The organism is Duganella margarita (assembly GCF_009857535.1).
Lineage (GTDB): Bacteria > Pseudomonadota > Gammaproteobacteria > Burkholderiales > Burkholderiaceae_D > Rugamonas > Rugamonas margarita.
This window is the reverse complement of the sequence record NZ_WWCS01000027.1, coordinates 1-57,671: the sequence shown is the minus strand read 5'-3', so window position 1 is coordinate 57,671 and position 57,671 is coordinate 1. Positions and strand designations below refer to the sequence as shown.

General features: G+C 63.6%; 46 protein-coding genes and 1 pseudogene (1 of these 47 running past the window's edge). 24 read left to right on the top strand and 23 right to left on the bottom strand.

Going from position 1 to position 57,671, the window contains the following annotated elements:
- The 12 genes from GTP55_RS26620 to GTP55_RS26565 form a co-directional block, all read left to right on the top strand.
- Positions 1 to 1,587: the 3' portion of a GspE/PulE family protein gene (locus GTP55_RS26620; RefSeq protein ID WP_161047809.1), read on the top strand. The gene continues 117 nt to the left of window position 1, outside the view; the window shows 1,587 of its 1,704 coding nt (coding positions 118-1,704); its start codon lies beyond the left edge, outside the window; it ends in the stop codon at positions 1,585 to 1,587.
- The gene (locus GTP55_RS26615; RefSeq protein ID WP_161047808.1) at positions 1,587 to 2,789 is read left to right on the top strand and encodes a type II secretion system F family protein; all 1,203 of its coding nucleotides are present in this window, start codon (positions 1,587 to 1,589) and stop codon (positions 2,787 to 2,789) included. The genes GTP55_RS26620 and GTP55_RS26615 overlap by 1 nt, the downstream gene beginning before the upstream one ends.
- Before the next feature lie 7 nt (positions 2,790 to 2,796).
- Positions 2,797 to 4,371 carry a hypothetical protein gene (locus GTP55_RS26610; RefSeq protein ID WP_161047807.1) on the top strand — a complete coding sequence of 525 codons (1,575 nt, stop codon included), beginning with the start codon at positions 2,797 to 2,799 and terminating at the stop codon, positions 4,369 to 4,371.
- Positions 4,368 to 5,057 carry a hypothetical protein gene (locus tag GTP55_RS26605; RefSeq protein WP_161047806.1) on the top strand — a complete coding sequence of 230 codons (690 nt, stop codon included), beginning with the start codon at positions 4,368 to 4,370 and terminating at the stop codon, positions 5,055 to 5,057. Before GTP55_RS26610 ends, GTP55_RS26605 begins: the two co-directional genes overlap by 4 nt.
- On the top strand, positions 5,054 to 5,569 hold the full coding sequence (locus tag GTP55_RS26600; protein ID WP_161047805.1) for a hypothetical protein: 516 nt from the start codon (positions 5,054 to 5,056) through the stop codon (positions 5,567 to 5,569). The genes GTP55_RS26605 and GTP55_RS26600 overlap by 4 nt, the downstream gene beginning before the upstream one ends.
- Entirely contained in the window at positions 5,559 to 6,269 is a 711-nt protein-coding gene (locus GTP55_RS26595; protein WP_161047804.1) for a type II secretion system protein, read from the top strand. The genes GTP55_RS26600 and GTP55_RS26595 overlap by 11 nt, the downstream gene beginning before the upstream one ends.
- Positions 6,266 to 7,033, top strand: coding sequence for an ABC transporter permease (locus GTP55_RS26590; protein ID WP_161047803.1), 768 nt, complete (start codon positions 6,266 to 6,268; stop codon positions 7,031 to 7,033). The genes GTP55_RS26595 and GTP55_RS26590 overlap by 4 nt, the downstream gene beginning before the upstream one ends.
- Before the next feature lie 8 nt (positions 7,034 to 7,041).
- Entirely contained in the window at positions 7,042 to 7,779 is a 738-nt protein-coding gene (locus GTP55_RS26585) for a hypothetical protein (protein WP_229258176.1), read from the top strand.
- Positions 7,780 to 7,818: 39 nt separating this feature from the next.
- Entirely contained in the window at positions 7,819 to 8,382 is a 564-nt protein-coding gene (locus GTP55_RS26580; protein ID WP_161047802.1) for a prepilin-type N-terminal cleavage/methylation domain-containing protein, read from the top strand.
- A gap of 67 nt (positions 8,383 to 8,449) precedes the next feature.
- The gene (locus tag GTP55_RS26575) at positions 8,450 to 9,517 is read left to right on the top strand and encodes a phosphotransferase (protein ID WP_161047801.1); all 1,068 of its coding nucleotides are present in this window, start codon (positions 8,450 to 8,452) and stop codon (positions 9,515 to 9,517) included.
- An 83-nt stretch (positions 9,518 to 9,600) separates the two neighbouring features.
- A complete protein-coding gene (locus GTP55_RS26570; RefSeq protein ID WP_371868452.1) occupies positions 9,601 to 14,172 on the top strand; it encodes a PAS domain-containing protein in 4,572 nt (1,523 codons plus the stop codon).
- Entirely contained in the window at positions 14,169 to 15,095 is a 927-nt protein-coding gene (locus tag GTP55_RS26565) for a diguanylate cyclase domain-containing protein (protein ID WP_161047800.1), read from the top strand. The genes GTP55_RS26570 and GTP55_RS26565 overlap by 4 nt, the downstream gene beginning before the upstream one ends.
- Positions 15,096 to 15,325: 230 nt before the next feature.
- On the opposite strand, the gene GTP55_RS26560 is transcribed toward GTP55_RS26565, so the two are convergent.
- From GTP55_RS26560 to GTP55_RS26510, 11 genes are all read right to left on the bottom strand, one after another.
- Entirely contained in the window at positions 15,326 to 16,279 is a 954-nt protein-coding gene (locus GTP55_RS26560) for an alpha/beta hydrolase family protein (RefSeq protein WP_161047799.1), read from the bottom strand.
- A gap of 367 nt (positions 16,280 to 16,646) precedes the next feature.
- Positions 16,647 to 16,988, bottom strand: a complete 342-nt coding sequence (locus GTP55_RS26555) for a hypothetical protein (protein ID WP_161047798.1) — start codon at positions 16,986 to 16,988, stop codon at positions 16,647 to 16,649.
- A 699-nt stretch (positions 16,989 to 17,687) separates the two neighbouring features.
- Complete coding sequence (locus GTP55_RS26550; RefSeq protein WP_161047797.1) at positions 17,688 to 18,050, bottom strand: VOC family protein; 363 nt, start codon at positions 18,048 to 18,050, stop codon at positions 17,688 to 17,690.
- 205 nt (positions 18,051 to 18,255) lie between these two features.
- On the bottom strand, positions 18,256 to 18,510 hold the full coding sequence (locus GTP55_RS26545) for a DUF5076 domain-containing protein (RefSeq protein ID WP_161047796.1): 255 nt from the start codon (positions 18,508 to 18,510) through the stop codon (positions 18,256 to 18,258).
- Complete coding sequence (locus GTP55_RS26540; RefSeq protein WP_161047795.1) at positions 18,507 to 18,863, bottom strand: Imm10 family immunity protein; 357 nt, start codon at positions 18,861 to 18,863, stop codon at positions 18,507 to 18,509. Before GTP55_RS26540 ends, GTP55_RS26545 begins: the two co-directional genes overlap by 4 nt.
- Positions 18,864 to 18,883: 20 nt before the next feature.
- Entirely contained in the window at positions 18,884 to 19,420 is a 537-nt protein-coding gene (locus GTP55_RS26535) for a hypothetical protein (protein ID WP_161047794.1), read from the bottom strand.
- A 237-nt stretch (positions 19,421 to 19,657) separates the two neighbouring features.
- Positions 19,658 to 20,146 (bottom strand): hypothetical protein, encoded by a 489-nt coding sequence (locus tag GTP55_RS26530; protein ID WP_161047793.1) that lies wholly within the window; start codon positions 20,144 to 20,146, stop codon positions 19,658 to 19,660.
- 4 nt (positions 20,147 to 20,150) lie between these two features.
- Entirely contained in the window at positions 20,151 to 20,549 is a 399-nt protein-coding gene (locus GTP55_RS26525; RefSeq protein WP_161047792.1) for a GFA family protein, read from the bottom strand.
- Between the two features lie 90 nt (positions 20,550 to 20,639).
- Positions 20,640 to 21,776, bottom strand: coding sequence for an acyl-CoA dehydrogenase family protein (locus tag GTP55_RS26520; protein ID WP_161047791.1), 1,137 nt, complete (start codon positions 21,774 to 21,776; stop codon positions 20,640 to 20,642).
- A 9-nt stretch (positions 21,777 to 21,785) separates the two neighbouring features.
- Positions 21,786 to 22,976, bottom strand: coding sequence for an acyl-CoA dehydrogenase family protein (locus tag GTP55_RS26515; RefSeq protein ID WP_161047790.1), 1,191 nt, complete (start codon positions 22,974 to 22,976; stop codon positions 21,786 to 21,788).
- A gap of 96 nt (positions 22,977 to 23,072) precedes the next feature.
- Positions 23,073 to 23,525: a winged helix-turn-helix transcriptional regulator gene (locus GTP55_RS26510; RefSeq protein WP_161047789.1), complete on the bottom strand. Its 453-nt coding sequence runs from the start codon at positions 23,523 to 23,525 to the stop codon at positions 23,073 to 23,075.
- Positions 23,526 to 23,597: 72 nt separating this feature from the next.
- Here GTP55_RS26510 and GTP55_RS26505 point away from each other — a divergent pair, with 72 nt between their 5' ends.
- Genes GTP55_RS26505 through GTP55_RS26495 form a run of 3 tightly spaced genes read left to right on the top strand, consistent with a single transcriptional unit; the run spans position 23,598 to position 27,478 of the window.
- Positions 23,598 to 24,815 (top strand): MFS transporter, encoded by a 1,218-nt coding sequence (locus GTP55_RS26505; RefSeq protein ID WP_161047788.1) that lies wholly within the window; start codon positions 23,598 to 23,600, stop codon positions 24,813 to 24,815.
- Positions 24,816 to 24,864: 49 nt separating this feature from the next.
- Positions 24,865 to 26,265, top strand: a complete 1,401-nt coding sequence (locus GTP55_RS26500) for a glycoside hydrolase family 88/105 protein (RefSeq protein ID WP_161047787.1) — start codon at positions 24,865 to 24,867, stop codon at positions 26,263 to 26,265.
- A gap of 13 nt (positions 26,266 to 26,278) precedes the next feature.
- The gene (locus GTP55_RS26495) at positions 26,279 to 27,478 is read left to right on the top strand and encodes a BT3233 family polysaccharide utilization protein (protein WP_161047786.1); all 1,200 of its coding nucleotides are present in this window, start codon (positions 26,279 to 26,281) and stop codon (positions 27,476 to 27,478) included.
- Between the two features lie 16 nt (positions 27,479 to 27,494).
- On the opposite strand, the gene GTP55_RS26490 is transcribed toward GTP55_RS26495, so the two are convergent.
- A complete protein-coding gene (locus GTP55_RS26490) occupies positions 27,495 to 29,333 on the bottom strand; it encodes a glycoside hydrolase family 16 protein (protein WP_161047785.1) in 1,839 nt (612 codons plus the stop codon).
- A gap of 206 nt (positions 29,334 to 29,539) precedes the next feature.
- On the opposite strand from GTP55_RS26490, the gene GTP55_RS26485 reads away from it, so the two are divergent.
- Positions 29,540 to 34,498 carry a response regulator gene (locus tag GTP55_RS26485; protein ID WP_161047784.1) on the top strand — a complete coding sequence of 1,653 codons (4,959 nt, stop codon included), beginning with the start codon at positions 29,540 to 29,542 and terminating at the stop codon, positions 34,496 to 34,498.
- Here the strand turns inward: GTP55_RS26485 and GTP55_RS26480 are convergent.
- The gene (locus GTP55_RS26480; protein ID WP_161047783.1) at positions 34,474 to 35,634 is read right to left on the bottom strand and encodes a putative peptide maturation dehydrogenase; all 1,161 of its coding nucleotides are present in this window, start codon (positions 35,632 to 35,634) and stop codon (positions 34,474 to 34,476) included. The genes GTP55_RS26485 and GTP55_RS26480 overlap by 25 nt on opposite strands.
- Before the next feature lie 147 nt (positions 35,635 to 35,781).
- Here GTP55_RS26480 and GTP55_RS26475 point away from each other — a divergent pair, with 147 nt between their 5' ends.
- Positions 35,782 to 36,039, top strand: coding sequence for an NHLP-related RiPP peptide (locus GTP55_RS26475; RefSeq protein WP_161047782.1), 258 nt, complete (start codon positions 35,782 to 35,784; stop codon positions 36,037 to 36,039).
- 21 nt (positions 36,040 to 36,060) lie between these two features.
- Here GTP55_RS26475 and GTP55_RS26470 read toward each other — a convergent pair whose 3' ends face one another.
- Complete coding sequence (locus GTP55_RS26470) at positions 36,061 to 38,214, bottom strand: NHL domain-containing protein (protein WP_371868448.1); 2,154 nt, start codon at positions 38,212 to 38,214, stop codon at positions 36,061 to 36,063.
- A gap of 198 nt (positions 38,215 to 38,412) precedes the next feature.
- Positions 38,413 to 39,171, bottom strand: a complete 759-nt coding sequence (locus tag GTP55_RS26465) for an SDR family NAD(P)-dependent oxidoreductase (RefSeq protein WP_161047781.1) — start codon at positions 39,169 to 39,171, stop codon at positions 38,413 to 38,415.
- A 109-nt stretch (positions 39,172 to 39,280) separates the two neighbouring features.
- Here GTP55_RS26465 and GTP55_RS26460 point away from each other — a divergent pair, with 109 nt between their 5' ends.
- Positions 39,281 to 40,192 (top strand): LysR family transcriptional regulator, encoded by a 912-nt coding sequence (locus tag GTP55_RS26460; RefSeq protein ID WP_161047780.1) that lies wholly within the window; start codon positions 39,281 to 39,283, stop codon positions 40,190 to 40,192.
- 69 nt (positions 40,193 to 40,261) lie between these two features.
- Here GTP55_RS26460 and GTP55_RS26455 read toward each other — a convergent pair whose 3' ends face one another.
- Positions 40,262 to 42,523, bottom strand: coding sequence for a carboxy terminal-processing peptidase (locus GTP55_RS26455; RefSeq protein WP_161047779.1), 2,262 nt, complete (start codon positions 42,521 to 42,523; stop codon positions 40,262 to 40,264).
- 407 nt (positions 42,524 to 42,930) lie between these two features.
- Here GTP55_RS26455 and GTP55_RS26450 point away from each other — a divergent pair, with 407 nt between their 5' ends.
- From GTP55_RS26450 to GTP55_RS26435, 4 genes are all read left to right on the top strand, one after another.
- Entirely contained in the window at positions 42,931 to 44,937 is a 2,007-nt protein-coding gene (locus GTP55_RS26450) for a methyl-accepting chemotaxis protein (protein WP_161047812.1), read from the top strand.
- Between the two features lie 138 nt (positions 44,938 to 45,075).
- Positions 45,076 to 45,459 carry a DUF2946 domain-containing protein gene (locus GTP55_RS26445; RefSeq protein WP_161047778.1) on the top strand — a complete coding sequence of 128 codons (384 nt, stop codon included), beginning with the start codon at positions 45,076 to 45,078 and terminating at the stop codon, positions 45,457 to 45,459.
- 98 nt (positions 45,460 to 45,557) lie between these two features.
- Positions 45,558 to 46,172 (top strand): SCO family protein, encoded by a 615-nt coding sequence (locus GTP55_RS26440; protein ID WP_161047777.1) that lies wholly within the window; start codon positions 45,558 to 45,560, stop codon positions 46,170 to 46,172.
- The gene (locus tag GTP55_RS26435; RefSeq protein ID WP_161047776.1) at positions 46,169 to 46,597 is read left to right on the top strand and encodes a copper chaperone PCu(A)C; all 429 of its coding nucleotides are present in this window, start codon (positions 46,169 to 46,171) and stop codon (positions 46,595 to 46,597) included. Before GTP55_RS26440 ends, GTP55_RS26435 begins: the two co-directional genes overlap by 4 nt.
- Here GTP55_RS26435 and GTP55_RS26430 read toward each other — a convergent pair.
- Complete coding sequence (locus GTP55_RS26430) at positions 46,581 to 47,114, bottom strand: hypothetical protein (protein WP_161047775.1); 534 nt, start codon at positions 47,112 to 47,114, stop codon at positions 46,581 to 46,583. The genes GTP55_RS26435 and GTP55_RS26430 overlap by 17 nt on opposite strands.
- Before the next feature lie 137 nt (positions 47,115 to 47,251).
- Between GTP55_RS26430 and GTP55_RS26425 the strand changes: the two genes are divergently transcribed.
- Positions 47,252 to 47,875 carry a hydrolase gene (locus GTP55_RS26425; RefSeq protein ID WP_161047774.1) on the top strand — a complete coding sequence of 208 codons (624 nt, stop codon included), beginning with the start codon at positions 47,252 to 47,254 and terminating at the stop codon, positions 47,873 to 47,875.
- Between the two features lie 122 nt (positions 47,876 to 47,997).
- Here GTP55_RS26425 and GTP55_RS26420 read toward each other — a convergent pair whose 3' ends face one another.
- Positions 47,998 to 50,229, bottom strand: coding sequence for an NADP-dependent isocitrate dehydrogenase (locus GTP55_RS26420; RefSeq protein ID WP_161047773.1), 2,232 nt, complete (start codon positions 50,227 to 50,229; stop codon positions 47,998 to 48,000).
- A 258-nt stretch (positions 50,230 to 50,487) separates the two neighbouring features.
- On the opposite strand from GTP55_RS26420, the gene GTP55_RS26415 reads away from it, so the two are divergent.
- Positions 50,488 to 51,828, top strand: coding sequence for an MFS transporter (locus GTP55_RS26415; RefSeq protein WP_161047772.1), 1,341 nt, complete (start codon positions 50,488 to 50,490; stop codon positions 51,826 to 51,828).
- On the opposite strand, the gene GTP55_RS26410 is transcribed toward GTP55_RS26415, so the two are convergent.
- From GTP55_RS26410 to GTP55_RS26390, 5 genes and pseudogenes are all read right to left on the bottom strand, one after another.
- The gene (locus tag GTP55_RS26410; protein WP_161047771.1) at positions 51,825 to 52,757 is read right to left on the bottom strand and encodes a hypothetical protein; all 933 of its coding nucleotides are present in this window, start codon (positions 52,755 to 52,757) and stop codon (positions 51,825 to 51,827) included. The two genes, GTP55_RS26415 and GTP55_RS26410, sit on opposite strands and share 4 nt — an antisense overlap.
- An 11-nt stretch (positions 52,758 to 52,768) precedes the next feature.
- Entirely contained in the window at positions 52,769 to 55,492 is a 2,724-nt protein-coding gene (locus GTP55_RS26405) for a putative bifunctional diguanylate cyclase/phosphodiesterase (RefSeq protein WP_229258175.1), read from the bottom strand.
- Positions 55,489 to 56,643, bottom strand: coding sequence for an FAD binding domain-containing protein (locus tag GTP55_RS26400; protein ID WP_161047770.1), 1,155 nt, complete (start codon positions 56,641 to 56,643; stop codon positions 55,489 to 55,491). The genes GTP55_RS26405 and GTP55_RS26400 overlap by 4 nt, the downstream gene beginning before the upstream one ends.
- A 125-nt stretch (positions 56,644 to 56,768) precedes the next feature.
- Positions 56,769 to 57,371: a hypothetical protein gene (locus GTP55_RS26395; protein WP_161047769.1), complete on the bottom strand. Its 603-nt coding sequence runs from the start codon at positions 57,369 to 57,371 to the stop codon at positions 56,769 to 56,771.
- Positions 57,368 to 57,671 (bottom strand): annotated as a pseudogene (locus GTP55_RS26390) (hypothetical protein); the annotation flags it as partial. The gene GTP55_RS26395 and the pseudogene GTP55_RS26390, both read right to left, overlap by 4 nt.

Here is a 57,671-nt window from a genome sequence, read left to right as displayed (position 1 = left end):
AAACTGCTGATCACACTGGGCTTCGTCACCGAAGCGACGGTGCGCGAGGCGCTGTCGGAAAACCTCAACACCCAGAGTGCGGATCTCAACAGCCTGGTGGTGGACGCCATCGCGCTCAAGCTGATCCCCAAGGAAGTGGCCAAGCGCTACCGCGTGTTCCCGATCGTCTACGAGCGCGCCACCGACAACCTGATCCTGGCCATGTCCGACACCAGCAACATCGTCGCGCTGGACCAGATCAGCGCCATGCTGGTCAAGGGCATCACCATTACGCCGCTGCTGGTCAATGAATCCGACATCTCGCGCGCCATCGACCAGTACTACGGCTTCGAACTGTCGATCGACGGCATCCTGCACGAGATTGAAACCGGCGAAGTCAATTACGCCAGCATCGGCAGCACCTCGGACGAATACAGCCAGCCGATGGTGCGCCTGATCGACGCCATCCTGGCCGACGCCGTGCAAAACAGCGCCTCCGACCTGCACTTCGAGCCGGAGCAGTCGTTCCTGCGCATCCGCTACCGCATCGACGGCATCCTGCGCCAGATCCGCAGCCTGCATAAATCCTACTGGCCGGCGATGGCGGTGCGGCTCAAGGTCATGTCCAACATGAACATCGCCGAAACCCGCGCGCCGCAGGACGGCCGCATCTCGATCAAGTTCTCCGGCCGCCAGATCGACTTCCGCGCCTCGGCGCAGCCGACCACACACGGCGAGAACTTCGTGCTGCGCGTGCTCGATCGCCAGAAAGGCATTGTACCGCTCGATGGCCTGGGCCTCGGCGAGAACGAACTCAATCTGCTCAAGCTGATGATCGCCCGTCCCGACGGCGTGATCCTGGTGACCGGGCCGACCGGCTCCGGCAAGACCACCACGCTGTATTCGATCCTGAATCACATCAACACCGAAAGCGTCAACATCATGACGCTGGAAGACCCGGTCGAATACCCGATGAACATGATCCGGCAAACCTCGGTCAACGAATCGTCCAAGATGGGCTTTGCCGAAGGCATCCGCTCGATGATGCGGCAAGACCCGGACGTGATCCTGGTCGGCGAGATCCGCGACAAGGAGACCGCCGAAATGGCCTTCTCAGCCGCCATGACCGGCCACCAGGTGTATTCGACGCTGCACACCAACTCCGCCATCGGCGCCATTCCGCGCCTGCTGGACATTGGCGTGCTGGCCGATATCATGGCCGGCAACATCATCGGCATCATCGCCCAGCGGCTGGTGCGCAAGCTGTGCACCGCCTGCCGCGAAGCCCATGTGGCGGACGATGTCGAGCGCCGCCTGCTCGGCATTCCGGACCACGCCGCGCCGCAGACGCTGTACCACGCGGTCGGCTGCGACAAGTGCGCGCACCAGGGCTACAAAGGCCGCATCGCCATCATCGAACTGCTGAAAATGACGCCGGCGCTGGACGAACTGGTGGCGCGCCGCGTCTCCACCCGCGAACTGAAAAACGCGGCCGCCGCCGGCGGCTTCCACAGCCTGATTGACGATGGCCTGCGCCGCGTGCGCGAAGGCGTGACCACGCTGGAAGAAGTCGGCCGCGTGGTAGACCTCACCGAAAGGCTGGGCTGATGCCGCAATATCTCTACCGCGCGATGGACGCCACCGGCCATATCCAGCCGGGCAATATGGACGCCGCCAACGAGCCGGATCTGGAACTGCGCCTGACCCGCATGGGCCTGGACCTGATCGACTGCCGCGTCTCGCGCGCCAAGGTCATCGCCATCAAGCGCGTGATCACCCGCAAGGACCTGATCAACTTCTGCTTCCACATGGAGCAGATGACCGGCGCCGGTGTGCCGATCCTGGAGGGCCTGAACGATCTGCGCGACAGCATCGACCACCCGCGCTTCCGCGAAATGATCACCGGCCTGATTGAAAATATCGAAGGCGGCAAGCAGTTGTCGGCAGCGATGGCGGCCTACCCGGAAGTGTTCGACCTGACCTTTACCAGCCTGATTACCGCCGGCGAGCAAAGCGGCAAGCTGGCGGAGGTGTTCCGCAACCTGTCGGAAACGCTGAAGTGGCAGGACGAACTGGCGTCGCAGACCAGGAAGATCATCATGTACCCTGCCGCCGTCGGCCTGTTCGTCACCGGCGTCATGTTCTTCCTGATGATTTACCTGGTGCCGCAGCTGACGTCCTTCGTCAAAAACATGGGCAATACGCTGCCGCTGCATACCAAGGCGCTGATCTTCGTCTCGAATATTTTCATCAATTACTGGTATGTGATGATTGCCGTGCCGGTAATCGGCTTCTTCGCCGCCCGCACCTGGCTGGCGCGCAGCGAACATGCGCGCTACATGGCCGATGGCTTCAAGCTGCGCATCTGGATGATCGGTCCGGTGCTGCACAAGATTATCCTGGCGCGCTTTGCCACCTTCTTTGCGATGATGTACGCGTCCGGCATCACCATCCTCGAATGCATCCGCCTGTCGGAAGGCATTGTCGGCAACCGCGTGGTGGCGGCCGGCCTGCGGCGCGCCGCGCAGCAGATCTCCGAAGGCCAGGGCATAACGCAGGCGTTCCAGAACACCGGCATCTTCCCGCCGCTGGTGATCCGCATGCTGAAAGTGGGCGAATCGACCGGCGCGCTGGATGGCGCGCTGCATAACGTCAGCTACTTCTACAACCGCGAAGTCAAGGAGATGATCGAGAAGGTGCAGTCGATGATTGAACCGGCCATCACCGTGGTGCTGGGGGTGATGGTGGGCTGGATCATGCTGTCGGTGATGGGACCGATCTACGACACGATCAGCAAGATCAGGACCTGAGGCCATCGTGTTCACCAAACATTTATTCTATCTGACCAGCGAACAGCTGTGCGCCTACGAATGGCACAACGGCCGGCTCTCGGGCGGCGTCTGTTTCGTCAACAACCGTGGCGGCATCGATGACTTCATGGACTACATCGACAGCCACCACCGCTTCTCGCCTGCCTACATCCTGGCCGACCTGATTGAAGAAGACTTCCAGCGCGTGACGCTGCCGCACGTCAGCGGCGCCGGCGCCCGCAAGCTGCTGCAACGGCGCTTGATGCAGCAGTATCGCGAAACACCGTTCCGCCATCACGAGGTGCAGGGCCGCGAAGCAGCCGGCCGCCGCGACGACATCGTGCTGCTGTCGGCGCTGACCAATCCATCGTCGGTACAGCCGTGGGTGGAAGCGCTGGAGCAGCTGCAAATGCCGCTGGCCGGACTGTATTCGACCACGCTGATGAGCGAAGAACTGGTGCGCAAGCTGCGCCTCAACGATGAACACCTGCTGCTGGTGACGCAGCAATCGGCCGGCTGGCGCCAGAGTTATTTCCAGAACGGCATGCTGAAGTTCTCGCGCCTGACCCCGGCCATCGACCGTGACGGCAATCCGGTCAATATCGGCGTGGAGACCGCCAAGACCCAGCAATTCCTCAGCAGCCAGCGCCTGATGGCGCGCGGCCAGGTGCTGGCTGCGGTGGTGGTCACGCCGGCCGCCGACACCGAAGCGCTGAACGAACAATGCGAAGACGGCGCGGAAACCGTGTTCCGCCTGCTGTCGCTGGAGTCGGTGGCGGACGGCGTCGGCCTGAAGACCGGCGGCGGTGACGTCGACGATCTCGCTGACCATCTGGCCGAACCCATGCTGCTGGCATTGCTGGCGCACCGCGCGCCTGCCAGCCATTACACGCTGGGGCTGTGGCAGCGCTACTTCAAGCTATGGCGCGCGCGCGTCAACCTGTACGCGGTGAGCGCCACGCTGGCCATCTGCGGCGCGGCGTGGACCGGCGCCAACCTGTGGCAGGAACACGAAGCCAATAGCGACAGCAAGCAGCTGGCCGCCGAAACATCCAGCTTCAACCAGCGCTATCGCGCCACCATGGCGGAAATTCCGCCGCGCGTGACCACCACGGCCAATATGCGGGCGGCGGTCAATGTGGAACGCATGCTGGCCACGCAATCCGGTTCGCCGATCGGCATGGCCACGGTCGTCAGCGAGGCATTGGAGGCGGTGCCGCAGATCCGCCTGCTGCAAATGGACTGGAAAGTGAACGCGCCGAGCGCCAACCCGCCTGCGCCGGGACAGGACGCCACGCAGGCCACGCCGATTTCCTCGCTGGTGGCAGGCATTCCGCAACGCGCGCCGCAAACACTGGTGCTGGAGGCGGAGATCATGAGCGACCAGGATGACTATCGCAATGCGGTGGACAGCATGACGCAGTTTGCCAAGGCGCTGGCACGCCATTCTCACCTGACGGTGGAAGTGGAAAAGCCGCCGGTGGATACGCGGTCGTCGGTCAAGCTGTCCGGCAAGGCCGGCACGCAGGCGGCCGCCCCGGGCCGTGCGCGATTTACCCTCAACCTGGTGTGGAAGCCATGAGCACGAATCCTGTCCCGGGCAAGAAGAAAGCGGCGGCGGCCCTCACGCTGCCGTACTGGATCACGGAATTTGCCTTGATCCGCACGGCGGCCCTGACGCTGCTGGCGGCGATCACCATCTCGCTGACCGCCGTGCTGCTGACGCAATTGAAAAAACACGAGGCCGACGACACGCTGGAAACCAACCAGCGCGCCCGCGACGCCGCATCGTCGCTGTACGCGCAAGTCGACAGCGAGAAGCGCGACATCCGCAACTATCAGCAGCGCTTTATCGCGCTGCGCCAGCGCGGACTGGTAGGCGACGAGCGCCGTCTGGAGTGGCTGGATGCGATCCGCCAAACGCAGGAACAGCTCAAGCTTGCGCCACTCAGTTACGAGATCGAACCGCAACAGACCGTGCAACTGGAGTCGCCGCTGGATCTGGGCGACTTTGAACTGCGCGGCAGCCGCATGCGGCTGCACATGGAACTGCTGCATGAGCTGGACCTGTTCAATTTCTTCCAGACGCTGCGCCGGCAAAGCTACTTTGCGGTGCAGGATTGTTCGATCAAGCGCATGGGCGCGGTGACTGGCGCGCCGGGCGCACCGACGCTGGGCGCCGACTGTACCTTGAACTGGATCACGCTCAACACCGCGCCCAAGGCGCCGCGCCTGGCCGCGATGAAGCCGGCGAAAGGAAAATCATGATGCGCCGCGCCGCCCTCTGCGCCGTAACGGCCCGGCTGATATTGCTGGCCGCCCTGCTGCCGCCATCCGCGCAGGCGCAAGTCACGCTGGGACGACTATTCTCGACGCCCGCCGAACGCGCCAGCATGGAGGCGAGCCGTAGCGTGGCCGCGGGCCCGCCCGTTAATCCGCAAGACCAACAGCAACAGCAACAACAGCCGCCGCCGGGCATGCCAGGTATGCCCGCGGCCAATGCCGGCCCTCCCGGCGCACCAGGCGGCGCCTCCGCAGTGCCTGAGCCACCGCCGCCGGTGCTGATAATGAGCGGCATCCTGCGCCGAAGCGACAACCGCACCACAGTCTGGCTCAACGACGAGCCGCAATACGGCGCACAGAAAAGTACCTCGCAGCGGCCTGGCGCAGGTACGCCGAATGTCACAGTCACCCTGCCGTCGGGGAAAAAGATCATCCTCAAAGCCGGCCAGCGCTACGATCTGACGGAAGGCCGAATCAAGGACATCAATGAACCATAGGATTACGCACCACCAGTCCGGCTTCACCCTGGTGGAAATCGCCATCGTGCTGCTGATCGTCGGCCTCTTGATCGGCGGCATGATGGCGCCGCTGGCATCGCAGCTGGAGCAGCGCCGCGTCACCGACACCAAGCGCGCCATGGAAGATGCGCGCGAGGCGCTGTTCGGCTTTGCGCTGCGCAATGGCTACCTTCCCTGCCCCGCCGTCTCGTCCACCAATGGGCTGGAAGACCGCACCGGCAACCTCTGTAACAAGCGCTTCGGCTACCTGCCATGGACCACGCTGGGCGTCAGCCGGCTCGATGGGTGGGACCGGGTGTTGGCCTACTCCGTCACCCCGGCGTTTACCGACTCGCTCACCCCGTTCACGTTACAGACACCACGCGACATCACCATCGGCACCCGCAACACCAGCGGCCAACTTGTGCAGGCGACCGACATGAATGATATTCCTGCGGCCATCATTTCGTTTGGCCGCAACGGCTACGGCGCCACCAGCAACCAGGACACCTTGATCGCCGACGTCGGCGTCGGCAACGTCGATGAAAAGGTCAACCTGCAGGCCGGCGGCACCACGCTCGTCACCCGCGACATCGCTGAAGACGCGCGCACGCCCGGCGGCGCATTCGACGATCTCGTGCTGTGGATCTCGCCCAATATTCTGTACAACCGCATGGTCGCGGCGCAGCGCCTGCCATGATGCGGCCAGCGCTCATCATCGCCCACTACACGCTACTGGAAGCCTTGCGCAACCGGCTGCTGTGGCTTGTGCTGCTGATGATGGCCGGCGCGGTAGCGGTCAGCGGCTTCCTGAATGAACTGGCGCTGACTGAAAGCCGTCAATTGCAGGCGGCCTTGCTGGGTGCGGTGCTGCGCTTCGCGGCGGTGTTTTTGGTGGCGACCTTTGTTATCACAAGCATGGCGCGCGAGGCCAACGACAAAGGCCTCGAACTGCTGATGGCGTTGCCGCTGCGGCGCGCGGTTTATTTGTTCGGCAAGCTGGCAGGATTTGGCGCGCTGGCGATTCTGCCCACATTGCTGTTTGGCGCACTGGGACTGTTCTTTGCGCCGCCCGCGCAGGCCGCGCTGTGGGCGTTTTCGCTGTTGTGCGAATGCTGGATTGTGGCGGCGTTCAGCGTGTTGTGCATGCTGACGCTGAACCAGGTGCTGCCGGCATTGGCGGCGTCGTTTGCTTTTTATCTGCTGGCGCGCGTGATCGGGGCGTTGCAGTTGCTTGGCCACTGCGCCAGTACCGTGCAAAGCGGCGGCCAGCAAGTGCTCAACGCCGGCATTGACGGCCTGGCGCTGCTGCTGCCGCATCTGGACCAGTTCACGCGCAGCGACTGGCTGGTCTACCACAGCGGCAGCGCCAGCGACCTCGCGGCCATCGCCACGCAAACGGCCATCTACGTCACCCTGATGGCCGCCGCCGCGCTGTTCGACCTGCACCGCAAAGCCATCTGAGGCCGCACATGCCGCCCGCCACGCCATCCCAGGAGCCATCCGCGCCAAAGCACGCTGTTCGCCGCGCCGCGCCGCGCCGTGCGCTGCTGGCCGTGCTGTTTGCGCTGACGCTGCAAATCCTCTGGCAAGCCAGCCGTCCGCCTGCCCGCGCGCCGGCGCAAGACCTGCCGCCGGCGCCATCGCTGGCAACGCTGCAACTGGCCGCGATGGGCGACCCAATAGCACTCTCCAAAGCCACCATGCTCTACGTCCAAGGCTTCGACGAACAAGCCGGCATCAGCATCGCCTGGCGCAACCTCGATTACACCAAAGTCGCGCTCTGGCTGCAGCGCGTGCTGGACCTCGACCCGCGCAGCCAATACCCGCTGCTGGCCGCCAGCGAAGTCTATGGCTCCGTCAGCGACCCGGCGCGCGCGCGCCTGATGCTGGACTTCGTCTACGCCCGCTTCAGCGAAGACCCCAACCGCCGCTGGCCATGGCTGGCGCACGCCGCGCTGGTCGCCAGACACCGCCTGCACGACCTGCCATTGGCGCGCCGCTACGCCGCCGCCATCCGCATGCAAGCCACCGGCGCCAACATCCCTGCCTGGGCCAGGGAACTGGAAATCTTCATCGCCGAAGACATGAACGAAGTGGACGCCGCGCGCGCGCTGATCGGCGGCCTGCTGCAAAGCGGCCAGATCACCGATCCCAACGAGCTCAAATTCCTCGCCGCGCGCCTCGACCAACTCAACCAAAAACACTAGCGCTTGCTATACTACGAGCCATCATCAGAAAGGACACCCATGCGCTCATCTCCTGTACGCCAACGCGGCTTTACCCTGGTGGAAATCGCCATCGTACTGGTCATCATCGGCCTGCTGCTGGGCGGCGTGCTCAAAGGCCAGGGACTGATCGACAGCGCCCGCGTCAAGAACATCATCCAGCAATCGACCTCGCTGACCGCCGCCGTCAATGCCTACCAGGATAAATTCCGCGCCCTGCCCGGCGACGACGTGCAAGGCACCGTGCATGCGCCCGGCGCCACCGGTAACGGCAATGGCGACGGCCAGATCGGCGAATACCTGCTGGCGCCGCAGCACCTGGCGCTGGCCGGCTTCATCACCGGGTCCTACAACGGCACCAGCGACTTTATGACCAGCGCCCAGGGCGGCGCCGTCTACATCTACAACGACGTGGTGGCCGGCCGCGGCGGCAACGGCATCCGCCTCGACAACCTGCCCGACTCGTTCGCCGAACAACTCGATAGCAAGCTGGATGACGGCAAATACAACACCGGCTCGGTCCGCGCCACCGGCGCCTACACCAACAACGGCAGCGTCATCCAGCGCACCGCTGTATTCTTCTAAGATTAAAAGCACACTCGTACTTTTATTCAGATAGAATGGCTGTCACCAATAAAAAGCAGGAGACAGCATGTTTGAAGAATTCATCGGCACCAAACCGGTCTCGGCGCGCCACCAGTTCGACACCGTCGCCCTTAATGCCTGGCTGCGCCAGCACGTCGAAGGCTATCCGGACGGCGAGCTGAGCGCTGAACAATTCAAGGGCGGCCAGTCCAATCCCACGTTCAAGCTGAGCGTCAGCGGGCAGGATTACGTCCTGCGCACCAAGCCGGGACCGGCCGACAAACTGCTGCCCTCCGCCCACGCCATCGAACGCGAATACCGCGTCATGGATGCGCTGCAACAGCACGGCTTCCCGGCGCCGAAACAATACGCGCTGTGCACCGACGAAACCATCATCGGGCGCGCCTTCTACGTGATGGAATGCGTGGAAGGCCGCGTGTTGTGGGACCAGTCCCTGCCCGGCATGACGTCGGCCGAACGGGCCGCCATCTACGACGAACTGAACCGCGTGATCGCCCAGCTGCACACGATCGACTACGCCGCCATCGGCCTGGCCGACTACGGCAAGCCCGGCAACTACTTCGCGCGCCAGATCGAGCGCTGGACCAGGCAATACCTGGCCTCGCAGACCGAAACCATCGAGGCCATGGAGCAATTGATCGCCTGGCTGCCAGCCCACATCCCGCCCGGCGACGACACGTCCATTGTGCACGGCGACTTCCGCCTCGATAACATGCTGTTCCACCCGACCGAGCCGCGCATCCTGGCCGTGCTGGACTGGGAACTGTCGACGCTGGGCCACCCGTTCGCCGACTTCTCCTACCACTGCATGAGCTGGCACATCCCGCCGGGCCAGTTCCGCGGCATCGCCGGGCTGGACCTGCCAGCGCTGGGCATCCCGACCCAGCAGCAATACATCGCCCGCTACGCCGAGCGCACCGGCAAGACCATCCAGCTGAGCGATTTCAACTTCTACCTGGCGTTTAATATGTTCCGCCTGGCCAGCATCATGCAAGGGATTATGAAACGCTACGTCGACGGCACCGCCGCCAGCGCCCAGGCGCTGGAATCGGGCAAGATGGCGCGGCCGATGGCGGAACTGGGCTGGTCTTACGCCTGCGGCAAGCCGATCTAGCCAACCGGATCGCGGACGATGTGGCCACCAGGCGCCGTCCACGCCAAAAGCCCTTTCTGAAACGGTTGTCCTCGGCTACTATCGTGCTGCCAGCACAAGACGAGGTCAACCGCGTGCCAGAAACACAACGCAAACCATTGCCATCCATCCGCTCGCAGATCGCGCTGCTGGTGCTGGCCTGCGCGCTGCCCACCGTGGTCGGCTTCGGCGCGCTGGTCGGCCAGTTCTACAGCCGCGAACGCGACACGCTCAAGGACGACACCCAGCAAGCCGCGCGCGCAGTCGCCGCCGCCATCGACCGCGACCTGGTGCAGAGCGAAGGCGCGGCCGCCGCGCTGGCCTCGTCGCCCAGCCTGCGCACCAACGACCTGGCCGCATTGCGCTTGCAGGCCGGCGCCCTGCTCAGCCCGCAGTTCCCCTCGTCCCAGTTCATCTTGAGCGACCACACCGGCAAGGCCGTGCTGAACGTCGGCGCGGCGCTGCCGGACACGCTTAACCCGGTGGCCAACCGCCACCGGCTGGCGCCGCTGTTCGGCCATGGCCGGCCGCAGATGTCGGTGGTGATAGTGGAAGGCAGCGCGCTGCTGGCGCTCGACGTGCCGGTGTTCATCGACGGCCACGTCGCCTACGCCATGACCGCGCTGCTGAAACCGGACCGGCTGGCACGCACCCTCAAGGACGAACACATCAGCGCCGGCCAGGCCATGACCTTGTACGATGCGGACGGCAATGTGGTCGCCCAGGCCGGCGGTCCGCGCCAGCTGCTCGGCCATGCGGCCACGCCGGCGCTGCGCGCACAGATGCGCAAGGCGGCCGAAACCCTGCTCGATACCGAAGACGCCCAGGGCACGCCGGTGTATCTCGGCCTGAGCCGGGCGCCGGTGAGCGGCGCGGTGGTCGGCATCGCCACGCCGCAAGCCAGGGCCTATGAAGAACTGCTGCGCGCCGTGGCGCTGATCGCCGCCACCATGATCGCCGTGCTGGCGGCCGGCTTTTCGCTGGCGTGGGCGGTCGGCGGCCGCATCGCCCGCTCGGTGCGCGAACTGGTGGCGCCGGCGCAGGCGCTGGCCAGCGGCCGGCCATTCGTCATGCCGGCCACCGCCTTCCGCGAGGCCGAGGTGGTGGCGCAGGCGCTGCAGGCGCTGGAAGGCGACCTGCGCCGGCACAACCACGAACTGGAAAGCCTGGTGGCGGAACGCACCAGCCAGCTGGAACGCAACCGCGCCCAGCTGGAAACCCTGTACGCCACCGCCCCCGTCGGCCTGAGCTACGTGGACAACGAACTGCGCATCGTCCGCATCAACGAATACCTGGCCGCGCTCAGCGAACAGAAAGTGGTGGCGCACCTGGGCCGTCACATCGGCGAAGTCATCCCCGACCTGGCACTGCGCGCCGCCATGCTGGGCGATTACCGCACCGTGCTGGAAAGCGGCAAGCCGCTGACCAACCTGCGCCGCGCCGGCCATACCGTGGCCGCGCCCGACGAGCTGCGCCACTGGGTGATGAGCTACTACCCGCAGTTCGGCCCCGGCGGCAAGATCATCGGCATCACCTCGCTGGTGCTGGACGAAACCGACTACAGGCGGGTCGAAAGCGAATTGCGCAGTTCGCGCCGGCTACTCAGCTCGGTGGTGGAAAACATCCCGGCGATGATCTTCCTTAAACGCGCCGACGACCTGAGCTACGCCATGTTCAACCGCCATGGCGCCCGCATGCTCGGCTATAGCAACGAACAGCTGATCGGCAAGAACGACTACGATTTCGTGCCGGCCGCGCAGGCCGACCAGTTCAAGCTGGACGACCTGCGCGTACTCGACAGCCCGCCCGGTGCGGTCACCGAAATCGCCGAGGAACCGCTGGCCACGCCCGATGGCCCGCTTTACCTGACCACCCGCAAGGTGGCGCTGCGCGACGAGCACGGCGTCGCCACCCACGTGCTGGGCATTTCGCTCGACATCACCGACCGCAAGCAGGCCAAGGAAGTGCTGCGCGCCACGGCCGACCGGCTGGCCGCCAGCGAACACTTCGTCCGCACCGTCACCGACAACCTGCCCGGCATGGTGGCCTACTGGGACGCCGCGTTGCGCTGCCGCTTCGCCAACCGCTACTTCCTCGAATGGCATGGCCGCAGCAGCGAACAGATGCTCGGCGCGCACATGCCGGAGGTGCTCGACGCCGCCGAATACGCCGAGGGCGCGGCCTACGTGCAGGCGGCGCTGGCCGGCCAGGCGCAGGGCTTTGCCGGCAAACTGCACTGGCCGTCGGGCGACATCAGCCATACCTGGGTCAATTACATCCCGGATCTGGACGATTCCGGGGCTGTACAGGGTTTCTTTGTGCTAGTCTCCGATGTCACCGAGTTAAAGGAAACAGAATTGCACCTGCAGGAAGTGAACGAAGAGCTGATCCTGGCGCGCGACCGCGCCGAAGCAGCCAGCCGCGCCAAGAGTGAATTCCTGGCCAATATGAGCCACGAAATCCGCACCCCGATGAACGCCATCATCGGCCTGGCGCGCCTGCTGGAGGAAGCGCCGCTGGCGCCGCGCGAACGCGGCTACCTGCACAAAATCCAGTTCGCCACGCAGTCTCTGCTCAGCCTGGTCAACGACGTGCTCGACTTCTCGCGGGTCGAGGCCGGCCAGCTGGTGCTGGAGCATGCCCACTTCCATTTGCAGCACGTGCTCGACAGCATCAGCGTCATGCTCAGCGGCAGCGCCAGCGACAAGGGCATCGAGCTGGTGTATGACATCGATCCGGCCATGCCGACCGACCTGGCGGGCGACCCGATGCGCTTGCAGCAGGTGCTGCTGAACCTGATCAGCAACGCCATCAAGTTCACCGCCCACGGCGAAGTGGTGCTGACGGTGCGGCCGGCGCCCGGATCGGCGCGCCCGGGCGACCGCGCGCTGCTGGTCGAATTCGTGGTGCGCGACACCGGCATCGGCATCGCCCCCGAGCAGCAGGCCGGCATCTTCGACGCTTTCTCGCAGGCCGACAGCAGCACCAGCCGCAAATTCGGCGGCGCCGGACTGGGCCTGGCGATCTGCCGCCAGCTGGCTGACATGATGGGCGGCGCCATCAGCGTCACCAGCGCGCCGGGGCACGGCGCCGAGTTCCTGTTCGCCTGCCCGCTCGAATCCACCGTCCCGCTGGCCGCCGCCGCGCCGCCGGACACCACCGCCACGCTGTCGGTGCTGATCGTCGACGACAACGCCAGCGTGCGCAAGGCGCTGCTCGACGCCGGCCGCAGCTTCGGCTGGCATACCGCCTGCGCCAACGGCGCCGAACAGGCGCGCACGTTGCTGATCGAACGCGCGCGCGCCGCGCGGCCGTACGACCTGCTGCTGCTGGACCAGGACATGCCCGGCATCGACGGCCCGGCGCTGCTGCAGCAGCTGCCGCCCGACCTGGCGCTGCCGCCGGTGCTGATGATGACCTCGGAACACCGCGCCGCCACGCTGGTTCAGCGATCGGCCGCGCTGGGCCTGGCCGGCGTGCTGTCCAAACCGGTCAGTCCGGGGCGGCTGCTGGAGCGGGTCAGCGGCCTGCTGGCCGGCGACCAGGCCACCTCCGGCCTCATGGCCCAGCTGGACCACACGCCGCTCAAGGACCGCCTCAACGGCATGCGCATCCTGCTGGTGGAAGACAACGAAATCAACCAGGAAGTGGCGGAATACATGCTGCTGCATGCCGGCGCTGCGGTGGAAGTGGCCGCCAACGGCCAGTTGGCGGTCGAGCTGCTGGCCGCCGCCACCGACCGCTACGACGTGGTGCTGATGGACGTGCAGATGCCGGTGCTGAACGGCTACGACGCCACCCGCGCCATTCGCGGCCAGGGCCTGCTGACCTTACCGATCATCGCCATGACCGCCAACGTGCTGGAAGACGACCGCCGCCGCGCCGCCGAAGCCGGCATGAACGCCCACGTCGCCAAGCCGATCGACGTCGAAGAACTGATCTCGGTGCTGACCCGGCTGGTGACCATCCGCGACGCCTCGCGCGACATGGTGGCGGCCGTGCCGGCCAAGGCGCCGCACGCCATCCCGACGGCGTCGCTGATGCCGCCGCTGTCGCCGCTGCCCGGCATCGACGTCGACGCCGCGCTGGGCCGGCTGGGCGGCAACTACGAGGCGCTGACCGGCCTGCTCAAGCGCTTCGAACAATCGCAAGGCGGCGCTGTCAGCGAAGTGCGGCAACTGCTGTCCGCCAACCAGCGCCAGCAGGCCGCGCAAGTGCTGCACCGCCTGCGCGGCGTGGCTGCCAACCTGGGCGCGTCGGACGTCGCCCGCCTGAGCGCCAGCGCCGAAGCCGCGCTGCACGATATCACCGCCGACTCGCTGGCCGTGCCGAGCGCGCTCAACCGGCTGGAACAGGCGCTGGATCTGGTCGCCCGCACCGCGCGCACGCTGGCCTCGCCCCAGCATGCTATGGCCACAAGCAACACCCAGCCTTCCGATCTGGCGCAAAAACTGGCGGAGTTGCTAGGATTGCTTCAGAATAACAATCTTAAAGCACTAGAACATTTCAGGGCATTGCGGCCGGCGCTGGCGTCGGCCAGCCTGGCGCAAGCCTTGAGTGAAGCAGTGGAAACCCTCAACTTCAAGGCCGCACGCCAGATGGTGGAAGACTTGTTGCAGCGAAAGGAAAGTGCATGACGTGGACCCACCTGGCCCGGAACGGGCGCATTCTCGTGGTCGACGATGCCATGGAAAACATCCAGATCCTGCACCACGCGCTGCGCGAAGAACATGAAGTCCTGTTTGCGCTGGACGGCGAGCAGGCGCTGCAAATCGCCCACGACCAGCAGCCCGACCTGATTCTGCTGGACGCCGTGATGCCGGGCATGGACGGCTACGCGGTGGTGGCGGCGCTGCGCAGCTCGCCGCGGCTGCAAGACATCCCGGTCATTTTCGTCACCGCGCTGAGCCAGCCGGAAGACGAAACGCGGGCGCTGGAAGCCGGCGCGGTCGACTTCATCAGCAAACCGTTCAACGTCGCCGTGGTACGGGCGCGCGTGCGCAGCCAGCTGACCATCAAGCGTCAGGCCGACGCCATGCGCGAACTAAGCCTTACCGACGGCCTGACGGGCGTCGCCAACCGCCGCAACTTCAACGATACCGTCGATGCCGAATGGCGCCGCTGTGCCCGCGCCGGCCTGCCGCTGTCGGTCATCATGATCGACGTCGACCACTTCAAGCTGTACAACGACCACTACGGCCACCAGGCCGGCGACGCCTGCCTGCAGCAAGTGAGCGCAGCGATGAAGCGCTGCGCCAGCCGCCCGCAAGACATGCTGGCGCGCTACGGCGGCGAGGAATTCATCCTGCTGCTGCCGCAAGAGGCCGGCGACGGCACCGAAGTGGTGGCCAACCGCATCCAGGAAGAAGTGCGCAAGCTGGCCATCCCCCACGGCGCCTCGCCGACTGCGCCGGTGCTGACTCTCAGCATGGGCCTGGCCACAGCGACGCCGCCGCTGGAAGGCAGCGACCCCAGCCCCCTGATCCGCGTCGCCGACAACAACCTCTACCGCGCCAAGCAGTCGGGGCGCAACCGCTATTGCATCAGTTTGGATAGTTAGCGCGAACGGCGGCTTGCGCCCCGTTGCAGACCTTCGCACTGATCTTCCAATCGCTGCAAGCTGGCGTTATCCTTCATTGCGTCAAACCCGTCTATATGCAGGACTTAAATTCCACTCTGAAAGACATCAGACCGGCCGTCAGGGTGTGGGAGCAACACTCAACCATCGTAGCGGCTACGTGAGCCACATCCGCTGTATAACCGGGTTAATGCCCCTCTAATGGCCGCCGATTAGTTTAGATTCGTACCGAAGAAGTCTACCACCGCCGTATCAAATATCTGATGAAAGGCAGTGCGGTCGAAACCTGGCGCACTTTCACAGATGGCTGGCGCGATTTTCGCCAGCGCCGCACTACAGGGCGCGAGAAAATCAAAGTGGCCTGCGTTCGGGACCACATGTAAATCCGGCGCTTGTGGAAGCGCCATACGCACCGCCTCGGCGTAGCGTGGATGCGGCAGCACCACATCATTCTCTGCGCGCCACAGCTGCACAGGTATACGCACGCCCTTCAACCCATCAGGTGCAAACGTGAAGCCCAATGCCGGCGCCACCACTACAGCAGCCTTGATGCGCTGATCCTGTACATCGCGCGTATCCGGCATAGCTATGCCTGTGGGGGCTTTAGCCATCAACTGACAAGGGAAATCGCGCGGGTGATCGCGGCACGTCGGGCTGATCTTGGAAAAATCCGCGATGCCGCCGATGGCGACCAACGTCGTAAAACCGCCGGCAGAAAAGCCGAACATGCCTATGCGTGCCGGGTCGAGCACATCCCAGTTGGCTAACATATGGGTGATCACATTGCTAATCTGACTCGGCCGGTCCATGATGAAGGTGCTACGGCTTTGATCCTCATAATTGTCTCCAGTGTGCGTGACCGCAACAACCACAAAGCCAGCATCAGCAAGCGCGATCGCCGTATCACGATTATCCAAGAACGAGCCGCCAGTCCCATGCGACATCACGATCAAAGGCAACCGTCGCCCGTCCACCGCTCCATCGACCGCCACCGACATTGAGATTGGGCCCATCGAAGCCAGTTTAGGGATAGCCTTGCTCGGATACCAGATACCAATTGTCAGCGGTTTGCCGTGAGCGCTTGCCACGATGCTACGCTGAAATCCTGCAGCCTGCGTAAACAATGTCACAGACAACAGCATGGCAAGCAAAATCAGATTTTTCATAGATGGCCTTCATAAAAAGAGAAACCATCATTCTCTGGATAACCGAGCCGCCGCGCTGAACGATGCGACAAAATGCAGGTCAGCTTCGCCAAATGCATCTAGGCGGCGGTATGCGGTACGAGTCGCTGCTGCCTCCGGATCCAGCTATCGCCGCAACCGCTGAATCCGTAAATAGCCAACACAGTATTGTTGGGCGAACCGAGCGCCATTCGCTATTTGAACATGGCCGTTATATGAATGCACAACGCCGTCGATGGGTGTGTGATTCAAGAACACTTGGCATAATTCGGCACAGTTCACTTGCTTGCACATCTCCAAAGATTACTTCATGACCGTCGGCTTTTGGCCGAAAGCGAAATATTTATATTCAAATTACTCCTGCGCAATAAAGAACAAAAAAGAATGAAAATCCAATAGCTAGAAAAATGTTAAATCCCCATTTTGCTCTTCGCTTTAATATTAAAATATTCTCACTATTGCAATTTTCGATCTTATACAATCTTATAAATAACTCGGTATGATATGGCCCCCAGCCATCGGCACCAATCGCATCATTCAATAACTCTTCCAAACGCCCTTCGGCAGTAGCAACGACTGAACAATACTCCCAGAAAATAATTCCTGTAATCGTGAATGCCATCACGAAGCAGATGAAAATTAAAATAAGGACACCTACGTACGCTGCATGAGGCATTTCTATTTTTTCCATAGATAGCTATGCTGATTGATCGTTTTATGGCCGGTGTCAGACCACAATTTTCGGTTCACCGGCATCGATAGTCACTATCAGGCGGTATCGATAGCCGCAAAGGTTGTGGACCACGCCACGCATGAACCCTGGAAATAACAATACTGGACACAACACTTGCAAGAACAGGACCTAGCCACGAAATTTCTTACCCTTCCTCAGTTCGATGCCGTTACACCATTCCTTGTGAATCCAGTAGCCGTCGGAAATTAACTGCTCAAGTTCCTCTCGTGTAGCTGGGGAAATCTCTCTGCGGAACTGATGTTCTTACAAACTCATTTGTCAACTTACCTGTTCAGATTTGGATGGCGGCTTTTAGCCGTCACCAGCCTCGCCACCATTATCTACCTATTTCTCGCGCTTACCATCATATGTTTTATAGATTACGTAACAAAATGCGGGCGCTGCACATACAGCAACAGTTGACAACCAAAACTTGTGCATCTGAAAAATGGCAGGTAGCGCGGCCAATAGAGCAATAAAAGCCAACGCACAAATCCATCCCTCCCAACTCACAGGAGAGATACCAACCCCAATTCGCTTCGGACCAAACCATGGCTTATTCATTCAGTTCCTTAACTAGGATAGTGAAAAAGTGCATGTCATGCCTCAATAAAACTTTGGTCTGCTTATGGCCGATCTCGGCATGGCTCAATTGGGCTATAGCTCCTGACCAAACATGATGCGATGGCCATCAATTGTGCGAATGCCAAACTCGCGCATGTCCCAAGGCTTGTCAGAAAGCGCCTGAGTGAACTCTGCGCCCGAAGTCTGGTACTCGGCAAATAAGATGGAAGCGTCCGAGACGGTTACATATGCAAACCAAGAATGGTCGCCTAGCTTCGATGGGGGCATAGCATCCACACACTCGCCCAGCATTACGCGAAAGCTACCTCGGGATAGAAAGGTCCACCCCGGTGCGGTAAAGTCAATGGTCAGGCCAAGGACCGATGTGTAATAGTTCGTCGAGCTGGCTAAGTCCAGAACTGCAAGTGTAAATCGAACATTGGTGAAATCAGACATGTATTTCTCCCAGTCACAAACTGTTGCTCAATACTCACCGGCACTCCGCCCGTGTCGACGTAGTGAGCTTCGGCCACAACTGCACAAAATAGCAATCTATGTTGTGTGTAACACAGTCGAGTTTTGCTGGCGTCCCGATCGCCCGAAGTCAGCAGATTATATAAATTTACCTTGAGCATCTGAGGTAGGTTCAGCGACCTCATCGTTAAAGCTGTGGAGAATTTTTTGTAAAGCAGCCGCTTCCGCTTTTTGCATCTTCAAGGTGAAGAGCTTTCAATATATGCCTGGCAGCGTCTGCGAGTATTGTGCCCCAAGCCAATTCCTCATCAATGCCCATACCATCTCTGTACATGCCAATCTTTAGCGAACAGTGCAATTGCTTCTCTGCGACCCAGACACGCAGCATTTCGACAGCATCGATGTCTCTTCGCGCTGCGGAAGGAATTGGGCGTTCATTCATACAAAGTCCATAAGACGTGACAAACCTTGGTCAATTATCGGAGTCCAGGGTGTAGGTGTAATAATTATCTTATCGACACCCAATTTCTGCATGCCATGTTCGGTTAAGTCGATTTCGATATGATCATCGATACGTTTTATTGCGTGTACTCCGTGATAGCAGCCGTTCTTTTGGTCGTCGCGCTCGATGTATAAGCCGTCCAGCCCGAGCTGGATATCTTGTTCCTCAGGACATAACGCATGTTGTAGCATGAGGTAACGGGTGCCACCCGGTTCGTCATCACTAAAAGCAAACACTAAAGTTCCGTCTTCTTCATGAAGCGAAACAGATTTCGCGGTAAGTTCAAAATTCATTTTCTCTGCCCTCACACAGTTCAAACGACGCTCATTTCCCAAACAGTCTTGTCAAATTTGTCGTACACAGTCAGGTTTTGCCCGTCCAATTTTATGTCTTTAAACCGATGCGCATAAACAACCTCATCCGGGATGGTTTTCAGAATTTCTTGTGAAAAGATGTACATATCACCCCGCTCGACCTCAAGTGTCAGGCGAAAGCAAAAAAGGTCGAGTTCGCAATCCAGTTTGCACTTGATTCCAGCCGAGCGAAACATTTTAACTTTGTGGGTCCATTTGTTCTGATAGCGATCTTTCCTGAATGATTGAATAGCTTCCAGAAAAATATCTGCCGGTACATGCTGGTCCCTGCTACATTTCTTTACGCCCGCCTCCAGCAAGCTAATAAAATACTCTGGGAGTTCATCTTCCCTGCATTTTTCATATTCCGCGATATCAAACGGCACTTCGACTACCAGCGTCTTTGAGGAGTTGATGTAACTCAACTCTGTCGCGTCACTCTTGCAAATCACACAGATCCGATTGAATCCGTTCGTTTGAACTTTCAGTAATTTCACAAAGCGCTGAACGTAGTTACAAAGAAATCGCGTTTGATTTCTGAAAGTTAGCGCCGCGTCGGTACGAAATTCCACGACGTCTGGATAGAGGTAAACGCTAGTCAGTATCATGGATAAAATCACGAGGATTGGCTGGTAGCGTTGGAATGTCCAGACCATGTTCGGAGGCCACCGGCATCGCTTCGCCTTTGGGAATTAAGAACAGATCAAATTGCCAAGTAGCCATATCTTAAATTCTCATCGCAGTTGCTCTGATCCGAAGCTGATCAGTGTTCGATGCGAAGCGCGACCGCGCGTGACCAGAAGGCGCGCCTTCTGCACCTCCACGCATTCTTTGGGTTCGAATGTGGCGGGCACGGAGTCGGCTGCTGCGCTTAGCTGCTCCGAGGAGGTGACGACATCATAGTTGTGACGCTTGAAGACCAGTTGCTCGATTCCTGCAGGCGCCGGCTTAACGACCACCAGCGACCAGTGGCCCTCGTCGCCTCGAAACTGCTGTTTCTCAAGGAAAGCATTGACCCGCTGCGCGGTAGTTGAAGCGCCGGGCAGCGCATGTTGGTACGGCGTGAGCGGGCAAAGGAGTGTTCCGGCCGGCCATTCCAATTCCTTCAACGGCACGATCGCGATGGGTTTGAGTTGCGCCACCTGTCGCTCAAGCGGGTGTTGCGCATGGGCGGGCGCGCCTGCCACCAGCAGCAAAATCAGGCTGAGGTTCGCTGTATTCATAAATTTAAAGATGACGGACTTCGGTTGGTGGTGCTTCCCAATTATCGTTTTTGCCGTCCAGATAAGTGATGGGCGTGCCCACGAGCTCCTCTGGCGTCACATCGTCAAGGCAAGTCAGATTCACCGCATAGAACTCGCCCCAGCGAGGCGAACGCCCGATACCGAAAGAACGAACACCGCAGTGCCTGCAAAACAAGTGCTGGTCTGTCTTGGTCAGAAATTGATATTTGGTGAGCTCATCCTCGCCCGCCAGCAGGCGAAACGCGCTGGGCTGCACGATGGCGGGCCAAAACCGTATCTTGGCGCAGATGGAGCAATTGCAGCGGATTGAACCCTGACTCAGGTCAATGTCTGACTCAAACCGAACTGCGCCACAATGACAGCTTCCATGATAGGTCTTCACTCGCACTCCACTAGACTACGGATCGCCTAACTTTAACAGCTGATTGCCTATATGGCAATTTCGACTTGATCCGAAGTTTTCGGCATGTTCTTAGGAGTGCTGCTGGAACCCTCGCTGCGCCGCGAAGCGTTCCAGGTGATGATCCACATCCCCCAATGTCTGCTCAATCATGGTCAAGCGCTTGAAGTGATGAGCGGCCGGCAGTTCGTCGGTCACGCCCATGCCGCCGTGCAGCTGCACCGCCTGCTGGCCGATGAACTTGGCCGCCTGGCCAATGCGCACCTTGGCCGCCGACGCCACCCGCCGCCGCTCCTCGGCATCGCACACCATGCGCGCCGCCACCAGCATCGCCATCGAACGCGCCTGTTCCAGGTGGATGTACATATCCGCCATCCGATGCTGCAAAGCCTGGAAACTGCCGATGGCAAGGCCGAACTGCTTGCGCGTTTTCACATACTCCAGCGTGGCGTTGAACAGCGCTTCCATCGCCCCCACTGCTTCCGCGCACAGCAGGCTGACGCCGTAGTCGGCCGCTTCTTCCAGCATGTCCCAGCCGCCGCCCAGCTTGCTCAGCAGCGCCGACGCCGGCACCGCCACATGATTGAACTGCACCGTCGCCGCGCGCTGGCCGTCGATGGTGCGGTAGTCGCGGATCACCACGCCGGGCGTGTCGGTCGGCACCACGAACAGGCTGATGCCATTGGTGTCGCGCTGGGTGCCGGCGCTGCGGGCGGAGACAATTAGCGCACCGGCCTGGCCGCCGTGGATCACCACCGTCTTGGTGCCGTCGATGCGATAACCTTCGCCATTGATGCCGGCGATGGTTTTAATGTCCGCCAGATCGTAGCGGGAATGTTTTTCGCCCAGCGCGCATGCCAGTTTCAGCTCGCCCTTGGCCACATCTTCCAGCCGGTGATGCTGGTTGCCGGCCAGTTGCAAAAACTTCGCGCCCCACACCGTGGCGAAGTACGGCTCGACCACCAGCCCGCGCCCCAGCTCCTGCATCACCACCAGCATGTCGACCGCGTTGCCGCTGAAGCCGCCCTGCGCTTCCGGCACCGGCAGCGCCGTCATGCCCAGCTCGGCGAGCATATTCCACGCCACATCCGACACGCCGCTCGGCGAGTGCACGATGCGCTTGCGCGTGTCGAAGGTGTAGTCTTTGTCCACCCAGCGGCGCAGCGCGTCCGCGAACTGCTGCTGTTCTTCCTTGAAAGTGAAATCCATTGCCGCTCCTTACAGGCCCAGAATCATCTGGGTGATGATGTTTTTCTGAATTTCGTTCGAGCCACCGTAGATCGAGGTCTTGCGGTAGTTGAAGTAGTAGCCGGCCAGCGGCGCGGCGGCGTCATCGCCGGTCACCGCGTGATCGGCCTTGCCTTCCAGATAGTCGGTGTCGAACGGCAGCGCGCCCGGCCCTAGCGCTTCGACCATCAGCTCGGTCAGCTGCTGCTGGATTTCCGAGCCGCGCACCTTCAGCATCGACGCTTCCGGCCCCGGCGCGTGCGATTCGCGCGTGATCACGCGCAGTACCGTGGTTTCCAGCGCCATCAGGTCGATTTCCAGGCTGGCGATTTTGGCCGAGAACACCGGGTCCTGCATTAGCGGCTTGCCGTGCTTGTAGTGTTCGGCGGCGATCTTTTTCAGGAACAGCAGTTCGCGCTTGGAGCGGCCGACGGCGGTGATGCCGGTGCGCTCGTGTCCTAGCAGATACTTCGCGTAGGTCCAGCCCTTGTTTTCCTGGCCGATCAGGTTTTGCACCGGCACTTTGACGTTGTCGAAGAAGACTTCGTTCACCTCATGGTCTTCGTCCAGCATGATGATGGGACGCACTGTGATGCCCGGCGTTTTCATGTCGATCAGCAGGAAGGAAATGCCCTCCTGCTTGCGCACGGTGCTGTCGGTGCGCACCAGGCAGAAGATCATGTCGGCATGCTGCGCCAGCGTGGTCCAGGTCTTCTGGCCATTGACGATGTAGTGGTCTCCGGCGCGCTCGGCGGTGGTCTTCAGCGACGCCAGGTCAGAACCCGAGCCTGGCTCGGAATACCCCTGGCACCACCAGTCGTCGCAATTCAGGATGCGCGGCAGGTAATGGGCTTTTTGCGCTTCGTTACCGAAAGCCATGATGACCGGCGCCACCATGTTGACGCCAAACGGCAGGATCGGCGGCGTACCCGAGCGGGCGCATTCTTCTTCCCAGATGTGGCGCTGGGTCGCTGTCCAGCCGGTGCCGCCGTATTCCACTGGCCAGGCCGGCGCCGACCAGCCCTGGCGGGCGACGATCTGGTGCCAGCGCACGTAGTCCTGGCGGCCCAGCCGCAGGTGGTTGCGGACTTTCTTTTGCAGGTCGCTCGGCAGGTTGGCGTCCAGGAATGCGCGCACCGTGTCGCGAAACGCCAGATCCGCCGCCGTGTAAGTCAAATCCATGCTGTCTCCTTATTATTCAGCCGATAAAAAAGCACGACCGTTCAAATAATTGTACTCCCATGTTCTTTAAAAGGGCGACGGTTTGAATAAATTTGTTCACTTTCTAACGATTTTTTTCACCATCGCCTGCGCCGGTTTGAGGATGTGGCCTTCGTGATCGCGCGGCTGCATGACGCTCACGCGCTTGCCGCTGTCTTTTTCCAGCAGCACGGAATGCGCTTCGCCAGCGGCGAACAGGTGCCGTTCGCCCCACTGCCGCAGCGCGAGGATAGCCGGGAACAAGCTCTCGCCTTTGCTAGTCAGCACGTATTCCTGGTAGGCGCTGCCATCGGAAGCAGGCTGGATCGCCAGCAAGCCTTCCTCCACCAGCAAGCTCAGGCGGTCGGACAGGATGTTGCGGGCGACACCAAGGTTGCGCTGGAAGTCGCCGAAACGGCGGATGCCGTCCAGCGCGTCGCGCACGATCAGCATCGACCAGCGGTCGCCCACCAGGTCGACCGCGCGGGCGACAGGGCAATCGTCTTGTTGCAGGGATTTTCGTTTGGCCATGGTTGCATTTTAAAACTGGTTTACGGTAGGCTGCAACCAGTTTTGTTTTGCAACCAGATTTGGAGGCCGATCATGCCGCGTTCTTTAGTATTGTTGTTTGCCTGCGCTAGCGGGCTGAGTGTCGCCAATGTGTATTACGCCCAACCGTTGCTGGATGCGCTGGCGGCGGATTTTGGCATCAGCCATGCGGCGGTCGGCGGCGTCATCACCATTACGCAGCTTGGCAGCGTACTGGCGTTGCTGCTGTTGGTGCCGCTGGGCGACCTGCTGCCACGGCGGCGCTTGATGCTGGCGCAACTGGTGGCGCTGGCCGTGGCGTTGGTGGGCGTTTGCCTGGCATCGGGCACGCTGTCGCTGATGGCGGGCATGCTGGCGGTCGGCATGCTGGGCACGGCGATGACGCAGGGCTTGATTGCCTACGCAGCCAGCGCCGCCGCCGGACACGAGCGCGGACGCGTAGTCGGTGCGGCGCAAAGCGGCGTGGTGGCAGGCTTGCTGCTTGCGCGCGTGTTTGCCGGGCTGGTCGCGGATCAGGCCGGATGGCGTGGTGTGTATGCCGTCTCGGCCGCCATCATGCTGGCGCTGGCCTTGCTGCTGTGGCGCGCGCTGCCGGTGCAGGTCGCGGCTAATGCTGCCCCACAGCGTGCGGCTGGCGCGGCCGCATCGCTGTCGGCATCCTACCTGCGTCTGCTCGTATCCCTGTTCAGCCTGCTTTGGCGCAACCGCGTGCTGCAAGTGCGCGGCGTGATCGCGCTGCTGATGTTCGCCGTGTTCGGCACGTTCTGGAGCGCGCTGGTGTTTCTGCTGAGCGCCCCGCCCTACGGTTATTCGCACACAACCATCGGCGCCTTCGGGCTGGTCGGCCTGGCCGGTGCGCTGGCCGCCGCCCGCGCCGGACGCTGGGCCGATCAGGGCCGCGCGCAACACACCAGCGCCGTCGCGCTCACGCTGATGCTGCTGTCCTGGCTGCCACTGGCATTCGCGCCACACTCGCTGACCGCACTGCTGATCGGCATCCTGGCGCTGGACCTGGCCGTACAAGCCCTGCACGTCACCAACCAGAGCCTGATCCTGCGCGCTGGTACCGAGCACAGCCGGCTGATCGGCGGCTACATGCTGTTTTACGCCATCGGCAGCGGCGCCGGTGCGCTGGCGGCGACCATTGTTTATGCCACGGCTGCCTGGTCCGGCGTCTGTCTGCTGGGCGCCGGACTCAGCCTGACGGCGCTGCTGTTCTGGCACGTCACAAAGTGGCCTGTCCGGATTGCAAAAGTGGCCGGACCAATCTAGAATGGTCTGACCAAATAAACGTTTTACCAAAATAAAGAGACAAAAACCCGTGACTTCCCCATCCGCCCTGATTGCGGCTGTTGCCGCGACCCTGCTCGCCCTGCCCGTCCACGCCGCAGGCCCGTACCGCAACCCGGACAACAAAAGCGTCTACGACGCCGGCGAAGGCACCTACCCGGTGCCGTACAAAAAGCCGACCGTCGCCGAGATCACCGCCTCGATGGACCGCATTCGCGGCTACCTGGAAACCACCACGCCGACCAAGATCGTCCACAAAAGCACCGGCATCCAGATCACCGACTTCAGCCAGCCGGTGGCCGATGCCGTCGTCGAGCCCAGCAGCGCGGAATGGAACTTCCAGGTCTACGAAATGGGCGTCGTCCATGCCGGCCTGATCAAGGCGGCCGCCGTCACCGGCGACAACAAATTCACCGCCATGACGGCGCGCCACTTCCAGTTCATCGCCGACAAGTACCCGTACTTCAAGGCGCAGGAACAGCAATTCCACCTGGAGCGCGCCAACAGCTTCGCCCGCGTGATCGATCCGCGCTCGCTGGATGACGCCGGCTCGATGTGCGCCGCCATGATCCGCGCCAGGTTCGCCAAAGTCGGGCCGGACATGGGCCAGTTCATCGACACGTGCAGCAACTGGGTCGCCAGGAAACAGTTCCGCCTGAAGGACGGCACGCTGGCGCGCCAGCGTCCGCAAGCGGTGTCGCTGTGGGCCGACGATATGTACATGGGCGTGCCGGCGCTGGCTGAAATGGGCCACCTGACCGGCAAGCGCGAATACTATGACGACGCCGTCAAGAACGTGCTGCAGATGACGCACTACCTGTTCAATCCGCAGCTGAGCCTGTACACCCACGGCTGGAACGCCAACAATCCGGACGCGCCGCGCTTCTACTGGGCCCGCGCCAACGGCTGGGCGGTGCTGACTATGAGCGACCTGCTGGACGTGCTGCCGAAGGACCATCCCGGCTATCCGAAAGTGCTGGCGCAACTGCGCACTACCCTGCGCGGCATCGCCGAACTGCAATCGGGCGAAGGCCTGTGGCATCAGATGCTGGACCGTAACGACTCCTACCTGGAAACCTCTGCCAGCGCGATATTCACCTACGTGATCGCGCACGCCGTCAATGAAGGCTGGGTCAGCGCCGCCACCTACGGCTCGATCGCCCAAGCCGGATGGGTCGGCCTGACGACCCGCATCAATTCGCGCGGCCAGGTGGAAGGCACCTGCGTCGGCACCACCTTCGCCAGCGACCAGATCTACTACTACAACCGTCCGACCAGCGTCGACGCATTGCACGGCTACGGTCCGGCGCTGCTGGCCGGCGCCGAGATGATCAGGCTGATCAACAATCCGAAGATCGATGTCCAGGTCAAACTGCGCACCTACCATTACGTGCCGAAAGATGCCGGCGCCACCAACTACAGCCATGAATAAGGGGACGACCACCATGCGCACCTATCTGTTGCCGATTGCCGTCCTGTTGAGCAGCGGCGCTGCCCAGGCGGCCGAGCTGGCCAAAATCACCGTCAGCAACGACCTCGACCTGGCGCGGCCATCGGAAACCATCGCCATCACGTGGAGCGAGATCAACCGCGCGCTGCCCGGCGCGCTGATCCAGAAGATCGCCGTCAAGGACAGCCAGGGCAATGTGCTGCCGTATCAGGTTAGCAATGTGGCGCCGCAGGCCAAAGACCCGAAAGGCATCGGCGTCGCTTATGGCGAGCTGTACTTCCAGCACAGCTTTGCCGCGGGCGAGAAACAGGCCACCTTCACGGTGGAAAAAACCGAGACCGTCACGCAACCGTTCGCCACCAAAACCTTCGCCCGTTTCGTGCCGGAACGGCTGGATGACTTCGGCTGGGAAAACGACCATGTTGCGCACCGCACCTACGGCCCGGCGCTGGCCGCACCGGACACGGCCGGCGTCGGCAAGGAAGTGCTGGTCACCAGCGGACTGGACATCTGGTTCAAGCGCGTCGACTACCCGATCGTCGACCGCTGGTACAACAAGGGCCACGACCACTATCACCATGACGAGGGTGAAGGCATGGACATGTACAACGTCGGCAAGTCGCGCGGCGCCGGCGGCACCGGCGTGTGGGACGGCAAGCAGCTGTATGCCGGCCGCAACTACGCGTCGTGGAAAGTGCTGGCCAACGGTCCGATCCGCACCATCTTCGAGCTCAACTACGACAGCTGGGATGCGGCCGGCGCCAAGGTCAGCGAAGTCAAGCGCTTCACGATCGATGCCGGCCAGGACTTCGACACCATGGACAGCACCTTCACCTTCAGCGGCCCGCAGCAGCTGAACGTGGCGGTCGGCCTGAACAAGAAACCGTCCGACAAGAACCAGGAGGAAAAGATCGCCGTCGGCCGTGATGGCGTGGCGCTGACGCAGTGGGTCACCCAGGCGACCAAGGGCGCGTTCGGCACCGCCATCGTGCTGCCAAGCGCCAGCGGCATCACCGAAGACGCGCTGAACGAGCTGATCGTAGCGCCGGTCGAATCCGGCAAACCGCTGCGCTACTACATCGGCGCGGCCTGGGACCGCGCCGGCCACGTCAAGACGGCGGCCGAGTGGCAAGAGAAAGTCAAACTCATGACCGCCCGCGCCACCCACCCGCTGAAAGCCACCGTCACGCCATAAAGACGGGGTGATTTTTTTATTGCATGGTGAAGGTTTGCTGGGCAGTGTCGACGGCGTAGTTTTTGGCGCTGTCCCAGTAGGTGAAGGTGTAGCGTACTACGTCGCCTGCCTTCAGGCCGCCGGCGGTGTAGCTGTTGACGCCGGCATTTTGTGTCATCCGCACGTTCTGCTGGCCGCCGTTGTTGACGGTGTAGTGCACGTCGGCCCAGCTTGAACTGGTCAGCGAGAACTTTAGCATCGTGGCGCTGACTTGTGCGGCGGCTGGCGTTGGCGTTGGCGTTGGCGTTGGCGTTGGCGTTGGCGTTGGTGTTGGTGTTGGCGTCGGAGTTGGCGTTGGCGTTGGCGTCGGGGTTGGTGTCGGAGTAGGCGTCGGCGCCGCCACGCCGCTATCCCAGATGATGTCGTCCACCGACATCTGGAACGCCGACTGCGGCAAGGCCGCGCCGTCGCTGGCGATCTGGAACATATCCAGCATCGACTGCAAGGCCACCTTCGGTCCGGCCAGGTCGGTAATCGGTATCGTCGCCGTGCCCCAGTCGCCATTGCGCACCAGCCCGTAGGTAGTGGCGTTGGCCGGGAATTTCACGGAATTCTGATTGGTGTAGGTATCCTGAATGCCCACCGTGAACGCCACATTGGCCGGAATCTTGATCTTCAATTTCAGATTGCCGTTGCGGAAGCCGCTCATGTCGCGCGCCTGGTGCGACTGCACGCTGCCGCCAAACCACGAGCCCGGCTGGTTGAAGCTCCACGACAACGCATTCGCGCCCTCATACGGCGGTATGGTGCCGGTCGTGGTCGAGGCGTTGTTCCATACGAAAACGTCGGAGGTGTTACCCGCCACCAGCTTGTTATTGACCACGGTGTTATCGGTAAACACGCCGAACTTGCCCACTTCCGCCGGCGTCTGGTTGCCCAGCTTGACCGAACCCTTGCCGTCCAGCTGGTACACGCGCACGTAGTCCACATACATGGTGCCTGGCAACGGCGCCGTCACCTGCGCCGGCGTGGCCGCATCGGTAAAGTTGCCGCCCACGGCCAGGTTAAACAGCAGGTAGAACGGCGCCTGCAACGCGGTCGAGTTGACCGGCAGCGGGCTGTTGTACATATCGTATTCGAGGCCGTTATCCACCACCGTGAAGCGCATCTGCGATTCGGTCCAGTAGAAGCGATAAATCACGAAGCGGTTAGCCAGCGACTGCGCCGGCGTGTACCAGTTCTTGGTCTGCCACGCGGTGGAGGCGGCGCAGCTCTCATTGCCGGTCACGCAAGCGGCCTGCTGCCAGGTGATCACATTCGCACCAGTGAAATTGTCGATGGCCGGGGCCGGCGTGCCGGCCGCCGCGCGGCTGCTGGCCTTATGTCCCATCTCGACGATGTCGATCTCGCCTTTGCGCGGCCACGCCTGCGGGCTGGTGCCCAGCATCCACGCGGCCGGCCACAAGCCGGTGCCCAGCGCCGGCGTCGCCATGCGGATCTCGACCATGCCGTACTGCACCTGCACCTTGTTGAACGAGTCCAGCTTGCCGGAGGTGAACACGTTGCTGCCCACCGTCTGGCTGCGCGCCTGGATCGCCAGCGCGCGCGTGTTCGGCTCGAACGGCACGTTGACCAGCGACAGGTTGTTGGGACTGTAGTATTCCAGTTCCTGGTTGCCATAGCCGCACAGGTTAATCTGACAGCCGTTGCCGTCGTAGGTATTCCACAGGCTGGTGTTGAGGGTGGCGCCGTTGAACTCTTCGGACCACAGTAACTGCCCGATGACGGGACTGGTGACGCTGGCTAATGCGGGGGCCGCATACGCCAGCGCAATGCTGGCAGCGACGGCGGACAAAACGAATTTCTGGTGGTTCATTATGTCTCCTTTTATGATCACTCCTCGCAATTTGGAAACGATTCCAATTGCTGTTGAAAATATATTCCCATAAATATTTTTTGTCAACGGCGGTGCGCAAACGGAACGCGTTGCTGTAATAAATAGACAACGGCGACACAATTCCGTATGCTAGACCACGCAATACCCATTGCTAACGAGCATGGGAAATATGAAAACGGTTACTCGTGCGCAATTTCTTTTCCTTTTTAGCTAGCCGGGCAGCCTGGGCACTGCTGTTTGCGCTGGCGCCGCCGCCGGCCGCCGGCGCGCCGTCGCCGTGGAAACAGCTGGCGCCCACCATGTTCGAACACCTGGTGCCGGCCGAACGCGGCTTCCCCAGCCCAGTCACCATGAGCATCGCCCAGGACGGCGACGGCTTCCTGTGGTTTGCCACCCAATCCGGCCTCGGCCGCTGGGATGGTTATCGCATGCGCAATTTCTTTTACCGCGCCAATGACCCGCATTCACTGCCGGGCGATTTCGTGCAGACGCTGCATGTCGACCGCCAGGGCCGGCTGTGGCTGGGCACGTCCACCGACGGCGTCGCCATGTATGACAAGCGTAGCGAGACCTTTGTCCGCTATCCGGCCGGGCCGCAAGGCCTGAGCAGCCCGGCCGTCACCGCGCTGGCCAGCGATCCGCGCGGCGGCCTGTGGGTCGGCACCGCCGCCGGCCTCGACTACATCGACCTGCCCCATGGCGGCGCCATCCGCCACTATCCGCGCAACGACGCCGCCGGCGGCGCCCGCAGCAACCAGATCCGTTCCCTGCTGGCCGAGGCCGACGGCACGCTGTGGATCGGCTCCAACGCCGGCCTGGCGCGGCGCGACGCCGCCAGCGGCCAGGTCGCCGATCTGCCGGTCGCCGGCGTCGACGACGCCGTGCTGTCGCTGGCCAGCAGCCGCGCCGGCGAAGTGCTGTTCGGCACCACCAAGAGCGGCATCGGCGTGGCCAGCGTGGCGGCCGGCGCACAGATGCTGCAACTCGACCAGGTCAAGGACGCCGCCGACACCATGGTGTTGTCGATCGCCGAAATCCTGCCCGGCACCTGGTGGGCCGCCACCTACGGCGGCGGGCTGATCGAATTTGACATCACCGGCCACAGCCGCCGCATCCAGCACCGCCCGGCCATGTCGATCAGCCTGGCGCACGACCGCACCGCCGCCATCTGGCGCGACCACAGCGGCCTGGTGTGGGTGGCCACCGAGCGCGGCGTCGACATCCACAACCCCGCCAACCGCACCGTCGACACCATCCTCGACGGCGCCGGCCTGGCCGAGATCTCTGCCTTCACCTTCATGACCGACAGCGGCGGCCGGCTGTGGGTCGGCCTGGGCGACCAAGGCATCGACCTGATCGACGCCGACGGCCAGCGCCACGCCGGCCTGCGGCCCGACGCCAGCCGGCCGGACAGCGCCCTGCCCAACCGCCTGGTGCTGAGCCTGACCGAGGCCGAACCGCAGGAAGCCTGGATCGGCAGTTCGCTCGGCCTGTACCACACCAGCGGCCGCGGCACGCAAGTGCGGCGCGTGCCCCTGCCGCTGGGCGATCCCTATCCGCGCATCGCCAGCGTGCTGCGCCAGGGCGAGCTGCTGTGGCTGGGCCTGCCAAGCGGCCTGATGCGCTACGACCTGCGCACGCGCGCCGCCACCCTGTTCACCCAGGGCCCGCCCGGCAGCGGCGGCCTCAGCGATAACCGCGTCAGCGCCATGCGCGCCGGCCCGGACGGCGCGCTGTGGATCGGCACCCGCAAAGGCCTCAACCGCTTCGATCCGGCCACCGGCAAGGCCGAGCAAATCCTGCCCGGCGGCGATCCGGCCACCTCGCTGCCGCCCAGCTACATCGGCTCGCTGACCTTCGACCGCCAGGGCCGGCTGTGGGTGGGCAGCAGCAGCGACGGCATCGCCATCCTCGACGGCCACAATGCCGACGGCACGCGCCGCTTCCGCCGCCTCGATACCGCCGCCGGCCTGCCGGTCAACAACGCCGCCGCGCTGCAAACCGACAACAGCGGCCGCATCTGGGCCTCGACCTCGGACGGCATCGCCTCGATCGACAGCACCACCTTGCAAGTGCAGGTGCTGGACCGCGCGGCCGGCCTGGTGTTCCAGCCCTACATCACCAACGCCGCCGGCCAGACTGCCAGCGGCGACATCGTGTTCGGCACCTCGGGCGGCTACGTGGTGGTGCAGCCGGTGCCAGCGCAGCCGTGGCGCTACCAGCCGCCGCTGGTGGTCAGCTCGGTGCGGCTGGACCATGAGCTGGTGCCGCCGGGCGGCCTGCTGGGCGCCGACGGCGCTGCGCTGGAGATTCCGTCCGGCACCCGCAAGGTCGAGGTGGAAATCGCCGCGCTCGACTATTCCGCCAGCCAGCGCAACCGCTACGCTTTTCGTCTCGAGGGCTACGACAAGGACTGGGTCGAGGCCGACGCCAGCCACCGCGCCGCCACCTACGCCAACGTGCCGCCCGGCCGCTACCGCCTGTACATGCGCGGCAGCAACCGCGTCGGCGCCTGGAGTCCGCACGAACTGAGCATGGAGCTGCACTTCCTGCCGGCCTGGTACCAGACCTGGTGGGCCCGCCTCGGCGCGCTGCTGGCGGTGCTGCTCTGCGCCTGGGGCACCTACCGCTGGCGCGTGCGCAACCTGCAACAGCAGGTGTACTCGCGCACGCTGCACCTGGAGCGGGTGCACGCCATCGTCAAGTCCATCAACGACGAGCTCGACTTCGACGCCCTGCTGCACACCATCCTGCGCGAATCGTCCGCCATCGGCGACGTCAACGTGGCGTACGCCTTGATCTGCCAGGCGCCGGGCGGGCCGATGGCGATCCGCGCGCGCTGGGGCTACGACGCGCTGCCGTCGGCGCGCGACGGCGTCTCGCCGCGCGCCGCGCAGACCCAGTTTGTCGACGCCGCCGTGGTGATCGCGCCCGATATGTTCCTCAAGCAGCGCACCATGCTGGCGGTGCGCATCCGCGTCGACCACCAGGTGCAGGGCTACCTGGTGTTCAAGCAGAGCGCGCCGTTTGCGCGCAAGGACCTGGAGATGTTCAAGGCGTTGAAGGAGCCGTTCGTCTCGGCCTTCCAGAAAGCCAGCGCCATCAGCGCCATCCAGCAGGCCCGCGCCGACGCCGAGGCCTCGACCCGCGCCAAGAGCGAGTTCCTGGCCAATATCAGCCACGAGATCCGCACGCCGATGAACGCCATCCTCGGCTTTGCCGGACTGGGCGTGCACCTCGACCTGCCGGCCAAGCCGCGCGACTACTTCACCAAGATCGGCCGCGCCGGCCAGAACCTGCTCAGCATCATTGACGACGTGCTGGACTTCGCCAAGATCGAATCCGGCAAGCTGGAGCTGGAGACGGTGCCGTTCGACCTGTCCGAAACGCTGGCGCAGATCGCCGATCTGTTCTCGTGGCGGGCCGCAGAAAAAGGCCTGGAGTTGCTGGCCTGGGCCGCGCCGGAGGTGCCGCTACAGCTGGTTGGCGATCCGCTGCGGCTGAACCAGGTGCTGGTCAACCTGGTCGGCAACGCCCTCAAATTCACCGCCGACGGTCACATCGGCCTGCGGGTCGACCTGCTGGACGGCGCCGCCGCCGCTGCGCCCGGCACCCCGGTGCGGCTGCGCTTCAGCGTCGAGGACAGCGGCGTCGGCATCAGCGCCGAGCAGCAGGCGCGGCTGTTCCGCGCCTTCTCGCAAGCCGACACCAGCACCACCCGGCTGTACGGTGGCACCGGCCTCGGCTTGGCGATTTCGCAGCAACTGGTGCAAGCCATGGGCGGCGTGATCGGCATCAACAGCACGCCCGGCAGCGGCAGCTGCTTCTACTTCGACCTGGCGCTGCAACGCCAGGCCGATGCGCTGCCGGCGCCGGCGCCGATGCCGGCCGGCGCCGCCGGCAAGCAGATCCTGGTAGTGGACGACTGCGCCATGCTGCGCGACATGCTGGACTGCCAGCTGCGCGCCGACGGCTTCGCGGTGCACGCCGTCACCAGCGGCGCCGAGGCGCTCGATTACCTGGCCACGCAAGCGGCCGACCTGGTGCTGCTGGACTGGGATTTGCCCGACCTCGACGGCGCCGAGATTGCGCGCCGCATCCACCAGCTGCCGGGCCACGCACAATTGCCGCTGGTGCTGATGATGACCGAATTCGCCCGCGAACCGGCGGCGCAGGCGGCCGGCCAGGCCGACATCGCCACCATCCTGGTCAAGCCGCTGACGCCGGCGCATTTGCTGGACGCGGTGCTGGTCGGCCTGGGGCTGGCGGCGCCGGCGCGGCCGCCGGTGGCGGTCTCGGCCACGCTGTCGGAGGCGGCGCAGCGCATCGCCGGCGCCCATGTGCTGGTGGTCGACGACAACGTCATCAACCAGCAGGTGGCGCGCGAAGTGCTGCTGCGCGCCGGCGTGCAGGTGGAACTGGCCAGCAGCGGCGCCGACGCCCTGGCGCTGCTTGATCTGGCGCCGTTTGACGCGGTGCTGATGGATATCCAGATGCCCGGCATGGACGGCTACGAAGCCACCGCCCGCATCCGCGCCCAGCCGCGCCACGCGCAACTGCCGCTGATCGCCATGACGGCGCACGCGGTGCCCGGCTTCCGCGAAAGCAGCCTGGGCATGGGTATGAACGATTACGTCACCAAGCCGATCGATCCGGAACGGCTATTTACCGTGCTGGCCGGCCAGATGCGGCACCGGCCGCAACGCGCGGCAGCCGCAGGGGCAAGCGTGGCGGCCGTAGCGGAAGCAGCAGCGGCACCCGGCCATATTCCCGCCCTGCCCGGCGTCGACATGGAGGCGGCGCTGGCGCGGTTGGGCGGCAACGTCAAGCTGCTCCACGTGCTGCTGCAACGCTTTGTCGACGACTTTGCGCCGGCGCCGCAACGGCTGCTGGCCGCCATCGAGAACGGCGCTTACGAACAGGCGGCGCTGCTGGTGCACAAGGTGCGCGGCGCGGCCGGCAATCTGTCGATGGCGGAACTGCACCACACGGCCGGCGAACTGGAACAGCTGCTGATGGCGCCGCAACGGGGGCCGCTGGAAGACGCGCTGGCCGCCTTCGCCGCCGCACTGGAACGCGTGCTGGACGGCGTGCAGGCGCAGCGCGGCGATACCCGCGATCAGATGGCGTCGGTCTCGCCGTAACGCAATTCCACCATGCTGCGCGGGCCGTCGGCGGCCGGACCGCAGCCGCACATGGCCACCACCGCGTGGCGCAGGTGGTCCAGGCCCAGCGCCTTCTCGATGTCGGCGTCGTTGATGGCGGCGGTGATGAAGGCCGGCAGCCCCGCCTCGGTCGCCAGCAGGTAGAAGGTCTGCGACAAATGCCCGGCGTCCAGCGCCACCGCGCGGAACGCCTTCTGGTGATTGCGGTACTTCCAGTAACTGCGCTCCAGCCGCGCCACCAGCACCACTTGCAGCGGCGCGCCGGACAGCCAGTGCTGGTCGGCCAGCATATAGCGCGACAACGCTGCGGCCGCGTCCTGGTCCATGGTCTGCAACGGCCGCAGCTCATGCGCCATCGGGTGATAGTGGTACAGGCCCGGCGTCACGCCGTCGACCCGCTGCGCCAGCACAAACGCCTCGACCGGATGCAGGCCGCCGCCGGACGGGCTGGTCTTCTTCAGCACCTCGGAATGGGGCCCGACCTGGCGCACCTCCTGCGCGCCGAAGGTGCGTTGCAGCAGCCGGGCCGCCACCTCCAGCGGCACACTGGCTTGCAAATCGTAATTGCGGCCGGTGTAGCGTTGCAGCAGCTGCTCATCCATGCGGCCCGCTGCCGGCGCCGGCAGCCTGATGGCTAGTTCAGGATGGATGTCCAGGGTAGGCGGCGGCGGTTCGCCGAAGCGGTCCAGCAGCGCCTGGAAGCTGGGGGCTTCCATGCCGGTCTCCTCGACCACGCCGCGCCAGCGGCCAAAGGTATGGGCCAGCGCCGACAACGGCCGCCAGTGGGTATCGCGCAGGGTGTCGTCGCGCGCGCGCTGGGCCGCATAGTGCGGCGTGTCGCCGATCAGCAGACCCAGTTCCAGCAGCTCGGCGATGCACACTTCGCCGTACTGCTGCTCGACGGCGCTGCGCTCGCGCCACACGGTTTGGCTGGCGCCGCCCAGCGCGGCCAGTTGCCCGGCATCGATCGTGATTTCCTGGTCCAGGTGCGGCGCCAGCGCCACCCAATGGCTGCTGGCGGCCAGAGCGTTGCCGCCCGACAACACTGTGCGCCAGTCGATGGATAAATCTTCGCGCGACTCTATGTACAGGACGGCGCAGCGGCGTAGTTTCATGGGGCATCCTCTCAGGCCAAGATACGATGAAGTCTAGCGCACGGTTAGTGATATGGCAATTAAAGTCTTGGCAAGCTGCGCGCTTTGTCGTAGCATGGATTGGAAGCCACGACCGTGACTTCCCATCCTTTTATAAGGGCTCATTCCATGCATACTTCGAACGAACTACGCTCCATCCTCGACAAACTGGCCAGCGATGACAAGTTCCGCACGCAATTGCAGGCCGACCCGGTCGCCACCCTGGCCAAGCTCGGCATTACGCTGAGCGCCGACCAGGTACCGGACCAGATCAGCCTGCCATCCAAGGCCGATATCGCAGTGGAACAGCACGAGTTGCAACGTGAACTGGAAACCACCGCCGCCATGATTCCATTCCTGCTGTCGGGCGCGCTGGTCGCGGCTTAATTTCGCGGCTTAATTTCCTCCCTAGTCAATCGTCACCGCAACTTCGCGGTTGCGATTGGCTGCATTCCCGGCATAGTCTTCGGCGTCGATGCGCAGCAGATAATTGCCGGGACCCAGCTCCCCCACCTTCCAGCCGCCCGGCGTCAGCTTCCCATTGATCAGCTTGTTGTTGATGGCGTAAGCAAAGCGCGTCTCGCTGGCGCCATGCACGGTGATGCCGCTGTTGGCCGCGTAGGCCAGCTTGACTGCCTCGCGGTTGCGCGGCAAGCGGTCGTACTGCTGCGTCACCACCGGCACGCTCACGCCCGGAATGATCTCGCCATCCTGATTCAGCAACTGGTAACCCAGCTTGTACAGGCCAAGACGGCGGCGCGCCTGGTTGCCGTTGATCTGGTCGCTGGCCTCGACCACAATCTGCACCGCGCCCAGGCTACGGGGGATCAGCAGGCGGCCGTCGCGCTTCTCGGTCAGCGGCTTGCCGTTGGCGTCGATAATGCTGATGCTGTGGATGGTCGGCGCGATGCTGTCCTCCAGGCCGATGAACGGCAGTTGCAGCGGATTCAGCGCGCCGCCGTTGGGCTTGTAATCCAGATGGACATGCGCCATGCGGTTGACCGTGCCCAGCGTCTCGCCGGCCACGAAGCGCGTGCCGCGCCGTACCCGCACCGCTTCCGCCACGCCTTTGTCGTTCCTCGACAGCTGGAAGCGCGGATCATTGAACAGCTTGTCCTTGGCGTCGCGCCCCACACGCAGGTGGATATACTGCAGGCCGCCAAACGCCAGCCCTTCCGACAACTCGCCATAGCCTGAACTGGCGCGCGGATCGCTGACCTTGCCGGGCGTGATGGTCAGCACCGGCGTGCCGATCGCCGCCTGCACATCCATGCCGGCATGGAAATGGTCGCGCCGCTCGCCGTTGAAATCGCCGCGCACCTCGCCCATCAGGCCGACCACCTCATGCGCCTTGTTCTGCGGCGCCACCGGCCACTGCATGGTGGCGCTGCGCGCCGGCGCGGCCGGCAGCGGTTCGTCGGCCACCGGTTCGGTGTCGGCGCCGACCATGGCGATGTGGTGCAGGCGGAACGTCGCGCCATCGGTGACGAACAGCGTACCATCCTTGGAGACGGCGATACCGCGCGGCGAATACAGACGCACGCTGCCATCCGCGCCATAGCCGGGCTGGGCCGGATGATCGACATCCTGCAAGGCTGCCACCTGGCCCTGTGGCGTGATCTGCGCCACGCGGCCGTGGGCGCTGCTGGCGATGTACAGGAAACCGTCCCTGGTCACCGCAATGCCGACCGGCGAGCGCAGCAGCGAATCGCGCTCGTCGTCCTTGGCTTCGGCGATGGTGCTGACACTGCCATCCCTGCCCAGCTTGCGGATCGCGTGGTTGGCGGTGTCGGCGATATACAGCTCGCCGGCGGGTCCGAGCGCGATGCCGGTCGGCGTATCGAACAGCGCCTGCTCGCCGGCGCCATCGGCCATACCGGCGCGCTTGCCGCCGGCGACGGTGGTGACCGTGCCATCCGGCGCGATGCGGCGGATGCGGTCGTTATACGTATCGGCCACATAGACCACGCCAGCGGCATCCACCGCCACGCCGACCGGACCGTTGAACTGGGCGCCCGCGCCCTGGCCGTCCTTGCTGCCCGCCAAACCGTCGCCGGCCAGCGTCGCGACCGTGCCGTCGGGCTTGATCTTGCGGATCGCGTTGTTGCCGGTATCGGCCACATACAGATTGCCGGCGCCGTCGATCGCCAGCCCGGACGGCGTGTTGAACGCGGCCGCCGTGGGCGCGCCTTCCGCGTAACCCTCGGTGCTGCCGGCCAGCGTAGTGGTGATGCCGTTCAGATCGATCTTGCGGATGCTGTTGTTGTCGCCGCCATCGGCGACGTACAGATTGCCCTGCGCATCGAGCGCCACGCCGAACGGATCGGCAAAGCGCGTGCGCTTGCCGCTGCCGTTGCTGCCGCCCGGCAGCCCGTCGCCGGCCAGGGTGGTGACGCGCGCATGCCACTGCACCGGCGTGCCCTGCGCGGCAGACGGCGTCTGCGCGCCGCCCTCGTCCGCATGCTTGGACGAATGCACCAGCACATAGGCCACGCTGCCGCCGACTGCAGCGCCACCCAGCATCAGGCCAGCCAATAAGAGTTTGAATTGAGTTGGGGACACTTGCAGGAACCTAAACGTTGACTTATAGAAAGCTTAACCGATCTACGGGACGTTGCGGCGAAAAAAAAGCCCGCTACTGAGAGCGGGCTGAAGTCTATTTCCTTGAAGGAGATAGAGGAGACAGGTGAATGATGCTGCATTGCGACATATAAAGCCAATTTATCTTGGCAATAGCAGTGATTCACCACCCGCATAACATCACAACATCATGCCGCCCGACGCCTCAATTCGCTGTCCGTTGAACCATCCGCTCTCATCCGACAGCAGCACCGCCACCGCGCCGCCAATGTCGTCGGGCAGCCCCACCCGCCCCAGCGCCGTGTTGGCCGCCACCATGGCGTTGACCTGCGGATTGTCGCGCACCACGCCGCCGCTGAAATCGGTGGCGATCGCGCCCGGCGCCAGCGTGTTGACGCGGATGCCACGCTCGCCCAGCTCCTTGGCCAGATAGCGCGTCAGTACCTCGATGCCGCCTTTCATCACCGCATACACCGCCTTGCCCGGCATCGAGAAGCGCGCCAGGCCGCTCGACACGTTGACAATGCTGCCGCCGTCGGCCAGCAGCGGCAACAGCGCCTGGGTCAGGAAAAATACGCCCTTCAGGTGCACGTTCATCAGCTCGTCAAACTGCTGCTCGGTGGTTTCCGCGAACGGCACGTTGGCGCTGTTGCCGGCGTTATTGACCAGCGCATCGAAGCTCTGACGGCCGAACTCGCTTTCCAGCAGCGCCGCGAAACCGGCCTTGAACGCCGGGAAGCTTGCAGTCACGCCGGCGTCCAGCTGCAACGCCGCTGCCTTGCGGCCTATTGCCCGCACTTCCGCCACGGTGGCGTCGGCCGCGTCCGCGCGCGCCTGGTAGGTGATGACCACATCCCATCCGGCCCGCGCCAGATGCAGCGCGGCGGATTTGCCCAGGCCCCGGCTGCCGCCGGTAATCAATGCAATACGGTTACTCATGATGATCTTCCTCTGTGGATGGCGGTCGCCACATGGACCACCCAGACTGGAGTCTAGATCCGTATAATCAGCAGATAAACTGCGTTAAATCGACATCACTGATCCAGATATGAAGACAATCCTTTCGACCGAAGACTTGCGCATCTTTCTGTGGGTGGCGCGCCTGTCCAGCTTCACGCGCGCGGCGGAACAGTTGCAGCTGCCGCGCACGTCGATTTCCAACGCTATTCAGCGGCTGGAAGACCGCCTCGGCGCCCGCCTGCTCCAGCGCACCACGCGCCGCGTGCAGATCACGCGCGAAGGCGAAGAACTGCTGGAACGCGCAGAACGCCTGCTGGACGACCTCGACGACATCGGCGCGCTGTTCCAGCAAGGTAGCCAGTTGCAGGGCCGCATCCGCGCCGACATGCCATTGGGTATGGCCACCGGCATCGTGCTGCCGCGCCTGCCTGAATTCCTGCAACGGCACCCGGCGCTGCAAATCGATATCTTCAGCACCGACCGCCGCGTCGACCTGCTGAGCGAAGGCTTTGACCTGGTGGTGCGCGCCGGCGCCGTGGTGGACGAATCGCTGGTGTCGCGCCCGCTGCTGACGCTGGAACTGATGAACGTCGCCAGCCCCGCCTATGTCGCCGCGCACGGCCTGCCGGCCACGCCGGATGAGCTGTCCGGCCACTGGCTGGTCAACTACCAGCCCAATCCGGCCAGCCAGCCGGCCGCGTTTGAATATGTCGACGCCGCCAGCGCCAGCAGTGTGTATGTGCCGATGCGCCACCAGGTCACCGTCAACAACAGCGTGGCCTACAACGCCGCCACCCACGCCGGGCTGGGCATTGCGCAGATCCCTGCTTCCCGCGCGCGCGCCGAGATCGCCGCCGGGCTGCTGGTGGCGGTATTGCCGCACCATCAACCAGCGCCGATGGACGCCCGCATCCTGTTCCCGCACCGCCGCAACATTCCCCAGCGGGTACGCGCCTTCGCCGACTGGATCGTCGACATCACCCGCGCCGGGGCGGCCTGATCCCGGCATAAAAAAGGGCTGAGTCCCGCAGCGCAGAACCCGGCCCTTCCTGTATTTCCCGTGTGATGCTTACTTGGCGTCGGCAGCGTAAGGCAGTACGCGCGATGCCATGCGGGTGTCGGTTTTCAGCAGACCCACTTCGTCGGCCAGAATGTGTACCGCTTCGTTCAGCAGCACATCCTTGGCCGCCTTGGCCTGCTTCTCCGCTTCCAGCTCGGCTGCCAGCGAACGCTCCGAACCCTGCAGGCCGTCATCGCTGCGCAGCGCGCCTTTCACGCCCGCCACCTTCGGCGTCTGCGCCTGCTTGCCGGTTGGCGTCTTGGCCGAGGCCGAAATCGCCTTGTTGAGCGCCTCTTTCGGGTCCGGCACCAGGATCGGATCATCCGCGCCCGGCGTCGGCGACAGCAGGCGCGCTTCGCGCAGCTTGGAGCGGGCTTCCTGCTGGTCGCGTTCCTTGCGGCGCACCACTTCGTTCAGCGACACCGAATTTTCCTTGCGCTGTTTCTTGACCAGCGCGATGTCCTCGGCCAGGTACTGGAAGTCCTTATCCTTGGCCACGCGGGCATCATGCTTCTTGTCCAGCAGCGGCACGATTTCCTTGACGTCGCCGGTCGGGATGTAGACGGCCGGCTTGATCTGGGTCCACGGCAAGGCGTTGTCGTAGCTCGACTCGCCGAAGGTGTCGGAATCGCCCATGGTCGGCAGCTTGATGTCCGGCGTGACGCCGCGCAGCTGGGTGGTGCCGCCATTGATGCGGAAGAACTGCGCAATGGTGAACTTCAGCTCGCCGTAATGCACCTTGTCGTTCTGCGCAAAGCGGTCCAGCCCGAACAGCGTCTGCACCGTCCCCTTGCCAAAGCTCGGCTCGCCGATGATGACGCCACGGCCGTAATCCTGGATCGCCGCCGCGAAAATCTCCGACGCCGAGGCCGAACCACGGTTGATCAGCACGCCCAGCGGCCCGTCCCAGGCCATGCCCGGATCGGTGTCGCTCTCGACTTCGACCTTGTTCTCGCCGTTACGCTGCATCACCACCGGGCCCTTGTCGATGAACAGGCCGGTCAGTTCCACCGCCTCGGTCAGCGAGCCGCCGCCGTTGTTGCGCAGGTCGATCAGCACGTTGTCGACCTTGTCCTTCTTCAGCTCGACCAGCAGACGCTTGACGTCGCGGGTGGCGCTCTTGAAGTCCTTGTCGCCCTTGCGGCGCGCTTCAAAGTCCATGTAGAAGGTCGGCAGCGAAATCACGCCGACGCGGCGCTTGACGTTGCCGTCCTTGATTTCGTACACGGATTTCTTGGCCGACTGCTCTTCCATGCTGATCTTCTGGCGCACCAGCGTGACGAAGGTGTGCTTGGCGTCCGGACCGGCGTCGGCCGGAATGATCTCCAGCCTGACGGTCGAATCTTTCGGGCCGCGGATCAGCGCCACCACGTCGTCCAGGCGCATGCCCAGCACTTCGGTGATCGGCGATTTGTCGTCCTTGGCCACGCCGACGATCTTGTCGCCGACCTTGATCTTGCCGGACAGGCCGGCCGGGCTGCCGGTCACGACCTCGCGCACCACGGTGTAATCGTCGCGGCTTTGCAGCACGCAGCCGATGCCTTCCAGCGACAGGCGCATGGCGATGTCAAACGCATCGGCCGCGCGCGGGCCCAGGTAGTTGGTGTGCGGCTCGATCGACATCGCATACGCGTTCATGAAGATCTGGAACACGTCTTCGGCGGTCAGCTTGCGCGACGGGCTGAGGTAGCCTTCATAGCGCTTGTCGAGCGTTTCCTTGATCGACTTGTCGTCCTTGCCGGCCAGCTTCAGGCGCAGCCATTCGTTCTTGACGCGCTTGCGCCACAGGTCCTTGACCTCGGCGTCGCTCTTGGTCCAGTCGGCCTTTTCGCGGTCGTACTGGTAGGTCTCGTCGGAGGTGAAATCGAACTTGCCCTGCTTGACCAGTTCGCGCGCATAAGCGATCCGCTCGTTGAAGCGCTGCTGGTACAGGTTGAAGATGCCGAACGGCACGCTGAGATTCTGGCCGGTGATGGCGTCATCCAGGCGGGTACGCACGATGGCGTACTGGTCGATGTCGGCCTGGGTGAAGAACATTTTTTCCGCGTCCAGCGACTTGAAGTAGCGGTCGAAGATTTTCTCCGACATCGCATCATCGAGGGGCACCGGCTTGTAATGCAGCTTGGTGAGGACCCGCGACGCCCACAATGCCGCATCGGTCTGGCCGGGCTGTGGTTTGAGAGGGGTGTCCGCCGTTTTCTCTGGCACGGCGGCGCCGGCCTGCACTGACAGGGCCGCCAACACGGCCACCAACAGTAGTTGCTTCTTCATCGGCATTACTCCGGAACGTATGAATTAAGTGTTGCCCCATTTTACAGGCTAGTGCACGCATAAGGGGCTGGTATTTCAGAGTTTCTCTGCCTAAGCTTAAGGGCGGCTGAAACACAACATTGTCCGCCGCGTTTTACTAAGTAGATTCACTTACGTTTTTACAATTTTTCACTCAAGTCATTGTTTTATAGATAGATTTTTTTGGAATTGCTGTTCGATTTTATTGCCCTCCAGAAAAAATATGCTATGATTCCGCTACTAGTTTCACGTTGACGGCCCGCCAGGCAGCACTTACGGCAGTGTCCATCGCCTACGCAAACGCTCCCCCGCCCCCGGAGCCAGCTCGATTCCGAGCGACCTCAAACCGCTGTATCTTTTCTCTAAAGAGATCAATGAAAACAATAATGATGAATCCTCGTAACTGGGGTGTCGGTACTAAAATTACCGTTTTTACGTTCGGCTTGATCAGCGTCATTCTGGCGCTGCTGCTGACACTGATTAACCTGAGCACCTCGGCCATGCTGAAAGAGCGCGCCAAGGCCAACGTGGCGTACAACCTCAGCGGCATCAGCAATACCGTCGAGGTGTTCAATACCGCCATGATGAACGAGGCGTCCAGCTTCGCGCGCCTGTTCGCGTCCGACTTCGGCGATGGTCCGTTCACGCTCGATCCGTCCACCACCGTCGAGATCGCCGGCAAGCCGACGCCATCGCTCAAGCATGGCGGCAAGGCGCTCAACCTGGACTTCAGCATCCCGGACAAGTTCACCAGCGACACCGGCGTGGTCGCCACCATCTTCGCCGCCGACGGCGAGGAATTCGTTCGCGTCACCACTTCGCTGAAGAAAGAAAACGGCGAGCGCGCCGTCGGCACCCAGCTGGACCATGCGCACCCGAGCTACCCGCTGCTGCGCGCCGGCAATAGCTACATCGGCCTGGCCACGCTGTTCGGCAAACAGTTCATCACCCAGTACGACCCGATCAAGGACGCCAGTGGCAAGGTCATCGGCGTACTGTTCATTGGTCTCGACATTTCCAAGAACATGGACGTGCTGAAGCAGAAGATCAAGGCCATCAGGATCGGCGAGACCGGCTATATCTATGTGTTGAACGCCGCTCCTGGCAAGACGCTGGGCAACGCGCTGGTGCACCCGGCCAAGGAAGGCGACAACCTGCTGGACATCAAGAGCAGCGACGGCCGCCAGTTCGTCAAGGAAATGCTGGACGCCAAGGAAGGCAGCATGACCTACGACTGGGTGGAAAAAGACGGCGCGTCGGCGCGCGAGAAGATGGTCGAGTTCCACACGTTTAAACCATGGAACTGGCTGATCGTCGGCGGCACCTACACCGAGGAAATCACCCGCGAAGCGGCGCAGCTGCGCAACCGCTATGCGCTGCTGGGCCTGGTTGCACTGGTGCTGTTCGCCGTGCTGCTGTTCCTGCTGGTGCGCGCGATCGTCTCGCGGCCGCTGGCGCGCGCCGAGCAAGCGGCCGAGCGCATCGCCGCCGGCGACCTCGACGTGCACCTGGAAATCCACAACCAGGATGAAATCGGCCTGGTGCTGCGTTCGCTGAACAACATCAGCGACAACCTGTCCGGCGTGGTCGGCCAGGTGCGCCGTGGCGCCGAGCAGATCACCACCGCGTCCAGCGAAATCGCCCAGGGCAACCTGGACCTGTCGCAGCGTACCGAAGAGCAGGCCTCCAGCCTGGAAGAAACCGCCGCGTCGATGGAAGAGCTGAGCAGCGCCGTGACCCAGAACGCCGAGAACGCGTCGCAAGCCAACCAGATGGCGCTGGCCGCCTCCGGCATCGCCGCCAAGGGTGGCGAAGTGGTGGCGCAGGTGGTCGAGACCATGGGGTCGATCACCGATTCGTCGCGCAAGATCGCCGACATTATTTCCGTGATTGACGGCATCGCCTTCCAGACCAACATCCTGGCGCTGAATGCGGCAGTGGAAGCGGCCCGCGCCGGCGAACAGGGCCGCGGCTTTGCCGTGGTGGCGTCGGAAGTGCGCAACCTGGCGCAACGCTCGGCCACCGCCGCCAAAGAAATCAAGGAATTGATCGACGACTCGGTCAACAAGGTCGAGACCGGCAGCAAGCAGGTGGAAAAAGCCGGCACCACGATGCAGGAAGTGGTCGACAGCGTGCGCCGCGTAACCGATATCATGGCCGAGATCAGCCACGCCAGCGAAGAGCAGCGCGCAGGCATCGGCCAGGTGCATGAAGCGGTGACGCAGATGGACCAGGTCACCCAGCAGAACGCCGCGCTGGTGGAACAGGCCGCCGCAGCAGCGCAAGCCTTGCAGGACCAGGCGCATGAGCTGGAAGATGTGGTCAAGATCTTCAAGCTGGGCAGCCAGGCCGGCCAGCCCGCGCTGCGCCAGGACCGCTATCTGTCGCTGAAGTAACCCCAACCGAAGGGGTCGGACCCCGCCGGGGGCCGACCCCGGGCCGCAGCGCTGTGCGGGTTTTGCCTGTGCCGCACACAGCCATTCAACCGCCGCCGCGTGAAAACGCCGGCGGCTTTTTTATTTTATAATGGAAAAATGTCCACCTTCCTCCAGCGCCGGCGCCTGACCAGCCTGATCGTCTCCCTGGCGATCCTGCTGAACCTGTACGCCCCGGCCATCAGCCACGCGATGAGCGTGCTGTCGGACTATCCGCTGGCACTGGACATTTGCAGCGTCACGCCGGCCGCCTCGGCCGCCGGCGCTGGCAAGCGCGGGTCGGGCAGCCTGCCGGCGCATGGCATGAAGCACTGCATGCTGTGCGCCGTCCACACCGGCAACGGCGCACCGCCGCCAGCCACGTCCGGCCTGCTGACCGTCCTCGAAGGCCACGACATCTACCCTGCGCAGCGCCCCGTGGCAGCGCCACAACAGCCGATCTGGCCCGACGCCCAGCCGCGCGGCCCGCCCGCCGCCGCCTGACTCCGTCCGCCGCAGCGCCACGCGACCGTATCGGCTCATGCCCGCATACCGCATACGCCAGCAACGCCTGCCTTAGCAACATCCTTACAGGATTATCTATGCAACGCCGTCTCTTCATCTCGTCGTTGGCCGCCCTGCCATTCGTGGCCGGCAGCGCCCACGCCGCGTCCGGCTTTACCGCGATCGACATCACCGGCAGCGCCATCGGTCCGGATTATCAGCTGTTCTACACCAACGGCAAGCCGGCCGCACTGCGCGACTTCAAAGGCAAGCTAGTGCTGCTGTTCTTCGGTTTCACCCAATGCCCGGACGTCTGCCCGACCGCCCTGGCGCGCGCGGTGGAAATCAAACGCCTGCTGGGCGCCGATGGCGACAAGCTGCAAGTGGTGTTCGTCACCGTCGACCCGGAACGCGACACCGCCCCGCTGCTGAACGACTACATGCGCGCCTTCGACCCGAGCTTTGTCGCCGTGCGCGGCAACCTGGACCAGACCGCCAAGGCCGCCAAGGACTTCAAGATTTTCTACCGCAAAGTGCCGAGCGGAAGTTCCTACACCATGGACCACACCGCCCTCACCTACGCGTTCGACACCAGCGGCAAGATCCGCCTGGCCATGAAACACGCAGAAACCGCCCAGCAGTGCGCCGATGATCTGCGCCTGCTGCTCAACCCCAAGCAAGAAACCGGATTCCTGAAAGGACTCTTCCAATGAAAAAGATACTCTCCCTGCTGTTGATGGCCGCGCTGCCTGCGCTGGCCCAGGTGACCGTCGGCGAACCATGGGTGCGCGCCACCGTGGCCGCGCAAAAGGCCACCGGCGCCTTCATGACGCTGACCTCCACCCAGGCCGTCAAACTGGTGGGCGTCAGCTCGCCGGTGGCCGGCACGGTCGAAGTGCATGAGATGAAAATGGTCGACGACATGATGAAGATGCGTCAGCTGCAAACGCTGGACCTCCCGCCCGGCCAGCCGGTCAAGCTGGCGCCCGGCGGCTATCACCTGATGCTGCTGAACCTGAAGCAGCCGCTGAAGGAAGGCGACAAAGTGCCGCTGACGCTGGAAGTGGAAGACGCGCAGAAGGTGCGCAGCAAGATCGTCGTCGACGCGCCGGTCAAGCCACTTACCGCAACGCACTGACCATCCACCACGCCAATCCGGCGATCAGCAGATACGGCCACGACTGCAGCGAGATTTTCCAGTCTGTCGTCGATGGCCAGCACGCCAGAAATTGTGGCGCGACGGCGAACGCCAGCGCCACATCAATCCACTGGAAATGCAGTCCGCTGCGGGTGCGCCACCACGCCACCACGAACGGCAGCACCACCACCGCAAACGGCGCCAGTGCCGACGGCGCGGCGTTATACCAGCGCACGTGCGTCAGCCGCACCGATCCCAATTCCCAGCCACGCGCGATACGCCGTGGAATCACCGTAAAACTGGCTGGCCTTGCGCCGGTCAGCTTGCCGGCGACGAAATGCGCCAGCTCGTGGCACACAGTGCCGGCCAGTGTGAACAAAAAAAAGAAGGGATGGCGCGCCGACAGGACGCGGATCACCAGCGCCAGCATCAGGGACGGCGCCAGGTAAATCAGGATGTCGCGATGGTCGCAGAACCACGAAGGCGCCAGCGCGCTGCAGTCGAACAAGCTGTTCATGCGGCATCCTCGCACGGCGTTGGGATGCCGTCAATTCTGCCACCTATGAGAGAGATGGCCGCTGCCAGTTGTAGGGATTCGGGACGCCGGGCGCACGCCTACAATCTGCGATCATCCCCTTACTGCGAGAACATACCATGCATGAATTACTGACTCCCCAAAACGCCGCCCTGGTGCTGCTCGACCAGCAGGCCGGCCTGCAATTCGCCGTGCAATCGATGGAGCGCCAGACGCTGCTGAACAATTCGGTGGCGCTGCTGGAAACCGCGCTGGCGTTTTCCCTGCCGACCGTGATCAGCACCTCGGCCAGCAAGGTCTACAGCGGCCCGCTGCTGCCCGACCTGCACGCGCTGGCGCCCGATCATCCGGTGCTGGAACGCCGCAACATGAATGCCTGGGAAGACGATACGGTGCGCGCCGCCATCGAGGCGACCGGCCGCAAGAAGCTGATCTTCTCCGGCATGCTGACGGAAGCGTGCATCACCTTCGCGGTGCTGAGCGCGCTGGAAGCGGGCTATGAATGCTATGTGGTGGGCGATGCCTGCGGCGGTCTGACCTTGACCGGGCATGACCTGGCGCTGCAACGGATGGCAGGCAAAGGTGCGCAGCTGACCAGCTGGGTGCAGGTGCTGCTGGAACTGCAACGCGACTGGACCCGTCATGAAACCTATGACGCGGCGCGCGCGGTGATCGAGAAGAACGGCGGCGGCTATGGCGTGGGCTTGCGCTACGCCAAGCAAATGCTGACGCCGCCGCAGTAACGCATCTGCCGTCATTCCTGCGCAAGCAGGAATCCATGGAGCGCCGGCTCAGCATGGATTCCCGCCGATGCGGGAATGACGGCCTCGATTCCCGCTTTCGCGGGAACGACGTGGGTTGACGCTTAAATCGCGTCGATGGCGGCGTTGAACGTCGCGCTTGGACGCATCACAGCCTCAGTCTTCACTGGATCCGGCTGGTAGTAACCGCCGATTTCCTGTGCCGAACCCTGCACGCTGTTCAGTTCGTCAACGATCTTGGTCTCGTTTTCCGACAGCTGCTTGGCCAGCGGCGCGAACTTGGCGGCCAGTTCCGCATCTTCCGTCTGCGCTGCCAGCGCCTGGGCCCAGTACAGCGACAGGTAGAAGTGACTGCCACGGTTATCCAGCTCACCGGTACGGCTCGACGGCGACTTGTTGTTGTCCAGCAGCTTGCCGGTGGCAACGTCGAGCGTCTGCGCCAGGATCTTGGCTTTGGCGTTGCTGTTCTTGATGCCCAGCTCTTCCAGCGACACCGCCAGCGCCAGGAACTCGCCCAGCGAATCCCAACGCAGGTGATTCTCTTCCACCAGCTGCTTGACGTGCTTCGGCGCCGAACCGCCGGCGCCGGTCTCGTACATGCCGCCACCGGCCATCAGCGGCACGATCGACAGCATCTTGGCCGAGGTGCCCAGCTCCAGGATCGGGAACAGGTCGGTCAGGTAGTCGCGCAGGATGTTGCCGGTCACCGAGATGGTGTCCAGGCCGCGCGAAACGCGCTCCAGGGTGTAGCGCATGGCGCGGGTCTGCGACATGATGTGGATGTCCAGGCCGCTGGTGTCGTGATCTTTCAGGTAGACCTGCACTTTCTTGATCACTTCAGCTTCGTGCGGACGGTAGGTATCCAGCCAGAACACGGCAGGCATGCCGGACTGGCGCGCGCGGGTCACGGCCAGCTTGACCCAGTCGCGGATCGGCGCGTCCTTGACCTGGCACATGCGCCAGATGTCGCCCTGCTCCACGGTCTGGGTCAGCAGCACTTCGCCGGTGGCCAGATCGGTGATGTTGGCGATGCCGCCTTCAGGCACTTCAAAAGTCTTGTCGTGCGAGCCGTATTCTTCGGCTTGCTGCGCCATCAGGCCCACGTTCGGCACGGTACCCATGGTGACCGGGTCGAAGTTGCCGTGCCATTTGCAGAAGTTGATCATCTCCTGGTAGATACGGGCGAAGGTCGACTCCGGCATCACAGCCTTGACGTCGGCGGTGCGGCCATCGGCGCCCCACATTTTGCCGCCGATGCGGATCATGGCCGGCATCGATGCGTCAACGATGACGTCGTTCGGCGAGTGGAAGTTGGTGATGCCCTTGGCCGAATCGACCATGGCCAGCTTCGGACGGTGTTCCAGGCACGCGTGCAGGTCTTTCAGGATCTCGTCCTTCTGCGACGCCGGCAGCTTCTCGATTTTCTCGTACAGGTTGGCCATGCCGTTGTTGACGTTCACGCCCAGTTCGTCGAACAGCTTGGCGTGTTTTTCAAACGCGTCCTTGTAGAAGATGCGCACGCAGTGACCGAAGACGATCGGGTGCGATACCTTCATCATGGTGGCTTTGACGTGCAGCGAGAACATCACGCCGGTTTTGTAGGCGTCGTCGATTTCTTTCTCGTAGAACTCCAGCAGCGCTTTCTTGCTCATGAACATCGAGTCGATGATTTCGCCGGCTTGCAGCGCGACTTTCGGTTTCAGCACGATGGTTTTGCCGGAGGCGGTGATCAGCTCCATTTTGACGTCGCGCGCTTTGTCCAGCGTCATCGACTTTTCGCCGTGGTAGAAGTCGCCGGCGTGCATGTGCGACACGTGGGTGCGCGAGGCCTGGCTCCATTCGCCCATCGAGTGCGGGTGCTTGCGGGCGTATTCTTTCACCGCTTTTGGCGCGCGGCGGTCAGAGTTGCCTTCGCGCAGCACTGGGTTCACGGCCGAGCCGGTGCACTTGCTGTAACGGGCCTTCAGGGCTTTTTCTTCGTCGGTCTTCGGATCATCCGGGAAGTCCGGCAGCTTGTAGCCCTTGCCTTGCAGTTCGCGGATCGCCGCTTGCAGCTGGGCGACCGAGGCCGAAATGTTCGGCAGCTTGATGATGTTGGCTTCCGGCTTCAGCGTCAGCGCGCCCAGTTCAGCCAGGGTGTTCGGGACTTTTTGCTCGTCGGTCAGATATTCAGGGAACTCAGCCAGCACGCGCGCAGCGACCGAAATGTCGCTCGCAACCACGTCAACGCCAGCTGGTGCGGTGAACTTCTTAATAATAGGCAGCAGGGAATACGTTGCCAGCAGTGGCGCTTCGTCAGTCAGCGTGTAGATGATTTTTGGATTTTGTGTTGCCATGTTCATTCCCTCGTAATCGATCGGTGCTATGGAGTAATTCCGCCCGTTATTTTAAACCCTCAACGCCCGCTTTGTGCAAACGATGCCAGAGTATTCATAAGCAGCCCTGTCATCATACAACCTTGGGCTGCACTGCCCTGGTGCATGTGTATAGAAATCAACAAGTTAAACGTTTACTAGCGAGGCAGGAGTAGATATGTAGTTGTATGATGTCTGATATCTAGGCTATGATCGTCGCACCAAAAGTAAGGAGACCGCATGACCACGCAACAACCCCAAGCCACCCGCGTACGCTGGACAATACTCGCCATCCTGTTCGCTGTCACCACGATTAACTACGCCGACCGCGCCACCATCGCGATCGCCGGCCCCGAACTGAAACGCCTGCTGGGCTTGAGTCCGGTGGAAATGGGCTTCGTCTTCTCCGCCTTTGCCTGGTCGTACGTGCTGGCGCAATTGCCGGGCGGCTGGCTGCTGGACCGCTTCGGCTCCAAAATCACCTATTTCTTCAGTATCTTCCTGTGGTCAGTCTTCACCATGCTAATGGGCACGGTGGGCTTCCTGACCGGCGCCGCCGCCGTCACCACGCTGTTTGTGCTGCGTCTGCTGATCGGCGCTGCGGAAGCGCCGTCCTTCCCGGGCAACTCGCGCATCGCGTCGGCCTGGTTCCCGACCAGCGAACGCGGCACCGCTGCCGCCATCTTCAACTCGGCGCAGTATTTCGCCACCGTGCTGTTCGCCCCGATCATGGGCTGGCTGGTACATACCTTCGGCTGGGAAAGCGTGTTCTTCGTCATGGGCGGGCTGGGCATTGTGATGGCCTTCATCTGGCTGAAAACCGTGTATGGTCCGAAAGACCACCCGAAAGCCAATGCCGCCGAGATCGCCTACATTGAAGCGGGCGGCGCGCTGGTGGACCTGGAAAGCAAGGACAAAGTCGCCGCCACCACCAAGCTCGACACCTGGTCCTGCATCAAGCAGCTGCTGGGCAACCGCATGCTGCTGGGCGTGTACATCGGCCAGTATTGCATCAACACCCTGACCTACTTCTTCCTGACCTGGTTCCCGGTGTACCTGGTGCAGGAACGTCACATGACCATCCTGAAGGCCGGCTTTGTGGCCGCGCTGCCTGCGGTGGCGGGCTTCCTCGGCGGCGTGCTGGGCGGCGTGATTTCGGATCGTCTGATCAAATCGGGCAAATCGCTGTCGGTGGCGCGCAAGACGCCGATCGTCTGCGGCATGCTGCTGTCGACCTCGATGATCGTGTGTAACTATGTCGAAGCGGACTGGCTGGTCATTACGGTAATGTCGCTGGCCTTCTTCGGCAAGGGCATTGGCGCGCTGGGCTGGGCCGTGGTGGCGGATACCTCGCCGAAAGAAGCCGGCGGCATGAGCGGCGCGCTGTTCAACACCTTTGGCAACACCGCCGGCATCACCACCCCGATCGTCATCGGCTACATCCTGCAAACCACCGGCACCTTTGCTGGCGCGCTGGTGTTCGTCGGCGCCAACGCGGTGGTGACCATCCTGTGCTATCTGCTGATGGTCGGCGAGATCAAGCGTTTTGAATTCAAGACGCCGGTAATGCGCAGCATCTAAGCTTTACCGCCCTGCGCCACGGCCTGTGCGCTGATGGCGTGGGAAAAACCGTGCTGCTGGAGGATGTCGATTAACTCCTCCGGCGCACCACCCAGCCGCAGGTTCTCTGCGATCCAGCCCTGCCAGTCGGGCGTAATTTCCTTATCCTCTTCTTCCAGTTCGATGCCGGCGATGATTTTGGCCAGCAAGGCATTGATGCGCTTGGTGTCGATCAAGTGCTGCACCACCGGGTGGCCGGAATACGGGAACGGATACAGCGTGCAATTGCCCAGCGCCGACAGCCGGTGCGCGTGCATGGCGTCGAGGTTGACCGACTCGGTACTGCCGTCCTGGTCCGGCCTGGTGCCGAACAGGAGATGCATGTCGGGTAGCTTGCCGGTCTTGGCCTGGCTGCGGCCCAGCGCCAGCAGATCGTCGTAGCGGGATGGCGGCGGATTGGTGGCCAGGTCGCGCATCACCGACAGCCAGCGCCGTTCGTGATACAGCAGAGCTTGCGCCGGATCGAGGAAAGACAGCGGCCCGAAGGCGATGACCTGCTCCGCCTCCAGCAATAGGCCGTACATCAGCGCCGCATACGCCCCCATCGACTGGCCGATGGTCACCACTCTGCTGGGGCGGATGTCGCGGATCAGCGCGCGCAGGCTGGCGGCGGTTTCGTCCGGATGCGCGCCGAGGCCGCCTATCGCGCGGTGATACCAGCTATTGCCGGAATCGCGCACCAGGATCTTGTTGATGTGGCGGCCGCTGAACTGCTCCAGCTTTTTCAGCCGACCGTAGAAATCGAAATCCGGCCGCTTGTCCCACGACACGAAGCCAAACGTAATCACCAGCAATTCGCCGGCAATGACCTGGTCGACCAGCACGTCCTCGGTGCTGGTCTTGACGTGGCGGTTGTCCAGGGCGGGCAAAGCGTGGATCGGTATCGGCATAAACGCAGAGTTTAGCAGCTTTGCTGGTCGGCACCTACCAGGCCTTCCGCCTGCTGCCCGTCTTCAAGATTAAAGCGCGCCGGCGGCGGTAAGGTGGCGGCGGGCCGGCCGAACAGATAGCCTTGAAACGCCGTGCAGCCGATCGCTTCCAGTGCGCGCCATTGCGCCCGCGTTTCCACGCCTTCCGCCACCACCGCCAGGTCCAGGCTGTACGCCAGATTGACGATGGCGCGCACGATACTGGCCGCGTGGCGCGAATGCAGCATATCCTGTACGAAGGAGCGGTCGATCTTCAACTGGTCGATCGGCAGCAGCTTGAGGTAGCGCAGCGACGAATAGCCGGTGCCGAAGTCGTCCAGCGCAAAGCTAACCCCGTGCGCCCGCAGCGCCGCCATTTTCCCGATGACGTCATCCATGTCGGCGAGCAGCATGCTCTCGGTCAGCTCCAGCTTCAGCAGGCGGGGGTCGGCGCCGGTGCGCTGCAGTACCGCCCGTACCTGGTCGATAAAACCGGGCTGGCGGAACTGCCGCGCGCTGACATTGACCGCCATCGTCAGGTGCGCCGTCGCGGCCGACGCCGCCCATTGCACCAGTTGCAGGCAAGCGGCCTGCAGCACCCATTCGCCCAGTTCCAGGATCAGTTCGGACTTTTCGGCCTGCGGAATGAACTCGGCAGGACCGATTTCGCCGCGCTGCGGGTGGGCCCAGCGCAGCAGCGCCTCGACCCCGGTCACCTGCGCCGTGCGGTCGACCACCGGTTGGTAGCTCAGGTAAAGCTGCTGGCGGATCAGGGCCTGCCGCAGATCGGCCTCCAGCGCCGCCGAGGTATCCAGCGCCTGCTGCATCTGCGGGTCGAAGAAGCGCCAGGTGGCGCGGCCGCCGGCCTTGGCCTCGTACATGGCCATATCGGCATGGCGCAACAAGTCGCCGATGGCATGCGGGCCGGCGCCGAACAGCACCACGCCGATGCTGGGCGTGGTGCGCACCTGGTGCCCGTCCAGCAGACAGGGGGTGCTGAGCGCCTCCAGCACCTTGGCCGCCACCGCCGCCGCGCCGGCCGTGGCGGCGCCTTCCGCGCCGCCCAGGTCTTCCAGCAGGATGACGAATTCATCACCGCCAAGGCGCGCCACGGTGTCGCTGGTGCGCGTCACCTGCTGCAGGCGTTGCGCCACCACCTGCAGCAGCTGGTCGCCCATCTCGTGCCCCATCGTATCGTTGAGCGACTTGAAGTTGTCGAGGTCGATGAACAGCACGGCGCCATGGCTGGCCGTGCGCGCCGACTTGGCGATCGCGTGGTGCAGGCGGTCCATCAGCAGCCGCCGGTTCGGCAGCTGGGTCAGGCCATCGTAGAACGCCAGATGGGTGATCCGGGCTTCGGCCTGCTTGCGCTGGCTGATGTCCATGCGGGTGCCCAGCATGCGCAGCGCCGTGCCGTCGGCCGCGCGCTCGACGATCTTGCCGCGGCTTTGCAGCCAGATCCAGCTGCCATCCTGATGGCGGATGCGGTACTCGATGTCGTAGCGCTGGCGGTGGCCGGCCAGATACTCGGCCAGCGCCAGGTCCAGGCCCGCCAGGTCGTCGGGATGGATCTGCCGGCGCCAGTCGTTCAGCGCCGCCGTGTCGTCGCTGCTGTAGCCCAGCATCGCGGCGCCGCGCGCATCGACGCTGCGCCAGTCGGCCCGCATATCCCATTCCCACAGGCCGAGGCTGGCCCCATCCAGCGCCGCCTCGGTTTTTTGCACCGCCGCCGTCTGCTGGTCGGCCCAGGCGCGCGCGGCATCGTCGTGGACGCGGCGGCGGCGCTGCAGCACCGCCATGCTGACGCCGGCGGTCACGGCAAACACCAGCCAGGCCAGGCCGCAGGTCCACGCCAGCCGCTGCCAGCCGGCGTCGATCACCGCCTGGCCGCGTCCCAGGCTGACCACCAGCGCGCGGTCCAGCCGCAGCCCTGGCAGGCGCATCGAGCGCTGCACCACCAGCCGCCGCTCGCCGCTGGCGGTGGCGCCGGCCAGCACGCTCTCGGCCAGGCGGCTGTCGAGGTGGCGGCGCACGAAGGTGTCGGCGATCGCCGCTTCGCGCCGCATCGCCACCGGGTCGGCCGGCACGTACAGCATGCGCCGGCCGCCGGCTTCGGTGATCGCGCTGTTCATGTCCGGCGCGTACAGCGCCGAGCGCATGACGGCGTCCAGGTAGTCCGTATTGAGCACCGCGCTGATCACGCCGGCGCCGCGCACCGCCATCGACAGCTTCAGGTTGAACACGCCCGGCGTAACTTCATAGGGCAGCGACAGATACAGCGTCTCCGGATCGCCGCCGGCGAACGGCAGCGGCGGATAGCCGCCGGCCGCCGCCGCGCCGGACGCCGCGGTGCTCAGCACCGCCACGCCGGCCCGGTCCTGCACTTCCAGCGCACGCACGCCAGGCACGGCGCGCGCCAGCGCTTGCAGCAGCATGCGTTTGCACGACTGGTCGCAGGCGCTGTCGGCCGCCAGCGTACGGCGGGCGCTGTCGAGCGCGCTGCGCACGCCTTCCAGCTGGTGGGTCAGGCTTTCATCGATGATCAGGGCCTGCAGCCGCATGCGCTCGACATTGGACGCGATCAGCAATTGGCGCTCATTCCAGACGCCATAACCCATCATGCAGGCGGTCAGCGCCAGCAAGGCGCCGAACAGGCTCCATTCGGCGCGGGCGGTGCGCAACAACGGGCGTTTAGGGTGTGGCTGCTCGAACATCATTGTTCCTCCAGTGGCTGGATATTCATGATCCGGTTGCCCGCTTCCATGCCGCGGCGCACCAGTGCTTGCCCGGCTTCCAACTGCGCCGGCTCCCAGCGCCGCAGCGCCGCGTCGATGCCGCCGCCTTCATCGCGCAGCAGCGCGGCCAGCGCGTGGGCGTCGGCCGCCGCCTTGGCTGCGCCGCCGGCGGTGTGCGGGCGCGCGATGAAGGCGGCGTCGCCGATCAGCAGCGCGCGCCCGAACACCATGCGCGGCGCGTCCAGGTCGACAATGGTCTGGATAAAGGGCTGCCCGGTGGCCGCGATCAGCTGCTGGAACACCGGCGCCAGCAGCACCTGCGCGTCCTGGCGCAGCGCTTCGGTATCGCGCGGCTTGACCGCGCCCGGCGCCACCGAAAAGCGCCGCAGCGTGCCGCCGGCGTCGGTCATCAGGCGGCACAACTGCGCGCCGGCCGCGACCTTGCGATACCAGACCCAGTTCCAGCGCCGCTGGCCGGGCCGGGTGGACTCGTCCCCGCCCGGGACCATATATTCCAGCAGCATGTGGCCATCGCCGTGCTGGAAGGCGAACGCGCCTTGCAACAGCTCGCGCACCGTGGCCGCCACCTGCTGCTCCGGCACCAAGCCGCGCCACGCCACATAGCCGGCGTAGCGTGGCGCCAGTCCCGGCAGCAGCTGCGCCCGCACCGCCGACCCAGCGCCGTCGGCGCCGATCAGCAGGTCGCCGCTGGCCTGGCGGCCGCCGGCAAAATACGCGGTCACGCCGCCGGCGTGCTGCTCGAAGCGCAGCAGCTGCTGGTTGGCGTGCACCACGCCGGCGGGCAAGCCGCGCCGCAGGATGCCGTACAGCAGGTTCCACGAGGTCTGCGTTTGCGGCGCGTGGCTGCGCTGCACCACCTGGCCGGCGCGGTTGAGAAAGATGCTCTCGCCCGACGGCACGCCGACCACGCTGCCGGCGTCCAGGCCGGCAAACGCGATCGCCGCCAGCACCGCCGGTTGCAGCACCAGCCCGCCACCGCGGCCGCTCAACTCGCTCGCGGAGCGCTCGAACACTTCCACCTCCCAGCCGATGGCGCGCAAGCTGGCGGCGGCAAACAAGCCGCTCAGCGAACCGCCGATAATCAGCGCGCGCGGCGGCAATTCATGGTCCATAACGATTCTCCGGTGAACATTGATGGCGGATGCCGCAGCGGGTTTCGCTCCGCCCCTTGCGCGGCGGCACTGAATCCGCACCAATAAGTTATCGATCGATTACTTCAGAATCAAAAAAAAACGCTTCAGACCATGGCCAGCCGGCGCGCAAAGCGCAGCGCTTCAATCTGGATGCGCTCGACGCTGGCAACGGAACGGCGCGCCACCTGGATGTTGCGCTGGGCGATGTCGCGCATGCCCTGCATCGCGCCGACCAGCGCCGCCAGCTCGGCGCGTCCGGCCGCCGGCTGGCGCGCCAGGCGTTCAACCTGCACCGCCAGCGCCAGGATGCGCAGCGCGATATCGCTCAGGTTGGTCACATGTCCGCCCGGGGCGGCAACCCCGCGCCGCCAGGCCGGCGCCACGCCATCGACCAGCACGCCGATATCGAGCGCCGCGCGGGTGGCCCGCCGGGCGATGCGCCAGGCGGCGTCGTGCGAAGCCTGGCGATCGCGCTGCGCCTGCAGCGGGTGCCGCACGCGCTGGTGGCGCTGCCAGTCGAGCAACAGCCGGGTGTACTGCTGGTTGGACGCGATGGTGCGCTGCGCGATCCCGGCGATGCGCCGCAACAGCGCGTTGCTGTCGCTGAGCAGCTCGGTGCCGCGCACCGCCAGCTCAACCGCGCGCGCCACGCGCCGGTTGCCGAGACAGGACGGTGCGCACGGTGCCTGCGCCAGCGGCTGGTTCATGACGACACCCCCATGGCCAGGCGCGGCAGCACCTCGGTGCCCAGTTCATCGATCACATCGAGCACCGGCCGGCCATTGCGCAACAGATGCAGCAGCACGTGGCCGACCCCGGCTTCGGCCAGCCGCTCCAGCTCGCACGACAGCGCAATCCGGCCGCCGCGGAAGCCCTGGCGCGACGGCTGCGCTGCGGCGCTGGCGCGCTCGTCGAGTTCCAGCAACAGGGGCCGCACGATCGGCTGGCGCGCGGCCGGGCCGTCCAGGTGCAACACCGGCACGCGCTCGACGCCCGGGTCCGCCAGC

Coding starts and splice junctions, on each gene's coding strand:
- GTP55_RS26615 (WP_161047808.1), top strand. CDS start 1,587: ATGCCGCAATATCTCTACCGCGCGATGGACGCCACCGGCCATATCCAG.
- GTP55_RS26605 (WP_161047806.1), top strand. CDS start 4,368: ATGAGCACGAATCCTGTCCCGGGCAAGAAGAAAGCGGCGGCGGCCCTC.
- GTP55_RS26600 (WP_161047805.1), top strand. CDS start 5,054: ATGATGCGCCGCGCCGCCCTCTGCGCCGTAACGGCCCGGCTGATATTG.
- GTP55_RS26595 (WP_161047804.1), top strand. CDS start 5,559: ATGAACCATAGGATTACGCACCACCAGTCCGGCTTCACCCTGGTGGAA.
- GTP55_RS26590 (WP_161047803.1), top strand. CDS start 6,266: ATGATGCGGCCAGCGCTCATCATCGCCCACTACACGCTACTGGAAGCC.
- GTP55_RS26585 (WP_229258176.1), top strand. CDS start 7,042: ATGCCGCCCGCCACGCCATCCCAGGAGCCATCCGCGCCAAAGCACGCT.
- GTP55_RS26580 (WP_161047802.1), top strand. CDS start 7,819: ATGCGCTCATCTCCTGTACGCCAACGCGGCTTTACCCTGGTGGAAATC.
- GTP55_RS26575 (WP_161047801.1), top strand. CDS start 8,450: ATGTTTGAAGAATTCATCGGCACCAAACCGGTCTCGGCGCGCCACCAG.
- GTP55_RS26565 (WP_161047800.1), top strand. CDS start 14,169: ATGACGTGGACCCACCTGGCCCGGAACGGGCGCATTCTCGTGGTCGAC.
- GTP55_RS26560 (WP_161047799.1), bottom strand. CDS start 16,279: ATGAAAAATCTGATTTTGCTTGCCATGCTGTTGTCTGTGACATTGTTT.
- GTP55_RS26555 (WP_161047798.1), bottom strand. CDS start 16,988: ATGGAAAAAATAGAAATGCCTCATGCAGCGTACGTAGGTGTCCTTATT.
- GTP55_RS26550 (WP_161047797.1), bottom strand. CDS start 18,050: ATGTCTGATTTCACCAATGTTCGATTTACACTTGCAGTTCTGGACTTA.
- GTP55_RS26545 (WP_161047796.1), bottom strand. CDS start 18,510: ATGAATGAACGCCCAATTCCTTCCGCAGCGCGAAGAGACATCGATGCT.
- GTP55_RS26540 (WP_161047795.1), bottom strand. CDS start 18,863: ATGAATTTTGAACTTACCGCGAAATCTGTTTCGCTTCATGAAGAAGAC.
- GTP55_RS26530 (WP_161047793.1), bottom strand. CDS start 20,146: ATGAATACAGCGAACCTCAGCCTGATTTTGCTGCTGGTGGCAGGCGCG.
- GTP55_RS26520 (WP_161047791.1), bottom strand. CDS start 21,776: ATGGATTTCACTTTCAAGGAAGAACAGCAGCAGTTCGCGGACGCGCTG.
- GTP55_RS26515 (WP_161047790.1), bottom strand. CDS start 22,976: ATGGATTTGACTTACACGGCGGCGGATCTGGCGTTTCGCGACACGGTG.
- GTP55_RS26510 (WP_161047789.1), bottom strand. CDS start 23,525: ATGGCCAAACGAAAATCCCTGCAACAAGACGATTGCCCTGTCGCCCGC.
- GTP55_RS26505 (WP_161047788.1), top strand. CDS start 23,598: ATGCCGCGTTCTTTAGTATTGTTGTTTGCCTGCGCTAGCGGGCTGAGT.
- GTP55_RS26495 (WP_161047786.1), top strand. CDS start 26,279: ATGCGCACCTATCTGTTGCCGATTGCCGTCCTGTTGAGCAGCGGCGCT.
- GTP55_RS26490 (WP_161047785.1), bottom strand. CDS start 29,333: ATGAACCACCAGAAATTCGTTTTGTCCGCCGTCGCTGCCAGCATTGCG.
- GTP55_RS26480 (WP_161047783.1), bottom strand. CDS start 35,634: ATGAAACTACGCCGCTGCGCCGTCCTGTACATAGAGTCGCGCGAAGAT.
- GTP55_RS26475 (WP_161047782.1), top strand. CDS start 35,782: ATGCATACTTCGAACGAACTACGCTCCATCCTCGACAAACTGGCCAGC.
- GTP55_RS26465 (WP_161047781.1), bottom strand. CDS start 39,171: ATGAGTAACCGTATTGCATTGATTACCGGCGGCAGCCGGGGCCTGGGC.
- GTP55_RS26460 (WP_161047780.1), top strand. CDS start 39,281: ATGAAGACAATCCTTTCGACCGAAGACTTGCGCATCTTTCTGTGGGTG.
- GTP55_RS26455 (WP_161047779.1), bottom strand. CDS start 42,523: ATGAAGAAGCAACTACTGTTGGTGGCCGTGTTGGCGGCCCTGTCAGTG.
- GTP55_RS26450 (WP_161047812.1), top strand. CDS start 42,931: ATGAATCCTCGTAACTGGGGTGTCGGTACTAAAATTACCGTTTTTACG.
- GTP55_RS26445 (WP_161047778.1), top strand. CDS start 45,076: ATGTCCACCTTCCTCCAGCGCCGGCGCCTGACCAGCCTGATCGTCTCC.
- GTP55_RS26440 (WP_161047777.1), top strand. CDS start 45,558: ATGCAACGCCGTCTCTTCATCTCGTCGTTGGCCGCCCTGCCATTCGTG.
- GTP55_RS26435 (WP_161047776.1), top strand. CDS start 46,169: ATGAAAAAGATACTCTCCCTGCTGTTGATGGCCGCGCTGCCTGCGCTG.
- GTP55_RS26430 (WP_161047775.1), bottom strand. CDS start 47,114: ATGAACAGCTTGTTCGACTGCAGCGCGCTGGCGCCTTCGTGGTTCTGC.
- GTP55_RS26425 (WP_161047774.1), top strand. CDS start 47,252: ATGCATGAATTACTGACTCCCCAAAACGCCGCCCTGGTGCTGCTCGAC.
- GTP55_RS26420 (WP_161047773.1), bottom strand. CDS start 50,229: ATGGCAACACAAAATCCAAAAATCATCTACACGCTGACTGACGAAGCG.
- GTP55_RS26415 (WP_161047772.1), top strand. CDS start 50,488: ATGACCACGCAACAACCCCAAGCCACCCGCGTACGCTGGACAATACTC.
- GTP55_RS26410 (WP_161047771.1), bottom strand. CDS start 52,757: ATGCCGATACCGATCCACGCTTTGCCCGCCCTGGACAACCGCCACGTC.
- GTP55_RS26405 (WP_229258175.1), bottom strand. CDS start 55,492: ATGATGTTCGAGCAGCCACACCCTAAACGCCCGTTGTTGCGCACCGCC.
- GTP55_RS26400 (WP_161047770.1), bottom strand. CDS start 56,643: ATGGACCATGAATTGCCGCCGCGCGCGCTGATTATCGGCGGTTCGCTG.
- GTP55_RS26395 (WP_161047769.1), bottom strand. CDS start 57,371: ATGAACCAGCCGCTGGCGCAGGCACCGTGCGCACCGTCCTGTCTCGGC.